This is a genomic window from Brevibacillus laterosporus (assembly GCF_030489605.1).
GTDB classification, from domain to species: Bacteria; Bacillota; Bacilli; order Brevibacillales; family Brevibacillaceae; genus Brevibacillus_B; species Brevibacillus_B laterosporus_E.
Map to the genome: position 1 here is coordinate 57672 of NZ_JAUKFY010000014.1, position 57671 is coordinate 115342.

Genomic DNA, 57671 nt, shown 5'->3' on the forward strand with positions numbered 1-57671 from the left:
AACGCTTGTTGGATAAGAGCTTCGGTCGTCAAATCCACCGCACTAGTGCTATCGTCCAAAATGAGAATGTCTGGCTTTGTCAGCAGAGCCCGAGCAATGGACAAGCGCTGTTTTTGTCCGCCTGACAGATTAACTCCGCGTTGACCTACCACTGTATCATAGCCAGCAGGTAATTTCGCTATAAATTCATCAGCTTGGGCTGCCTTTGCTGCGGCCATCACTTGATCATCTGAGGCCTCGGGATCACCCCAGCGAATATTATCACGAATGGTTCCTGAAAACAGCACTGCCTCCTGTAAAACCATCCCGATGCTTTTGCGAAGCTCCTGTAAGCTCAGCTCGCGAATATCCGTTCCATCCAATAAAATACGTCCCTCTGTCACATCATAAAAACGTGGAAGTAAATGAACCAACGTAGATTTACCCGAACCCGTAGCTCCCAGGATTGCAATTCGCTCACCTAGCGTCACCGTAAACGTTACATCCTTTAATACAGGGTCCCCGCTAGTACCAGCATACTGAAAGGAAACATGCTCAAATTCAATTTTTCCTGGGTACATATAAACGTTTTTATGTCCGACATCAGCAATAGAGGTTTTCGTATCCATGACCTCCACAATCCGATCGGCAGACACTTTTGCCCGCGACACCATCATGAGCATCATGCCAGCCATCATAAGAGCAAACAAAATCTGGGTCATATAATTGGTAAAAGCAATGACTTCTCCGAGCTGCATGCTGCCTGTATTGACTTGAAAACCGCCAAACCAAATAATCGCAACGATGCTTAGATTCATTAACAGCATCATAATCGGCATCATCAACGCCATGGTCCGTGCTGCCTTTACGGATATATCCGCTAACTGGTCGTTCTCTGTCTGGAAACGTTCTTTTTCATAATCAGAACGAACGAAAGCCTTTACTACCCTTACCCCCGCCAAATTTTCACGTGTAACTCCGTTTACTTTATCCAAGCTAGCCTGGACTTTTTTAAATAAAGGAAAGCCCTTCTTAATAATTACCAGAAGAGATAGTATCAGAAGAGGTACGGTCACAACCAACACAAGCGCCATTTTCGCATTTAATGAAAATGCCATAACCATCCCGCCTATAAAGAGAAGCGGAAAGCGTGTCAGCATGCGCAGCATCATTAGAACCACGTTTTGTACCTGTGTAACATCATTAGTTAAACGTGTTATTAAGGAAGAGGTTTTGAACTGATCCAGCTTGTCAAAAGAAAAAGTCTGTATATGGCTAAACAGATCTTGCCGCACATCTGCACCAAAATTTTGGGAAACGATGCTGGCAAAGTAAATACAGCCTACACCGCCAACAATCCCCAAAAGCGCAACCCCTACCATAATCAATCCTGTTTGAATGATATAGGTGACATCTCCATTAGCGACACCCTGGTCTACAATATGAGCCATCAGTGTCGGCTGAAGCAAATCCATTACCACCTCCAGAAACATGAGTAAAACAGCGGCTACTGCATATTTTCTGTAAGGCACTATATATTTAAAAAGTTTACCCATTTCGCTTGGCATCTCCCTTCGCATTTACTTTGACAGCTACATAATTTTAGAGGAAGCAGCCAATTGATATGCAAGCTTACCTAACCTCACACTACTCCGACAAATTCCGATGCATATGTGTTAAAAATCGTCGAAGTAAGATTTTTTCTTCCTCTCGAAAGCCTTCAAAGCATTTTTTCTCAATCTCTTTAATCACTTCTTCAATCTGCTCTAATTTTTCTTTTCCTAATTCAGTTAAATAAACCCGGGATGCTCTTAAATCATCGGGGTCAGGTTGACGTTCGATCAGTCCAGATTTCTCCATGCGATTCAGCATGACCGTAACCGTAGCTGCCTTTACCTTCATTTTAGTAACCAGTTCTTTTTGCACTCTTCCATTTTTGTTTTTTAGCAAAAACAAAACAGGTAATTGCCCCGGGTAGATTCCTACTTCATGCGACATTTGCCACATTTTATAATTATACGTTCGCACCACACGAGATAGCAGCAATTCTAAAGAATCCAGATAAGGAGTCTCTTCCACTTTACTCACCTCATTTAGTTAGCCAGCTATATATTAAGATAAACAGGATTATACTCCCTTATTACTCAGGGTGCAAGGGTCCTTATAAAAGGTAAATCAAGGTAACCGCTAACAAGCAAATAAAGGAACCGACTACCGCTGCTAGGCAAATCGATTCCTCTCTCTGTGCATCCTGATGATTTTATTTTGGGGCTTTCATTAGGCATTTACCCTTTTTCTTTTCATTCTGGCAACCACAATAAAAGTCCCAGCCGCTATCACCGGAAGAATGATCAAGAGATATTTACTGTATTCAGCAATCAGGTACCCAACGGAAGCGGCATTGCTTCCTAACAGGTGCCCGAGAATAAAAAATAATAGTGTCCAAACAAAGCCAGTCGTAAAGGAGAACAGAGCATACCGCCGAAAAGACATTTTGCTAATCCCGACCAGATAAGGTATTACATGGCGCACAATCGGCAGAAAGTAACTAATCACAAGCGCTTGGCTCCCATACTTTTGCAATAGATATTCAGCCCGTACAATATAGATATCCATGTGTCTTTTACGCCGAATCCGATCCAACACGGGAGCTCCAATCTTATATCCTAATATATATCCTAGTGACAACCCCGAAATGACCCCTAAATAGGTGACAAAAAAGGCAGGAATTGATTGAAGAATGCCAAATGAGCCAACCATTCCTCCCGTCATGACAATCACTTCATCTGGAATCGGCATACCAACAATGCCAAGCCATAGAGCGAAAAACAGGGCAAAGTAGCCGTATTGATTAATTAACTCAAGTATCGTATCTAACTGCAAGTAATAACCCCCTGATTGTATGACAGCACGGAAGGAACCATGTCAGAAATGTCACTCTGTCATTTTTTCTTTCATAGCTATATCTTATCGAACAGTTCTTAGCTTTTTTATAACAGAGTTCTAAAGAATTTCTTAAATTTTCTGCTAGCAGCAAAAAACATACTGTTTTCTGCGTTTTTATCTAATTCGTCCGTTACTCGCCTATTTCCTTGTTTTTTTGTTTGTGACAACCTTTTCATATATTTCATATAGTATCACGGGAGCATTCTTTTCTATCTAGCTCCCAAAAGGAGGAAGCTTTATTAGTACTGTCATATCGCATTTTTATAACGAAGAATATTTGCTTCCATGGTGGCTGATGCACCATACCCAGATATTTGATCATGGCATTCTCATTAATCGGGGTTCAACGGACAGTTCACTTGCGATGTGTAAACGTTTTGCTCCCCATTGGGAGGTGAGAAATTCAAGGGTACCGGAATTTGATGCATTAGAGGTCGACCGCGAAGTAATGGATATTGAAACGGAATGTACAGGCTGGAAAATGGTGCTAAACACTACTGAATTTCTTTGTTGTCAAAATAAAGATGAATTTTTTTCGTCCCTTAACGATTTAGGCGAGCATATGTATTCAATCAGAGTGATTATGCTAGTTGATGATCCTAATCATGGCTATCCAGAACCTGTTTATGACATTCCTTTGGTGAATCAGCGATACCACGGTTACTTCCCAATAGATAATTCACACCCCTATATTGGTAGACTGATTCACAAGCATGCACACGGCGCCTATACAGCCGGCAGACATTGGTCCCCGCATAAATTTATCGTTTATCTAACCGCGCCTGCCTTCGTCATAAAGTTTTTCTACAGTCCGTGGAATGATTTAACCCGAAAACGAAAACTGCAAATAGGCCCCACGCTTTCAAAGCACAGTATACAGCACGGCTTGGGTATCTATCATATCACCACTCCTGAGAAGCTAGAACAAACCTATTTGTATTATGTGAGCGGGGCAAAAGATCTTCGTTTGAATCCGGAATACATTGAGTTGTTCCCGCACCTAAAACCATAAGATAAGCAGTTTCCTGGGGGCTTATCCATTTAACTTATCGATTTCATCATAGCAGATATTTTTGGAAATCCTTAATGAATCGTTTTTGTGCGAAGCCAACACCATTATCAGGACTACTGCATAATGTAAAAGCATGAAAAGCTTCATAAAGGGACATTTTTCGCAACTATGGGGGATAAAAATGAAAGCAGTTATTCTTGCTGGTGGGTATGGAACGAGAATTGGCGAAGAAACTCATTTAAAGCCTAAACCAATGATTGAAATAGGGACAAAGCCCATTCTTTGGCACATCATGAAAATCTTTAGCTTCTACGGAATCAATGATTTTATCATTTGTTTAGGCTACAAGGGACATTTCATTAAAGAATATTTTTCAAATTATAACCTGCATATGTCGGACTTTACGCTCGATATGCGTAAAAATGAAATGATTAACCATTCCAATAACGCAGAGCCCTGGAAGGTAACACTCATCGATACAGGGGAAGGAACGGAAACGGGTGGCCGTATTAAGAGAATACAAAAATATGTTGGTGACGAAACGTTTTGTCTTACGTACGGAGATGGTGTAGGGAATATTCATATTAAAAAATTGATCGAATTTCATCAATCGCACGGTAAATATGCGACGGTTACTGCGGTTCAGCCCCCTGGAAGATTCGGCTCCCTTATGCTTCAGGATCAGATGGTTGTAGACTTCAAAGAGAAGCCTTTAGGAGACGGCGGCTGGATAAATGGGGGATTCTTTGTTCTAGAGCCGGCCATTTTTTCCTTTATCAATGACGACCAAACCATTTGGGAAACAAATGCTTTAGTCAAATTAGCAAAACAAAATCAGCTTGCCGCCTATCGTCATGATGGGTTCTGGCATCCAATGGATACATTACGAGATAAGCAAAAATTAATGGACTTGTGGGATAGTAAAAACGCCCCTTGGAAGGTTTGGTAGCATGAAGAAATCCTTTTGGCATCAAAAAAAAGTGTTAATAACAGGCCATACTGGATTTAAGGGTACATGGCTTACGCTGTGGCTAACATCGCTGGGGGCAGATGTAATTGGGTATTCTCTCAATCCACCATCTACCCCCCATTTATTTGAAATAGCTGAGGTTTCGAAGGAATGCAGTTCGATAAAGGGCGACATTACAGATTATCAGCTGCTTCTGAGCACCCTTGCCGATTATCAGCCGGAGATTATTTTTCATCTGGCAGCCCAGCCTTTGGTTCGGCAATCGTATACAGACCCACTTACCACCTATCATACGAATGTATTGGGAACCGTTCATGTACTTGAAGCTGCACGCCAAACAAAAGGTGTTCGTGTAATTATTAATGTTACAAGCGACAAATGTTATAAAAATGACGGGTTAGGTAATCATTCATTTCAGGAAAATGATCCGCTAGGCGGCTACGATCCATACAGTGCCAGCAAAGCATGTGCCGAGCTCATCACTGAGTCTTATCAAAAATCATTTTTTCAGCCTGCGTCTTCTTCCGCAGCACGACTTGCATCCGTAAGGGCTGGTAACGTGATTGGGGGTGGTGATTGGGCCGCAGATCGAATATTTCCAGATATCGCAAGGGCATTGATTCATTCAACAAAGCTTAGTATAAGAAACCCAAACTCCATTCGCCCGTGGCAGCATGTCCTAGACCCCTTACATGGATATTTGCTTCTCGCCGAAAAGCTGTGGAATAACCCCACATACGCCCAATCCTGGAATTTCGGGCCGATCGATCATTCTTACCTGACAGTTAGAGAAATAGTAGATAAAGCAGCGAGCATTTGGAACGAAAAGATACAAATAACCACTCCGTCAACTACTCCCCCCTACGAATCTCCTATACTGACCCTTGATAGCACTAAAGCCATCCGTTCCCTCGGGTGGCATCCAAAGCTAAATACTACAGAGGCTGTTGAATGGACTGTTCAGTGGTACCAGCAATATCAATCAGGTAAGGACATAAGCTCGTTCACTCGCCACCAAATCAACAGATTTATAAATTTATAAGGAGTCAGGAGTCTACAGAAAATGTCCGATAAAAAATGTCGTTTTTGCAATTCGTTGCTCACTCATACATTTTTGGATTTAGGGGTTTCGCCTCTCGCTAACTCATTCATATCACCAGACCGCGCAGATGACATGGAACCATTTTATCCGTTGCATGCCTATGTTTGTGATAAATGTTTTCTGGTACAAGTAGGACAGTTTGAGTCGCCAGATCAGATTTTTAATCACTATCTTTATTTTAGCTCCTATTCCTCTAGTTGGTTATCCCATGCCCAGAAATATACCGAGATGGCTATAGCGAGGTTCCATTTAAATCACCATTCGCAGGTCATTGAGATCGCAAGCAACGACGGCTATTTATTACAATACTTTCACAAGCATAATATTCGAACACTAGGGATTGAACCGGCAAAAAATTTGGCGAAAATTTGTAACGATAAGGGAATTCCTACGAGGGCGGATTTTTTTGGAGAAAGATTAGCAAAGCAATTGGTACAGGAAGGCTATAAAGGGGATTTGATTGTCGCAAATAATGTATTGGCACACGTACCTGAATTACATGACTTTATAGCAGGATTAAAAATACTGCTGCAACCAAATGGGAGTATCACAATCGAATTCCCCCATGTCTTGCAGCTCATACTTAGTAAGCAATTTGATACAATTTATCATGAACACTTCTCTTATTTTTCACTACTATCCGTTCAAAGCATCCTATCTAGCCATGAGCTAAAGGTTGTAGATGTTGAGGAAATCCTTACCCATGGCGGTTCTTTACGTTTGTTCGTAAAGCATAGTGAAGATAAGGAGCCCATCCAGCCAAGCGTGGCAAAGGTCCTCGAAAAGGAACAAGAGCACGGGCTTCACCAATTATCAACGTATTTGGAATTTTCAAAGAAAGTGAAACAAATGAAGATTGATATATTATCCTTTTTCATTAAAGCCAATGACATGAAAAAGAAAATCGTCGGATATGGAGCCCCTGCTAAAGGAAATACTCTTCTGCACTTTTGTGGTATCGGTAAAGAGCTTCTCCCTTATACAGTCGATCAGAATCCACATAAACAAGGCCTTATATTACCCGGCTCTCGTATTCCGATTAAAAATCCAGATGAAATACAACGAACACAACCAGATTATGTACTCATTTTGCCGTGGAATTTAAAAGAAGAAATCATGGACGAATGTTCCTATATTCGAAATTGGGGCGGAAAATTTGTCGTGTTTGTTCCAGAAGTGGAAGTGCTATAGCGCATGGAAAAGGTTCTCGTAACAGGCGGAAATGGCTGGATCGGCAGATATGTAGTTAGTATGCTACAAAAAATGGGCTGGGAGGTTCATGCGACGTACCGAAAGGCGCCGCTTTTGGATGTTGCCTGTGTTTGGCACCAAGCTAATCTTTTATCCCATACAGAAGTGGCGGCTCTGATTGATCAGGTGAAGCCTTCCCATCTGGTTCATTTAGCTTGGGAAGCAGTGCCTCCCCGCTGTTATCATTCGCTTGCTAACTACGATTGGGTGCAATCGAGCATGACATTATTTCGTCATTTTGCAGAATGTGGCGGTAAAAGAGTCATCGTAGCTGGAACATGTGCAGAATATGAATGGCTGGAAGGTTATTTATCTGAGGATGGCTCTCTTTCTTATAAAACACCTTACTCGGCTTGTAAAAACATCTTGCGTTTATGGCTCCAATCATATTCTGAGCAGGTTGGTCTGAGTGCCTGCTGGGGAAGAATCTTTCATTTATATGGCCCCCACGATCCGGGTAATCGACTTATTTCTACCCTTATCACCTCGCTACTAAAAGGCGAAGATGCCTTATGCACGCATGGAAATCAATATCGTGATTTTCTCTATATCGCTGATGTAGCCAATGCTCTTGTAGCCTTATTAAGAAGCGATATACGAGGAGCTGTTAATATTGCTTCTGGACAATCGAACCAATTGAAACAGATCGCTTCTCTTATCGGTCAAAAAATCGGAAATAAAGAATTAATCAAATGGGGAGCCGTTCCATCCCCTGAGAATGAGCCTTTATTTGTCGGAGCTAATATTGCCCGATTGCAAGAAGAAGTAAACTGGGAGCCCAAATACTCGTTAGATACTGGTTTAGAAGAAACGATAATCTGGTGGAAGAAACATTTAGATGGACGTTCTTGCAGATGAATAAACACCTAAAAACAAGCTGATTCCATGAGCATATGGTATCAGCTTTTCATATCTTTCAACCAGTAAAAACATGTCTATAAAGCTGTATAGATCAAAAAAATAAATAAAGAGGTTTTTGGTAAATTACAGGTGATTTTATATCGTTACTTTTTTCCTACTTATACATTCAGCCAGAAAGGAGCTGGTAAATTGCAACGAACGACTAGAACGACTCGTACTCAGCCTAATCGATCAACTTTCATCCAACGCTTGATAGCTAACGGGGAGCCTGAGAATTCCTCAGGTGATTCCCCTTTTTTACATAGGCAAACGGACCAAAAACGTAGTGCCCCTTCCCACCTTGCTCTCAACCCGCACCTCTCCATCATGCGCTTCTATAATGGCTTTTACGATAGCTAATCCAATTCCAGCGCCCCCTGATTTGCGACTACGCGACTTTTCACCACAATAAAATCGTTCAAATATGAAGGGGAGCTCTTCCTCTCTGATACCCACTCCTGTATCCGCTACTTTCATTACGATAGTGGATTGCTGCACTTCGATGGTAACCGTTACTTCACCATCTTCAGGGGTATATTTATAAGCATTGCTGAGTAAATTCGTAAATACCTGCAACAATCTGCGATAATCGGCATGGACAAAGATATTGTCCATGAACGGCGGAACATAACGGATTCTTTTCTTGCCCCATAATTCTGCAATGCTTTTTTGTGCCTCCGATATGATATCAGGCAGGTTTACTTGCTCCTTTTGCAAACGGAGCATTGGGTTTTCGGCTTCCGTTAACTTCTCCAAATCCTTTATCAATAAAACAAGCTGCGCGGTCTGTTCCTGACAAATCTGTAATTTTTCTGATGTCGGCTCCCATATTCCATCTTCAAATGCTTCCATGTAGCTTTGAATTGTAGCAAGTGGCGTTCGTAATTCATGGGCAATATCGGCTGTTAGATTTTTACGCAAACGTTCCTGCTTTTGGAGGCTCTCTGCCAAATGATTCACCGCTTGACCCAGCTCCTGCATCTCCCCATGCAATGCATCCGTCTCCACTCGCGCTGTGAGATCTCCTGTCCGCATTCGATTCGCTTTCTCTTTCATGTGAAGCAGGGGATGGCTAATACCGCGCGAGATGCGAACGCTATAGTAATAAACGCCGATAATGACAAGAAGAAGCGCCCCTCCGACCGTTGCATTAAATCGGGTAATGAATTCTCTCTCCTGCTCTTGGAATTGACCGTCTGGAAGCCCCACATGTAACATCCCCGCCTGCTGACCTCCAATGATGATAGGAGTTGAGTAGGTAGAATGAGGAAGCTTATCATCTACAGCACAGGTATGCTTTGTGCCTTGCCTTTCCATATGCATTCCCATCTTAGTCGAATCCCAAATGACTTGTCCTTCTGCATCAAGCAAAATGACAGTCATGTTACGCTGCATAGCTCGATGTCCCACACCCATAAGCGTCTGCCCTGACCATTCATTGGCTTTTACATATGATTCGGTCAGGTCTTGTAGGATAGCGTCTGCCTCCGCTTGAAGTTGGTTTTCAACATATTTTCCAAATGTAACGGAAACCGAAATATTAACAATAATGATGATGACTAACAAGGAAACAAGGGCAACACCCAGATGGGAAAGAAAAAGCTGTCGTTTCATCCCTCTATGCTTCATCACGGTTCACCAAAAATTTATAGCCTACGCCAAACACTGTTGAAATAAAGGTGGGTTGTTTGGGATCATCGTTTAATTTTTGCCTTACGTTTTTGACGTGCACGTCAATGGTACGCTCATATCCATCAAATCCATAACCCTGAATGTGATTCACTAATTCCAGACGGCTAAACACTTTTTTGGGTTGGCTAGCTAGCGTATACAATAGCTTAAATTCAATAGGGGTTAATGTGATGCTAGCCTGATCTAGCGTGACCTGATGCAGTTCTGGTTCCACACATAGACGTTTTTGGAGAAACGTAAGAGCTTGCGAATGTTTTTTCATAGTACCTGTCCGCCGTAACAGCGTAATAACCCGAGCCACTAATTCGCGCGGACTAAATGGCTTACTAACATAATCGTCGGCTCCCATTAACAACCCATTAATTTTATCATCCTCAGCACTTTTAGCTGTCAGCATAAGAATAGGAATATCGGAGGTCTTGCGTAATTTTCGGCATATATCCTCTCCCGACATATCAGGCAGCATCAGGTCTAAAATAATGAGGTCCGGCTGTAAAAGCTGATGGAGCTGAAGTGCCGCCTCCCCCGTCTCTGCTACGTAAACAATGTAACCGCTTCTCTCTAAGTAAGCTCGAATTACCTGCAAAATATTTTCTTCATCATCAACGACTAATATCTTGTGTTGACCCATCTACTCTCACCCGCCTCGCTTACTATGTGCAAATATGCACAAGCAGGCAGCCCCTCCTTTATGGAAAGTCTGCCTTATCCTGTTTCTTTTTTTATTATAAGCGATTATTTACGATTTGGAGTCAGGTCTGCATAATTGTTCATCATTCGCTCATGCATACCGTTTGGACCATGACAGCTTTCATACATAGATTGAATCTGTGCGTCTGTCATTTGCGGGTGCATTTGTTTCATCAATGGACGCATCTGTTCAAATTCCTTCTGCTTTTGATCAGGTGTTACCTGTGACGCGCCTGCATACACGCCTGTTGCGATACCCAAGACGGCAACCAACGATGCTAGAGAAAAAATTATTTTTTTCATATCTGCTCCTCCTTTTTTTCTTAGCTTACAAAAAAGAAATGAGGAACTGATGTATTAAATATAAAGAAGTTATGAAGGGCATAATATACGCATATAAATTACACCTGACAGGAAAAAAACAACATTAAAGTTAGACGCTTGACAAAAGTAAGCAATGACATTATTATACTTATAATTAGTAAGTTACTAACCATTATCTGAAAGGAGCAACACAAAAGTGGCAAACAAACAACAGCTTGGCGCACTCATTCTTCGTGTTGTACTAGGTCTAACCTTCTTGCTGCACGGTCTTGATAAATTCCAGGGAGGCATTGAAAACATTGTAGGATTTTTCGAAAGCATCGGTCTACCTGGTTTCCTAGCGTATGTAGTTGGAACTATCGAATTAGTAGGAGGTATCCTATTAATTTTAGGGCTAGGAACTCGTATCATTTCATTCTTACTCATGGTCATTATGGTAGGAGCTACCCTAAAAGTTAAATTGGCGGCTGGTTTCATCGGCGGCTATGAATTGGACCTTGCTCTCTTCGCAATGGCGCTATATCTTGCATTGAGTGGTAGCAGAATGGCAGCAGTAGATAGCCTGCTTCCTTATGGAAAAAAAGAAACAGCGTAACGTACAGTATGAATTAACGCTTTTCCATGCATAAGAAACCATTTCTTTCTACACGCAAAAGCCTGGAGTTATATGCTCCAGGCTTTTGTAATGAATATTAGTTTATTTTATCTGCCTTAGGCTCGTGCTTTATACAGCAGGTAGAGGAAGTAGGGCCCCCCTAAAATCGCAATGACGATTCCCACAGGAAGCTCAGCCGGCGAGAACACGGTCTTGGCAATAAAATCTGATACCAAAACCAAGAGCATCCCCATCAAAGCTGACACAGGCAATATACGTCTGTGATGATTCCCTACCAATGCTTTAGCAATATGCGGCGCCATCAATCCAACGAACCCAATACTGCCCGACACTGATACACATGCACTAATGATCCCTACACAAGCTAGCATGAGCACCATTTTTTCTTTCTCGGTGGATACACCAAGCCCTCTAACGCTGTTTTCATCTAGCTGCAATAGATTTAAAACGCTGGCTTTTTGAAATAATATCGGGATAAACAAGATAAACCAAGGGAGCATAGCCAAAATATAAATCCAGTTAGCACTCCATATACTGCCTGTCATCCACACGGTTGCCATCTCAAAATCCTTTGCGTTCATGCGTAAAGAAAGATAGAGCGTAAAGGCCCCCAGACCCGTTCCAACTGCAATTCCAACCAGAATAAGCCGTTGTGGGTCTAGTTTCCCCTTTTGCCAAGCGAATAGAAAGATAAGGAAAGCAGAGAGTAAACCACCCACTAGACCGAACAAAGGCATGGCTAGTGTTGTTAATAACCCCTCGTTACCCATTTTCCCCTCAAACATAAAGATAAACAGTACAATTGCTGCACCTGCACCCGCATTGATGCCCAATATTCCAGGATCAGCAAGTCCATTTCGGGTAATTGCTTGAACAACGGTACCGGCAAGTCCTAGCCCCATGCCAACAAGGGCCGCAATCACAATCCGCGGTAAACGAAATTCAAAGATAACCAGATCATGCTCGGGTTTAGGATTATTGCGTAGCAATGTATTTATAACATCTTGTAGCGTCATATCAAACTCGCCGTTTGTAACACTAATATAAATAGCCAGCAATGCAAGGCAAATACTTGCTGCTGTGACTGTCCAAAATCGAGCAGTCGATGTCTTAGCAAATACACGCAATTGCTTTTTGTTAGGAACCATGTTTTTCTCCCCCTTTTTTAACAATCAAATAGAGGAAGAATGGAATACCAAACAGTGAAGTAACTACTCCGATTGGCGTTTCAAAAGGGTAATTCATAAACCGGCTTAGGATATCAGAAAATAGCAAAAACATTCCACCAATTACTGCTGAGCACGGTACGATCCACCGATAATCTATCCCCACCAGAAAGCGGGCAATATGGGGAACAATTAATCCAACAAATCCTATTTTGCCTACCAAAGCAACAGATATACCGGTCAAAATGACAACAGTCAGCATCGTCAACCCTTTAATCAGAGCTGTACGCTGGCCCAAATTGACTGCTATCTCCTCGCCCAATGACAGAATCGTAATCGATTTAGATAAAAATAACGCCAGTAAAATGCCTACGATTGCAAATGGAAGGGCTAATTTGATCAAGCCTGGATCAATTTGGTGTAATCGAGCGTTATACCAAAAGCTGAGATTCTGCGATATTTGAAAATAAGTGGATAAGGCTTGCGACATGCTACTTAAGACTGTTCCGATAACTGTCCCGATTATAGCTAATCTGACTGGAGTCATACCATTGGGCAACAGGGATGCAAACCCCAATACAATTCCTACTCCTAACGCAGAACCAATTAGAGAATACATGATCATTTGTAGGGAGGACGTATCTGGCATAAAGATCATACACACCGTAATAGCAAACGCTGATCCGTCAGATACCCCCATAATGGAAGGAGATGCCAGAAAGTTTCTGGTCATCCCCTGCATCAAAGCTCCCGACATCGCTAAGAAGGCACCAATCAATAGTGCTCCTACAGCTCTTGGCAATCTGGAATGCATGATAATCTGATGATCTGCATTACCAGAATCAAAATGAAAGATAGCATCCTGAATTGTACTAAGCTCTATGTTTTTAGCTCCAAAGACAATGGACAGTGCCATCAAGATCACAATAAAAATTGGCGATGTCAACAAAATGGCAACTGGTACTGATTTCTTCACTCTCATTACACTCTTCTCGCCTTTTTATCTACTTGGACAGCTTTTCTACCGCAGCTTTCAAGAAGTTAATTTTGCTCCATGCTGTACCACCTTGTGCTAGTGGATCTACTACATTCACGTAAACATGTCCATTTTTCACGGCGTTAATGCTTTGCCAGATTGGATTTTTCTCTAGATCCTCTAAAGATTTAGGTTGGTCCTTGTTTTCATCAGGTGAAAATTGGACAAAAATATAATCTGGATTCATCGCGTTGAATTTTTCCAATGACATAGCCTCTTGCGCTTTTGCCGCCTTAACTTCCTCTGGTGCTGTAAAACCTAATTCCGCATATAAGGATGGGTTAAAGAAAACCTTCTCTGGATAGATATTGATGGTACCTTGACGCAGGCGTATCGCTACTACCTTTTTATCCTTCAGCTTATCTCCCAAAGAAGCTTTTGCTTTTTCTAGATCTTCTTTATATTTTTTCAGTACATCCTCAGCTTCTGCTTGTTTTCCTGTTAATTCAGCTAGTAAGCGTAAATTAGCCTCCCAGTTGCTTGAGATATGAGAAACAGGGAAAGTTGGAGCGATTTTCTCGAATTTACTATATACTTCTGGCTTAAATTTAGACGAACCTAGGATCACGTCTGGTTTTAATTTAAGCATGGTCTCCAGGTTTGGTTGCATTTTTTCACCAATGGATTCCGATGCGCCTGTAATACTTTTATAAATATCCGGGAATTTACCGCCTACACTAATCGCACCTACTGGCTCTACACCTAAAACCACAGCGTCTTCCATAGACTCCATGCTACCTGTAATGACAATGCGATCTGTCTTAGCTGGAACTTTATATTCTTGATCAAGATACGTAATCGTTCTTGTTTCACCTGTTGCTGATTCTGATGCTTTTTGACTATCACTGCTGTTAGCTGTCGGATTGGCAGGTGCCGTTATCTCTGTTTTCCCGCCGCAAGCCGTTACCATAAGAGCCAGTATGACTACTAGACCTATTCCTAGAAACTTACGTTTATTCATGTTTATAATGTCCCCTCTCGATAAGACAATCCGAAATGTTTGATAACAATTCTCATTTACGATTATAGAGGAGTAGACTCTGCTCGACCATGAACGATTTCCGGAATCAATATGGACGATTTCCAGAAAAGAGACGATAGACATCCTCGATTAAACGCTCATGGGCTAACGGAGAGTAATCACGCCAAGGATTTGAAAAGATTTCATGGACATGGTTTAAACGCACCGCTCTAATTTTTTGCCATTCTGGTCTTATTTGGAGTTGTTTCCAGTAATGTAGCGTCTCTGACTCGGGGCAGGCAAGTACCAATATATGATCAGGATCATACTCTGCCAGCTTTTGTAGCGTTATCTTTTCATCAATTCCCTCATTATTCAGCGGATGAGCGGGAATCATTTGCAAATCGCCATAAAATACCTGAGTCATACTGGGATTGCTGTATACGTATATATTTTGTTTTAGTAGACGGATAATCAGAAAGGTATCGTTTTTTACTACTCTGCTGATTTCCTCTCTGATCATCTTCACCTTGCGATCGTAGGCTGTAAGCCATCTATCTGCATCCCGAGACACTTGTAAAAGCTCGGCTGTTTGCAGAAATTGTGCTCTCCAATCTGTATCACTCCATGAGACATAGCTCACTGATCCTGCCTGCTCCAGCTTTGCCTTCTCTTTTCCTTCCAGTTGATCGATGCTGATAATAAGATCGAGATTGATTTGCTCTAAGACCTCAATATTGCTTTCCCATTTGTAATTGACACGGTACGCACTTAAGTGAACAGGTATTTCAGTGCGGTATTTTTCATAGTAGATGGACGACCATTTTGGATGGAGAGGTGCGGCATAAGGAATCACCTGCAATGCCAGTACATAGCCAAGAAGCCGGTGACTATATATAGCTACCTTTTTCTGACGTTGCTTCATGTATGCGGTGGGAGAAACACCAACCTCCTGCTTAAACTTGCGGCTAAAGTAAAATTCGTCGTTGTAGCCAATTTGATGAGCAACGTCCTTTAAGCGAACCTGCGGCCTGCTCATAAATTGCTTTGCTTGATTCATCCTCACCTTTGTTACATATTCAATTGCCCCGATTCCATACGTCTTTTTAAACAGCTCTCCAAAATACTTTGAGCTTACTCCCGCCATTTTCGCTAAATCGTCTAAGCAAAGGTTTTTATTAAAATGAGTATCGATGTAGGTTTTGGCTTTAGCAATAGCAGTTTTCGAGTCCTCAGAGCCGATGCCCTTATTGTTCATAAGTGCATGAATAAACTGCAGAAAAGAGATTTGCCCCAAAAAACGGTCCATTGGCTTCTGGCTTTTCCATTGCTTTTCGATCGTTTGGCACAGCATTGTCGGTTGAGAGATTGTATGCGATACTTGCCCTCCTTTCCCGAAAGGTTCTTTATCACGCACAGGCTTCAAATGTCCCCTTCGCTTTCCTGATTCCTGATAGACATGAAAATAAATCACATAACAATAGGTTTCTACCTCTGAAGTTAATTCAAGCCCAAGCGTTTGACCTGGTGTACATACATAGACACCATCCTTTAATAGTGGGTGAGCTTGTTCATCAATTAGGACATGACCCTGTCCTTGAAGAACGATAAGCAAAACATACGAGGAGGTCATCTGGTGAATCAATGGAACTGGTTTATACTGACTCCCCTTAAGCAGTTCTATCTCTTTTAGCTTAAATTGGCATTGATCTATTTCGATAGCAGATTCAGCAGAAAACGGATGTTGCTGTTGTTGATCTGACATATATGTCGCCACTTTCTTGTTTTGTGATATAGATTCATTGATAACTATTCTCAATAAATCTGAGTTATTTGTAGTATAGCAAAGCTAGTTACATATTTGAAACCAATTAACATACTATATCGTCTTGTATCATATACATATTTTTTACATAAATTACTAATTAACCAAATAATAACTTTTAGATATGGAGTGGTTCCTATGAAAAATTCTGGATATCTTGTGCTTAGCTCAGTGTTAGCCATAGGGTTATTAACAGGCTGTGGAAATACTGGTTTAACAAGCTCCCAGCCGGTACAAGGAGAAACCGCACCTCAGAAGAATACGCCTCAGAAGAATCAACCAACTGTCGAACAAGACGCTGTAAAACAAATGCAGGATATTGCCTCACAAGCAAAAGAGCCTGCAGAATTAATCACCTACTTGGATAAGGCGATCAAAAGCGTAAAAAGTGAAACTGCCGATCGGCTATTCGTTATTTTAGATGATTATTACGCCACTCACTTGATTGGATTGAACGAAAGCTTTTCCAAGTTATTAGCAGAGAATAACAATGCCCAAAAGCTATATGAAATTGGATTCCCTGTAGATGTGACGAAGATTCAAGATGAGCCTTTAAAAAAATACGTGCAGGATAAATTTGCTGGCAAACTAGCCTTAACAGATAACGAAGGGGATTTGTTTTGGGCGGTAGATTATGATGCTTTAAAGCAATACTCCCGCTACCTCACTGACGACATGAAGTCATATCTGGAGCTACAATGGGACGAATATAATAAACCTATCTCAAGAGATGGCAGTTTAATTATCTCACGTCAAGAGCTTGGAGAACGCATCGTAAAAGTAGAAAAGTATCTGACCACATATAAGAACGGAATCAAGAAAACAGATGTTAGGAATCTATATCAAACCTATTTGCAAGAATATCTCAGCAACTATCGCTACGATGCCATTGATGAAAAAACCATGAAGCTGTTGCCAGAAGTAAAGAAGGCGTACGAGCAATTCATAAAAGCTCACAGCGATACGAAGACGACAAACATCATTGCAGATTACCTGCAGACTATAAATCAAAATAAGGACGTCATTTACGATCACGGAAAAGCAGGAGAGAGTATCATCGGTGACGCTAAGCCAGACATCTCCAAGTTTTGGGGATCATTACCTCAAAGGGTTGAGCAGGTATTCGGCGCATAACAAAACAGGCTGAAGGAGCCTTTTCACGTCCTTCAGCCTTGTTTTATGATATAAAAATGATTGGTTATGGTGTGTGTGTTTGATTTTCGTTCATACAGATAGAAAAATATAATCGGTAGGATGCATACAAAGTTACAGTAGCCTGATCCATCCCTATACCCCTCTATCCTACTTTCACTGCCTCTACAAAATTAGTGTAATAGGTTGCTCCACCGCCCAGATCGGTTAGTGCTTCTGAGGTTGTTACATTCACATTCTTTTGCCATAAATTAATCGGGGTAACCAGCACACCGGCTCCTACTTTTTCACTAATTTTGACCGGGAGAACAATCTCCCCACGATCGTTGTATACTTTCACCTGATCGCCTTCTGCAATCCCTCGGGAAAGCGCGTCCTGAGGATTCATATAGAGGACTGGTTCTTTTTCCCGTTTTTTTAGTGTCTCTACATTTCCAAAGCTGGAATTTAAGAAATGCTTTGATTTCACCGTCAAAAAGTGCAAAGGATATTGCTTAAGGCCCTCTGCCTTTTGCTCAAGCGGCGTGTAGTTAACTAACGGCTCCAAGCCTAGCTCTTTCATCTGTGGAGCCAGTGCTTCGATCTTTTTACTCGGTGTTAAAAAACCATGCTGAAACGGAAAGAAATGATCTCCTTCAAATGATATTTTCTGATATTTCTTTTTTTTAAGCGTCTCATACGTGATTCCGTTAAGAAACGGATGGGTAGAATCCAATGCCTGCCTAATTAAATCGTCATCGCTATCTGTAAAGCAGTCTTCTGTATACCCCATCGCCTTGGCTAGCAAACGGAAGGTCTCCGTATTAGATTTGGCTTCTCCTAATGGTGCAATAGCAGGCTCGTTTAACTGTACATATAAATGCCAGTAGGATGTGTGAATATCTAAATGCTCCAGAGTTGTAGTCGCAGGCAAGATAATATCTGCATATCGGCAGGTTTTTGTCATATGTTGCTCATGGACTACCGTAAATAAATCATCCCGGAGTAGCCCCTCTGTAACCTTATTAGCATCAGGAGTCACTAAAGCTGGATTGCTGTTATAGACATAAAGAGCCTTTACGGGATTGTCTTGCTGTAAGAGAGCAGAGCCTAATTGCGCACAGTTTATTTCCCGCGGATTTCCTTCATACATATCTGTTCGATACAGATTCTCGTAATTGATTCCGACATCCATATTGGCAAGCAAAAAGCCTCCGCCTAGCTCCTGCCAGGCTCCTGTTAATGCTGGAAGTACCGCCAATGTACGAATGATTTCTCCCCCAGTCGTATGACGCTGCGGACCAAATCCGCAACGGATAAGGGAAGCCTTGGTGCTTGCATATAATTGGGTAAATTCAATGATCTCCTGCTCGGAAAGCCCCGTAATGCTGGCTACATGGGCTGGTGTATATGGTTTTACTCGCTCTTTTAGCTCATCAAAGCCTTGTAGATAGCTGTCAATGTATGCGTGGTCGAGCTGATCATTATGAATTAATACATGCATCATACCCAGAGCAAGTGCGCTATCGGTTCCTGGTTTAATTTGCAAATGGATATCTGCCTTTTCTGCCGTCTCATGCCTATAAGGATCAATGACCACCAAAACAGCGCCGTTCCTCCGTGCTTCCTCCATAATCGGGAACTGATGAACGTTTGTATGAAGCGTATTGGTGCCCCATGCGATAATCAAGCGAGAATGTACCATATCCTCTGGATCGACACCCAGTCGGGTTCCATAAACAGAGTGTAGAGCCGCTGAGGCAGCAGATGCGCATAAGGTGCGAGCCAAACGAGAAGCACCCATTTTACCAAAAAAGCGTCGATCCATACTGCCGTAGTTAATCAGCCCCATAGTACCTGCATAGCTATAAGGTAAGACAGCCTCAGCTCCATTTTGACGAATGGTTTCCTTAAATTTATCGGTAATGAGCTGGATGGCTTCCTCCCACGAAATTCGTTCAAACAGCCCTTCTCCTTTTTTACCTGTTCTTTTCATTGGATATAAAATCCGCTCTGGATGATACACCCGCTCTAAATAATTATTTACCTTGATGCACAGAAAGCCCTTGGTTACAGGGTGTTCTTTGTTGCCGCGAATTTTCACTGCTTTTCCTGATTCATCGACAGTCACTGTCATGCTACAGGTGTCCCAGCAATCGTGGGGGCAGATATTGGTATGCTCTTTTGTCATGGCTTCTCTCCTCCTTACTCTTTCTCTTTTCGACTATTTTTCATCTTATTTACAGACTTTTGTATCTATACTATAATGATTGAATAATCTTTACCTTTCAAAAATTAACCTTTAAAAATAATACAAAGGATATAAAATCAGGCTATAGTGCTCCTTCCTTCTACGACAAATGGATATTAGGGGCACTGCTCTCCTGATTTTTTTACTATGCCAATGAAAAATTCTATCTATCTAAGACGCAAATGGAAGCTACTTGTACAGATGGGAATCAGTCATTTACCTCTTCCTTACCTAGCTACTGCCTTAAAAAACCTGGAGAGTCTTGGCTTCACCTTTTCCCACCGATTGATTGAACGGTTGCAAACCCTATCTGTCGAAGAATTTACTGCATTCTTTCAGCAGCTAGAGAAGGACATAAAGCAACTGGTCGGAGCTCATGTACAATATCGTCCGATGTATCGAAATTTTCCCCAGCAGCTAATGGAAGCAAGCCAAGCAAGCTTATATGTGAACGCCATTATCCACTATCTCACCCTTTCTCTTCCGATTGATGAAGCAAAGAAACGACTTCCCTTGATTGATCATCATCAGTTAACTGTAATTGAACTTGGAAATGAAGGGGAATTAGAGCAAATCTTCTGGAATCTCGTCCAGTCCAAAACCTCCCTTTCCGAAACTGACAAGGATGATCTCAGCTTCTTTATACAAGAATATCAGGTTTTGGATAAACTTGTGCAGTTAGATATTCCATTAAAAGAAAATATTGCGCTACTAACTGGCTTACTATTCACATCCAGTAAATTATCACCTCCCTTTTTTTCCAAACATATCAAGACAGCAACAGATGTTTTACGGGTAGCTACAGCCTTATCTGGCGGTGATATCAGTCTATCCAGCGCTACGCCCTTTCGTAAATTTACACGTGCCCAAAGACGTTTTATCTTGGGGCTGTTAGAGAATTGTCATGCCCTGGAAGAAGATATGCTGCGCTATAAAAACCGTTGGATTCGATTAGGGGAAATTTTGCACCCTTCGGAATACAAGCTACGTTTCCCACGGTGCGCCGATGCTTTTTATCTGATTCGTAACAATCAAAAAATCGAGACATTTAACAGTAAGGTAGAGCAAGCTCTATTACACCGACATCTATCAGAGGCAATCGAGCTACTTTCCACTAGACCAGGGGAGCTGGCACGCCGTCTTGATCACATCATACGTCTCAGCGTAGATTGGCAGCCAATCACCCATGCTTTTAAAAAGGTAGTAGATCAGGTTTCTTCTCCTGTATTGCTCCAGATGATGACACATTTTGCAAACCGTCACATTCCGCAAGCCGTCCGTACATTTTTCCCGAAAGGAAATGCAGCCAAAGTTCAAGTGAGTGCTGACACACTGACTCCTTTTCCTAAGGAAATCGGTGATTCAATCATATCCATCTGTCAAAAGGAACTCATGCAGCGTTTTTCCCACTTGCCGCCGCTGGGCTATGTATATGTCGATGAACGATTGCGCAATTACAATGTCCCCTTCTCCCAACGCTCAGCTCAGAAGGCTCTCCGTACAATTACGCGAGGTTCTAAGCTTGATTTACCGGCAGGAAACACCGTCCGCTTTTTTACCTGGTGGAGAGAAGGGATTGTGAATCAAGTCCCGACAGATCGAGTAGATGTTGATTTATCTGCTGTGATGTATGATCACAACTGGAATGATTTAGAACACATTTCCTATACAAATCTAGTCTCATCTTCCATTAAGGCCTGCCATAGTGGTGATATCACTGCTGCTCCACAAGGTGCCTGCGAGTTCATTGATATCGATTTAGCTGCTGCGGCAAAAGCAGGGGCTCGTTATATTTCCATGTCTTTGCATTCCTTTACCAGTCATCCTTACTGTGATCTCCCCGAATGCTTTGCTGGCTGGATGATGCGGCAGCACCCTAATTCTGGTGAAATTTTCGAACCGGCTACCGTGCAAAATAAGATCGATATCACCGCTGATACAACCATTTGCATTCCTGTTATGATTGATATAGAGGCTCGTCAGGTCATCTGGACCGATTTAGCTCTTACTTTTGAACCTACCTATGCCAATAACGTTGAAAATAATCGAAACAGCATGCTGCTCATGGGAAAAGCCATGACAAATCTGATTAAGCCTAATTTATACGACCTGTTTGTATTGCATGCCTTAGCCAGAGGAACGCTTGTTGATCATCCTGATCGTGCTCAATCCGTCTTTTCTGTAAATAGCGGAATAACACCCTATGACACCGAAAAAATCATGTCTGATTATTTATAGCACATGCATTCAGATGCCGTAGTCACAGGACCGTCATTTGACACATACGATATATTGATGTAATTTGTAATTCGCAGACTATATATAGTGTATATAACCACATTACAGGAGCATTTTCTCTTACTTTATGAGGGAATGCTTCTTACATTTTGAATTCATTTGCACTACCTTCTACCATTAACAAGCTAATTTTTAACTTTCACATCAGGTTTTTTACATTACAGGAGGCTTTTTTCATGCTTATAATGAAACGCGATGGTCGTCAGGAAATCTTTCAGCCAGAAAAGATAATCACAACAATAACTCAGGCATGCTTGCCCGCGACAGGTACAGTAAACGTGGCCCTTAGTGAGGAGATTGCCCAGTGTATTCAGGAACATCTTACACAGCAACCGCTAACCGCAGAGCGACAGCTTCCTTACATAAATCCGGTATCTACACAGACGATACACGAGTTAATTATTGCACAGTTATGTGAAAAAGATCACAATGATATTGCTGATTCCTTTGCCGCCTACCGTCAACAACGTGATCGCCTTCGACTGAAGCAAAGCGAGTTATACAGCATCAGCGAGGCTGTCATCGGCCTTAAGGATATGGACTTACTTCGAGAAAATGCAAATGTTAACGGAGAATCGTTCAGCGGGAAAATGAGCAAAATGGGCTCTGAATACGCGAAATGGCATGTGAAACAATATGTATTGCCCAGCAAGCTCCGTGAAGCAATCGATCACAATTATGTCTACGTGCATGATTTGGACCAATATGCAATTGGCACAACTAACTGCATTTTCATTCCTTTTGATCGCCTGCTAGCTGAAGGCTTTAATACTGGAAACGGGTCGGTTCGCACCCCGCAAAGCATTATGACAGCAATGGCTCTAGTTGCCATTATCTTTCAATCCCAGCAAAATAGTCAATTCGGCGGTGTTTCTGCTAACAAGATTGACTGGGACCTAGCCCCTTACGTCCGGAAATCCTTCGTCAAGCATCTTAAAAAAGGGCTTCATTATTTTAACGAGGGTGCCCGGCTTGCTTTATCTGATGATCTACTTTATATGGATAACCAAAAACTAAAGCAGGATCTCCCCAAAAGCTTTACTTATGCCTTTGAAGAGACTGTTGCAGAGACCTATCAGGCAGCGGAATCTCTCATCCATAATCTAAATACGATGAGCAGCCGAGCCGGGGGACAAATTCCTTTTACCTCGCTTAATTATGGTATGTGTACTTCCACGGAAGGACGTCTGGTCTCACATGCGCTATTGGAGGCGACAAGCAATGGGTTGGGAAATGGAGAAACCCCGATTTTCCCGCAGCATATTTTTCAATGTAAAACAGGGATTAATCAATCTGAGGGCGATCCAAACTATGATTTGTTCCAAAAAGCAATAGAATGCTCCAGTAAGCGCCTTTATCCGAATTTCGTCAATGTGGACGCTACGTTTAATCTCATCTACTACCGTGAGGATGATCCGAACACAATTATTGCTACAATGGGCTGCCGGACAAGATCCATATCGGATCGTTTTGGACGGAATTATAGTAGCGGAAAGGGAAATCTCTCATTTAATACGATTAATCTTGTAAAATTGGGAATCGAATACGGGATTTGTCAAAACCAACGCGATCAGGCAGACATTACCGGCTTCTATAACGCCCTACAAAGCTATATGAATGTAGCTATCAGCGGCTTGATTCATCGTTTTGGCATCCAAGCAAAACAGCCGGCCAAAGCTTCGGATTTCATGATGCGCGAGGGTGTCTGGGAGGGCGGTAAGGATTTGCATCCCGATCAGGAGGTAGCTGATTTAATTAAGCATGGCAGCTTGGCTGTCGGCTTTATCGGACTAGCGGAATGCATGCATGCTCTTTATGGCAAGCACCATGGAGAAGATGCAGAGGTATACCAGCGTGCGCTCTCTGTTATTTCCTTCATGCGCCAATACTGCGATGACATGAGCGAAAAATATAACCTAAACATTACCTTATTTGCTACTCCCGCTGAAGGTCTATCAGGCAAATTTACCAAGGCTGATCAAAAAAACTATGGGAAGCTTGCGGGAATTACTGACCGGGAATATTATACGAATTCCTTTCACATTCCTGTCTACTATCCGCTATCAGCTTTCCAAAAAATTAAGCTTGAAGCACCTTTTCACGAGTTATGCAACGCCGGGGCGATTACTTATATTGAGCTAGACGGAAATGCCCGGCAAAACACAGTAGCTTTCCAGCAGATTGTTCAGTACGCATTAAGAAGCAACGTAGGTTATTTCTCGATTAATCATCCATTGGATCGCTGCCCAAGCTGCGGCTATGAAGGAATTATCGGCACGGAATGCCCAAACTGTGGATGTTCAGAAGACTCCGTTCATTTCCAACGTCTGCGCCGTGTAACAGGTTATATTACAGGTGATTATACACAACGTTTTAATTCCGCAAAACAAGCTGAGGTTCTGGATCGGGTGAAGCACCAGTGAGTCAATCCATGCATATCTGCGAATATCGCAAGGAAAGTATTAACGAAGGCATTGGGTTACGGGCGGTCGTGTTTATAAGCGGCTGCCGTCACGCATGCCAAGGATGCTTTAATCCAGAATCGTGGGACTTCAGCTACGGAGAACCTTTTACAGAATCGAACCAGCAAGAGGTGATTCAGGAGATTTCTGATAATCCATTATTACATGGCCTGACCTTATGCGGAGGAGACCCATTTTTCTCCTCCACTGCCTGTTCCGCCTTTATCACTAGCTTTCGCCGAGCTTGTCCGGATAAAACAATCTGGGCATATACTGGATTTACTTTTGAGGCATTGCTCCTGCTAGATGAACAACGTCAGCTATTGGAGCTATGTGATGTCATTATTGACGGCAAATTTAAAGCTGAACAAAAAGACACCTCCCTGCGGTTTCGCGGAAGTCGTAATCAGCGCATCATTGATGTGAGGAAAAGTCTTGCAATAGGCTCCGTTATCGAATGGACGGAATAGCAATATTTAAATCTGTACCTTTTACCTCCTTTAGTATTATCCTGATAGAAAGCGATTGTAATAATCTACCAAGGAGGTAACTGTGTATGGCTATATATACCATCCAGCCAAAGCGCTCGACTCTGCATGGCTCCTTCAGCAGAGAGGCTTCCCCTATCCTGACAATACAATCTGGTGACACTGTTCGCTTTGAGACGCTTGATGCGGATTGGAACGCAAGCCCGAAACAGATAGACGGCAGAAGAGTAGAATTTTGTACTCGTAGGCATCCTCAGGATAGCGGACATGCCCTGATTGGTCCCTTGTACATTGCCGAGGCCATGGCTGGACAAAGCTTAGCAATACATATTAATGAATTACGCGTGGGCACATGGGGCTGGAGTGAAGGTGGCGGATTTGCCAGCGCCGTAAATAACCGTCTGGGAATGCAGGAAAAGGAAGGGTATCGTTTAGTCTGGGAGTTAGATGCGACAAACCTGATCGGAATTAGCGATAAAGGACATAAAATTCGCCTTCAGCCATTTATGGGAGTAATGGGTATGCCGCCAGACGAGCCAGGTATCCATTCTACTATTCCTCCTCGCTACTGTGGCGGCAACATAGATTGTAAAGAGCTAATCCCCGGGAGTACGCTATATTTACCCATCCCTGTAGATGGCGGGCTCTTTTCAGTAGGAGATGGGCATGCTGTCCAAGGTGACGGTGAAGTATCCGGACTTGCCATAGAATGCCCAATGGAGCTGGTTGACCTCACTTTTACAGTAGAAGATCGAGCGCTGTCCTTCCCACGAGCACAAACACCAACTAGTAAAATCACATTTGGAGTCCATAAAGATTTGCACGAAGCCTCTATGATCGCATTAGAGGGCATGATTGATTGGATGCAGGAGCTATATGGCTATGAACGAAAGGAAGCCTTAAATCTGGCCAGCCTGCTTGTTGATTTACGCATAACCCAGTTGGTTAACGAGGTTGTGGGAGTACATGCAGTGCTAGACGAGGATAAACTTCTGATATAAATAAAAACAGAAGGGAACATGGACGAAATCATTTCTACTGCTCTCGATAAAACAAGGGTGCCAACCAGAAGTCAGCACCCTTTTCCCTTTTTATACGTTGAACAAAAATCTTCTCCAGCAGTCAATAAAGCTTCCTATCCGCTTTACTACAGCTAATAAGAAACCCTTCCCTGTCCACACAGCAGCAATTCTTTACCTGCTACTTATGCATTTTGTTTGCTCCCACTAGAATTACTCAAGAACGCCTTCATCATCATAGGTGTCACAATTGTCGTAATCAATACTACAACTACAATAACCGCAAACATATCACTGCTTAGCATTTGAGATTCAAGGCCCATTGCTGCGATGATTAGTGCTACTTCTCCACGTGATACCATAGCTGCACCAACACCAAGGGAGCTTCTCCACTTAAAGCCTGCTAATCTGGCTCCAACCGCAGAGCCGATCAGCTTTGTTAGGATCGCTACCACACTCAAGCCTAGGATTAGCCATATGTTCTGCGTGATTCCCATAAATTGAGCCGTTACCCCAATCGAGGTAAAAAATACAGGAACGAAAATCGAGTAACTGATCGTTTCTACCTTTTCAAACACTTCATGCTTATGTTTCGTTAAACTGATAGCAACACCTGCAATATAAGCACCAATAATACCGGCAACACCTGCATACTCAGCTACGTAAGCATACACGAAACAAATGATGAGACCTGCTGAAATCACTGCTTCTGAAACACGAAGCGGGGCAAATTTGTTTAACACCCATGGAACCACTTTCCATGCTAAAAGGATAGCTATGACAAAAAATGCTATCTTTTTCAAGACTACTTCTCCCAAATTGATGTCTCCACCAGCAAAGCTCATAACAAAAGCCAGAGCAATAATAACAAGTACGTCATCAATGACAGCAGCCCCTAGAATTGTTGTTCCTTCTCGTGATTTTAATTTCCCCATTTCTTTTAATGTTTGAACGGAAATACTCACGCTTGTTGCAGAAAGTAACAGACCGAGGAAAATAGATTCAATTGCAGATAGCTGTAAGTAAATACCTACTAGATAGCCACATGCGAAAGGAAAAATAATTCCGGCAACACCTACAAATGTTGAGGCCTTACCAGTGCGTTTGAATTCCTCTGTATCGGTTTCAAGTCCGGCAATAAACATCAATAAGATAACACCTATTTGACTCAATTCCTGAAGAATGTCTGTATTCGTGACTACGCCAAGTACAGTCGGCCCTAGTACGATACCAATAAGGAGCTTTCCTAATACGGAGGGCTGACCTAATTTAGCACTGATGTCTCCAGCAATTTTTGAAGCTAGCAAGATGATTGCTAATTGAAAAACAAGCATAGTTCTCCACCTCTTTTATGTTTATATCTTGAGCACACGAAGGGAAAAAAATACGAAAGGAGCCCATCGACCGTAGCTAAAAAAAGACATAGCAAAGCTGCGGTGGCAGGCTCCTCCAAAAAACAGATATGCTGTTTATTTAACACATTTTTGTTTCCCAATTGAGGTATACGGACTATTTTAAAAAAGGTTTCAAAATTAACTCCATTTCCAAAATGTGAAATATGTTTTATTTTAGCTGTCAATCTTCGAATCAGAGTACATCATTATTCTCTACAAAAAGAAAAAACCTGACAAAACACAGAAGCTGCAGCCTGTATTCTGCCCGGTTCTTGGATCGATTTTTATTCTATTCATGAAAAGCGGCAGGCTTCCTCTGTTCTTTTAGGCGGGTTCCCCCAACATAAAAGATAATGCTAAAAAGAGATAAAAGAGCTAAAAATAGGAACATCGTAAGTCCGTTAAAATGTGACAGAATCATCCCCGACACTCCCGGTCCGATAAATGAGCCTAGTGCGGTAAAGCTAACTGCCCCAAAATAAGTTCCTCGAATATGATCAGGCGTAATCTCATCAATGATCGTATATTCAGCAGGTATCAAAAATATTTCACCTATAGTAAAAATGATCATTGAAATTAAAAATGATGTAAGGCTCAGCGAGAAAGCAAAACCAATGATGCCCGCACAAAATAATGAAGTTCCTACTACAATCGATTGCAAGGAGGTCCTTTTTTCCATAAGACGCAAAATGGGAACACTCAGCATAATGATAACAATCGCATGGGCAGACCATAAGACTCCTAAGAATGCAATGGCACTCTTTACATCTGCGTAAAAATATTGAGAAAGAGTCACGGAAAATTGTCCATGAACGGTGGTCGCCAACAATCCTCCCAGGAGGAATAAAAACAAAATTTTATCTCTGCCCATTGCTTTCATCGACGCTCGAAAGGTCACCTTCTCCTGCTGTGCAGAAATAGAAGTAACCTTATATTTTGCAAACAATAGATGTAATAGCAAACCGTAGAATAGAAAAACAGCACAGGAAATATAGAAGGGAAGCGTGCTAGTTGCTTGTAAGCCTAGGACTGTACCTACTATGGGACCAATAGCTAATCCCAAATTTCCACAAAAGTATTTCATTGAAAAGGCGCGAAGCCTTTTCCCACTCTCGGTAAGGTCAGCTATTAATGCCTTAGAACAGGGCTCAAAAAACGACAGCGTAAAACCTCTGCCTATTGTTACTAGCATTAGTATGACAGGAAATTCATGGAATGTTAATCCGATTAACATGATAGCTGAGAAAATAAGGGATGCCATCATGACCTTTTTCCTTCCGATTAAATCTGACAAACTTCCTCCTAAAAATCCGCCAAACATCGCTGCCAATGAACTAGAACCAATCAAAAAACCGATCTGAGTAATAGAAAGATTAGTATGCTCCCCTAAGTAAATGGCAAAATAGGGAATAATCATCCCGTTCCCAATGTTCATTAATACGGAGCCTATTAAAATGAGCTTTACAACAGGATGGAACTCCTTCCATGCTTGCAGCATTAATCATTCTCCTTTATATAGGAAAGCAATCTATCCTGGATAGTCGCAATCTGCTGTATACGAAGACTATAGTTAATTACTCTCTCACTTGAATGATGGGCACGAATCAGACCTGCGCACCGAAGCAGACTTAGATGATAATGAAGATTACTTTTTGCTAATTGCGTTATTTCAGTTAGCTCCTTAAATGTTCGAGGCTTCGCATGCAAACTTTTTAAAATAAGAATCCGGTTTTCATCCGACAAGCTGTTAAACATTGTAATCGTTCTTCTGGAGATATACGGCGAGTTCCTTTGTAGCTCTATTGGATAGAGGCAGGTTACAAATCCTTTATAATAGTCGACCACACTCAAAGGTGCGTAATGATATTGAGGTACCAACAATAGCTTTTGAATACGTTCCGATTCAATTCGTATGCCATTCGTGCTGTGTTCCACAATATCAACAGGGTCCAGATCCTGTATGAGCTTCCTTTTTTCATTTGCATCATTTTCAAGCGCTTCTAGGATAGAAGGGTCGATATGCTTGAAATATTGCTCATTCCATTCGGTAAAGAGATACACAAGATGCTGATGTAAATCAACTATATCCATCGGAATGACATCTACCCACGGTCGCATACAGTCATACATTTCAACTGTAGATAGCTGTGCAAACCACTTAATAAAATTCTCCGGTGTCCGTTCCCCCGGGCATTTATGTATCAGCAGGCTAAACCGATGAAGAATCTCCATTCGCTTATCTTTTAATGCTTCCTTAAAGATAGGCTGTAGCTTTTGGTCTACCTCCTTCTTCCAATCAGACCCTAAATCATATATCTTTAACCGATCCTTATTTACGTAATAATACAGACTTGTAACAAACTCATATACAGGTGAATAGTCGACTTCCAAATTGTACATGCTGTCCTCATCCTTTTTAGTTCTACTTTTTTAGAACAAATTTAGTTCTAATTTTATAGAACGGATTGTATGTTGTCAATATTTTAAAAATTGTTGTATTTGTGTAGTCTTCCTAAACGGCAGAAAGGAAATTACAATAGCTTCTTTTCCATGAAAAATATAAAAGAAGCCCCCTACTAGATAGAGACAATCTAATAGGGGGCCGTCATCCGAAATATAGATTACGCAGTAACCGACAAGCTCCAGAATTGGCCTTGCATATTGATTTTACCTGTCACTGTTGGAGCGCCTTTCTTGTGAAAGATAACCGTATCCCGATCACGTTTCATGGAGTATCCTTTTATATTAATCCCGAATACCTGCTTCACTTCTACACTCGCATTCATACTTATTTGCTTATTTGATATTTTTTTACACTTCTTCTCGTTTTCCGGCGTAATTGCAGGCATTAAGTTCAGAGAGGAAACATGAACCACTTTGCCTGTGTTGGTACCTACCTCTATCATAGAAGTCGTTCCCTGAAAGGACAGGGTATCATTTTTACCATTTATACTCCGATATACACGAATCCACTGCTGGGGATTCGTTTTCCTTGTCCCTGAATAATTTTTCATTGCCTGTTGGGCAGCCTGCACCATTTTAGGGTTCACTTGTTTAAAGTCATATTGGATCGTAATGCTTGCCAATTTGTCATTTTCATAAGTAACGTTGATATCATTTCCCTCGATTGACGTCATTACTCCATTAGAAGGCAGGTTGCCCATGACTCGGCTAACCTTATGAAATGCAATCGGGCGCTTAGGCTCCGCTTTTTTCAATTCAGCAAGAGCCTTATTCTTATAGGAAGGGCTAATTGCATCTAGTTCTTTAACAGTTAGATAGAGGATGGCGCTATAGAGTTTGCCTGTTTTTTGATTAAAGACAACCTGACCTTTTGCTTTGCCAGACTTAGGATAAATAAAGATCTGTCCATCAATTCCATCCTCTACACCGTATAATTCAACATCTTTTCCAGCTAGTTTTTTCATTGCATTCTTAGCTAATTCAACTGTTTTCGCATCCAAATTAGCGATCGTCTTACTGTATCTTTGCTCTTGGTCCATCACCGATAATCCTGCTTCAACAGTCAAAGCAGGCATGGATGTCACCAGCATCCCGGAGATAGTCAAAGCAGTGACGATTGTTTTATAGGATTTCATTTTTGTCTTCCCCCAAGTTGTTTTTCCTTCGTATAAGATGTTATTGGTAGCATAAAATGTTTTTAGAATTTCTGGCTACGGTAAGGGTTAATTCCTTTTTCCATTCTTCCAGTGCTTGTTTCCCATTATCGCTTCATAGACATCCCATTGAAAGCCTTCCTAAAATCATCCATGACAAATTCCCGCATGAGAGGCTCGTCTTCCACTTATAAAATACTGCTTTTCATTTTTTAAAACAGCTCAGTTGCCATTCAATTACTATTCTAGTATAGCCCGAGGGAGAAGGGGAATGACTTACCGATTAATCGCATATATTTTAAGCTTGTTATTGATTTTACTAATCAGGCTTCCCCATCACCGATCCTAATGCCCTGATCATTTATAAACAGGCTCTTTTCCTTTTGCCCGCGTATTGAAGGTTACTGCAGTGTCATGCTTTTATCGTAAGAATTATTTCACTCATGACAAAGAAAGCGAGAAACTCCACAACCCCGCTTTCATTAGACAGAGCCGAAGTATCATTTGGAAACGCGCTCTGTTTTTGTTTATTTCAGGAATCCTTTTATGCCTCTGCAGCTGGACAGGTGATATTTTGCATTATTATAGTGCCTATATGTTTGCCGTCTCCTACTCCCTAGCTTTCTTCGTCATAGCTGCTGTACTCCGAGCCTTTTGGAGAAACAAATATAGTCGAGGTCCTCTGGAAAGTGTCATGAGAAAATGCAGCGGGTAGCCCTACTTATATTTGATTGCCATTTATGCAAAATTCAATAGCGGCTTCCCTTTGCAGCCAGCCTTGAAGGTTTTCCAGCTCAAATAACTGCTCAATATGATAAACACCTGACGGGAACGATGAGCGACAGATCGCATCAGCTACAAATACAGCAACTCTCGCGGTCAGGTTAGATTGATGTTTGCCATGCAGCAAGCAACCGATGCTCGATTTCCTGTTTTCCTTTATCCCCTGTGCATCCACCTTTATAGCAAATTGCTCTTTGCCCATGTGAAGCTTACTCAAACAGCCAACTAAAGTATTTCGAACTCTTTTTCCTGCTAAAAGACGAGAGATTCCCGATGCCCGCAGGCCAGCCAGAAATGTGGTCATCATCGCTGAATCGAAGCACAGGCGTGTAGAAACGGACGGAATGTTTAGCGTGCGTGCGAGCGTTTGTTGATCTGAAAAGGGAAAACGATATGCCTTTTTTACTCCCAGCTCTAAGCCAAAATCCGCCATCCTTCCATCTGTAAAGCTATGAACCTGCACATCACGGTGATTTTTACGGATTTCAAAGCTTGCATTCAGGTTATCAATCGTCCATTCAATAGCTGCCTTCCCATGCTGATCTCCCAATCCGAGCATAATGGCTATTTCTACAGCATCCACCCGATCCAATAGCTTCTGAGATTGATGCGCCAACAAATTGGTTAATCCTGGGGAAAGCCCGACGCTTAAAACTGCCGTAACCCCATTTTCCTTAGCTTCTAAATCACACCGCTCCACTTCAGCTAAAAAGGAACCCTTTGCAGAAACATCCACATAGTGCGTTCCCGATCGGAAGCAAGCCCGTACAAACGTAGGATCGCTTTGATCTAAACACATAATCACCAGCTTAGCCTGAGCCAGAATATGTGGGTCTACCGGCTCAAAGATGTCCAATTGAAGAGGCTTTACTTTCCCTTCTGTTGACTGGCTAAACTGCTCAGCACGCTCTCTATTGCGTCCAGCCGCGTAAACCAATCCGGGATATTTTCTCCCTAATTCCTTGCAGATTGTTCTTCCTACATGCCCATATCCCCCGATTACAAGGATTTTTTCTTTCATGATGATCGCTTCTCCTTTAGATGCCCTTTTCTTTGCTTTTGGAACCTGCTTCCTACATTAGGCCTTTAATAGCAAACCATCCGTCAATAAAATAAGAGCCGAAATAACGGGTTGCATGCGTAAAGCCTGACTGCTCCAACAGCTCCTGCACGACCGAAGAGGGAACCGGATCGGATTGGAGGCCAATAGAAGCTTCAAAACGCTCCCAATCCTCAAGCGGGATGCCATTGTCTAGCATATGGCTTTTCCACGCCTGCATTTGGATATGAAAAGTATCGGTGTTTGTATCGGCATGAAATGAGGCTAAGCAAAAAGGAGCTCCAGGCTTTAGACGCTCTCCTATGCGCTGTAGCAACTCCTGCTTTTGCTGTAAGCCTTTTACAAAATGGAGGACTAACAAACAAGTAGCCGCATCGTATTGATCTTCCAAAGAAAGCTGTTCGAGCCTGCCCTGAATCAACGACACCCGCTCTTCAATTCCAATCGACTCCGCACGGCTCTTGGAAATTTCAAGCATGTGAGCAGATGGATCTATCCCTGTAAATGTCCAAGCTTCATGCCTGCCTCCTAACATCACAATCTCTTGTCCTCCACCAGCTCCGACAATCAACACATCACGGCTGAAATTTTCTCCTTGCAGCTGGGCCGCTATCAAGTGATCGGTCATTTCGTACAGGTGGAAATAACCCGGTATTTTTAGAGAAATGGTTTTTTCATAACATTTTACGTCTGGGTGATCCCAGCTCATGGCAGTGTTTGTGTTTTCGGTTCTCAATCGTCATCGCTCCTACCCTTGTCTTCTTGGCTTCTTGGCTTTTCATTGTCCCGTCTTGCAATTTGCCCTTTCCAAAAACTCCACATATCCTGTAGATTATGGATAAGAATTATTCTCAATTATAAAGCGAAGGAGACAAAACACTATCCCACATATCTGGGATTCTTCATAAGAACAAAATGTCGTTAGAAAGTGCGGGAGACAAATATGAACTCAAAGGTAAAAACCATCCAGCACAAGCTGACAAATCTGGCGAAAAGCTCTGCTTCCTCACAGGATTACCGGACAGCGTTGCTTACACATTTGCGCCGTGCTTTACCATTTAACGCAGCTTGTTGCACTCTTGTCGATCCTCAGACGCTTCTATCTATAGGTGCAATCACAGAGGAAGGCGCCGAGGCAATACATCAGCATTTGTTTACCTATGAATATCTGCGAGAGGATTTTATCCAATACGATCAGTTGGTCAAAGCAGAAGAGCACGTGGCTATCTTAAGCCAAGCGACAGAAGGGAAGCTAGAACAAAGTGCCCGCTACCGTAACGTTCTATTCCCCGCAGGGTTTGCCGATGAAATGAGGGCTGCTCTTATGTATGAAGGAGCATGCTGGGGTTATTTGACCTTATTTCGCCATCGCGATCGTCCGCTATTTCATGAGGAGGAGCGCCAATTTATTTCTTCTCTTGTTCCATTGATTGCCTCCCATTTACGCCAAACAAGTCTTGTCCTGCCCATGAAGGAGTCGGCATGGATAGAGGAAGGGCATGGAATAATGGTGCTTTCTGATCAACTGACTATTCATTCCTCCAATAAAGTCGCGGACAACTGGCTAACCCTGCTTCGAAAATGGGAACGTATCGACAGCAGTACCCTGCCAAGACCAATTCGCGCGGTCTGCTTACGGGCATTGTCAGATACCACTGCATGTGATAAGCAATCCGCTCTGGCCAAGGTATGCATTCGTCTTTCGGAAGGCCCCTATCTAACTATTCAAGCCAGCAAGCTTACCGGTCAGTCGGATTCTGTCCAATTGGCAGTCTGGTTCCAACCAGCTAAACCCTCTGACATCCTGCCTCTCATATCCGAAGCCTATGGGTTATCAGAGCGTGAAAAGCAAATACTCGATCAGGTTGTTAAAGGGTTCTCTACCAAAGAGATCGCCCATTCGCTCCATATTTCCGCCTATACGGTGCAGGATCATCTTAAATCTATCTTCGCGAAAACAGGGGTAACCAGCAGGAGACAGCTTATTTGGCACTTATTTTCCCGTTTCAGTGTACATACCTAACGATAGTAGGTGGTATTACAGAATTGCGCTTTGTTTTCCATACTCTTGCCAATGACGAAGCCACAAGAGCGATTATCTTGACAGGATTCGGCCGTTTTTTTATTGCAGGTGCTGATATCAAGGAATTCGTCCCTGTTCTTGGCAACGAAGCAGAGGCATTAGCAATCGCTGCAGCCGGGCAAGCTCTCTGTAATGAAATTGAAGCAATGAACAAGCCAGTGATTGCCGCCATTAATGGCCCCGCGTTAGGAGGAGGCGTTGAAGTGGCCTTGGGGTGTCATTATCGAATCGCGACCTAGCAGGCTATCCTTGGTCTCCCTGAATTAAAGCTTGGTCTACTCCCGGCTTTTGGCGGAACCCAACGCATTAGTCGCCTAACAAATCCTGCGACAGCCTTGGAGACCATTTTGACAAGCAAGCAGATAACCAGCAAAGAAGCGTATGACCTAAGTATCATTCAACAGGTTGTTACGATAGAAGAATTGATCTTTGCGGCAAGAAAAACGGCTGAATCTTTTATAGAGAGAATAAGCATGACAAGTATAACTCGTACCATAGAATGCATCATGCAAGGTTATCAGGAGGATGTACAACACGGACTAAAAAGAGAACGCCATTGCTTTGCCGAATTATTTAAAACGAACGATGCTAGGGAAGGCATCCATGCTTTTGTCGAGAAGCGCAAGCCTGATTTTATCCAATCATAAGGAGGATGTGCATGACTGAAGATGTTCTATTTACTGCGAAGAATGGGATAGGCACCATTTTATTAAATCGGCCAAAGGCTCTTAACTCCCTCTCTTTGGAGATGCTGTTGCCCATGCTGGCAAAGCTAAAGGAATGGGAGACAGATCAGACAATTAGCCTGATTATTCTAAAAGGAGCTGGATCAAAGGGATTTTGTGCAGGGGGAGATATTAAGGCACTGTATGAAGCAAAAAACAACGTTTTGTCCTTGCAAAAAGCACAGCGTTTTTTTGAAGTAGAATATCAGCTCGACCAATATATGTACCGTTATTCCAAGCCCATTCTTGCTTGCCTGGATGGTATCGTGATGGGTGGCGGTGTGGGTCTTACTTATGGTTGCAGCCATAGAATTGTGACTAATCAAACAAGATGGGCGATGCCTGAGATGAATATCGGTTTTTTCCCTGATGTGGGGGCAGCTTATTTTTTAAATCGAGCCCCGGGAAAAATCGGGCGTTATTTGGCCTTGACCGCAACGGTTATTCGTCCTGAAGATGTGCTTTATATAAATGGTGCTGATGCCTGCATTCCAAGCGAAGTCTTCCATAACTTTTTACATCAGGTAGAAGAAACAAATTGGCAGCAGAAGGACGTAGCTCAGGCTTTAGAAAAACTGATTCAAGCCTATTCACAGCCCTCTGCATTAAGGAGTGAGCTTGCCTTATGGCAGGCAGAAATTGACCGTCATTTTGCATTTTCTACGATCGAGGAAATCATCAGCTCTCTTGAAAAGACTCCCAATGAATTCACAGTCAAAACGCGGGAAACTCTGTTGTCGAAATCTCCTTTTTCCCTAAAAGTAACCTTGCAGCAGCAGATGAAGGGAGAACACGCAACGCTAGAGGAATGCTTTACAAACGATCTTATTCTTGCCAAGAACTTTATGAAACACGACGATTTTTTTGAAGGGGTTCGTTCTGTTGTGATCGATAAGGACAATAGCCCGAGCTATCAATATAAACAATTATCTGATGTTCATGAAGAAATGGTGGAGAAGTTTTTTCATGAATAAGCTAGAAAAAGCCGATCTCAAAGGAATCGGCTTTTTTGGGCGATTAAAACCAGCGCTGCGTTACTACTTTTTTGCGCGTGAAAAATTGAACACCATCCTTGCCATTCGTCCCTAAATCTCCATAGAAGGAGGCCTTGTTGCCTGTAAAGGAGAAGAAAGCCATAGGAGCTGGAACATTTACATTTACCCCAATCATCCCCGCATCAATTTGATCTCGGAACATTTGAACATGCTTTCCACTTGATGTATAAATGACAGCTCCATTAGCAAACTTTGATTGATTAGTCAGCTTTATACCTTCTTCAGGATTTTTTACTCGGACAATACTCAGAACGGGGGCAAATTTCATCCTGCCCAATTCAAAGGAACAGGGGTATCCGATCCTTCTTCATTCATGGTGAAGAAAAAGCGACTGGTTAGTATTTGCACGTACATGACCCGCAAAGAGGACCCTCATCGCTTTTTACCGTTTATCCCTTGTTCTATTGTTCTTTGGTTAATGTCGTTTTCGCTATTTCCTTATCTAACGCTTCGAACTCTTCATAAGAAATAGCTTCATACAATTCGCTTCTAGTCTGCATATTAGCTAGTTCACCTTTTTGGGTACCTTGTTCTTTCATCACTTGAAAAACACGCTCGTATGCCTTAGCCGCCACTCTAAGCGACGTTACCGGATAAATAACCATGCGGTACCCCAGCTTAGCGAATTCCTCTGCTGTATAGTAAGGAGTTTTCCCGAATTCAGTCATATTTGCTAATAAGGGTGCAGATATACGCTGGGCAAACATACGAAATTCCTCCGCTGATTCTAGTGCTTCGGGAAAGATGGCATCTGCCCCAGCCTTCACATAGGAACATGCCCTTTCTATCGCCGCGTCCAAACCTTCTACTGACCTAGCATCAGTACGTGCGACAAGTACTAACGTTGGTGCTACCTTTTTAATCGCGATAATCTTCTGGACCATTTCTTCTGTCGTAACCAGTTTCTTGCCATTTAAATGTCCACATTTTTTGGGAAGCTGCTGATCCTCTAGCTGCACGGCGGCAACATTAGCCTCCAACATTTCTCTGGCAGTCCGGGAAACATTAAGAATCCCGCCAAATCCTGTATCTATATCTACTAATACTGGTAAATCAGTTGCGCGTATCAATTCCTTTGCCCGTTGAGCTATCTCAGTAGACGTGACGATCCCTAGGTCTGGCAAACCGCAACTGGCAGTGTAGGCTGCACCGGATAAATAGAGCGCTGCAAATCCTGCCCGCCTCGCCATAAGAGCTGCCAGCGCATCGTGTGCGCCGGGAATTTGCAAAAGATCGGGAGCATTCATCAATTCCCTGAATTTCATTGCTAATTCAGCTTGTGATGACGGCTGATCCACAATCCAAGCCATTTCGTTTGCCCCTCTCTATATTAAAAATAATTCGATAAATTCGGTAACCGCCATGCTGTTCAACCTTTCTGAATCCATGCATGCTTCTTTTATTTTACTAACCTGCTTTTGTGAATAATGTGTCCTTATATTTTCAACAAATTTTTCAATGATTTTAGGGATGGCTTCTACCCTGCGGAAGCGATGCCCTAATGGATATTCGCATTCTATTTGCTCAGAAGAAGACCCGTCTTTATAATGCACTTGAACAGCGTTTGCGATCGATCGCTTACTCGGTTCTAAATAATCAATGCTGTACTGTTTATTTTCAACAACCGCCATCTTATTACGTAAGATATCGATTCTTGGATCTGATGCTGCTGTGTCTTCATAATGATCTGCCTTAATATCACCAAATAGCAAGCCGGTAGCCGTAATATATTGCAAGCAATGATCCCGGTCTGCCGGATTATTCAATGGACCTATCTTATCAATGATCCGAATAGCTGATTCATGTGTTGTGATTGTAATGCTGTCAATCTCATCGAAACGAGCCATTACCTCCGGATGAAGCTTGATTGCGCATTCCGCGGCTGTTTGGGCATGAAATTCGGCTGGATAGGAGACTTTGAACAGCACATTCTCCATTACATAGGAATCCAACGGTCGCGCTAGCTTTATCTCTTGTTTATTGAACAAGACATCCTGAAATCCCCAGCCTGATGCAGTAAGAGCTGTTGGATATCCCATTTCTCCCTTTAAGGCCATCATAGCCAGCTGAACACCTCGGCTAGTTGCATCCCCAGCAGCCCAAGATTTACGTGATCCTGTATTCGGAGCATGCCTGTAAGTCCGTAAACTACTATTATCAAGCCAGGCATTTGACAATGCGCTGTTTATTTCTTCACGAGTTCCTTCTAGCATCTGTGCTGCAACTGCTGTTGTTGCAATCTTAACAAACAGTACATGATCAAGCCCGACTCGGTTCAAGCTGTTTTCTAATGCCAGCACTCCCTGAATTTCATGTGCTTTAATCATCGCTTCCAGCACCTGATGCATAGTTAATGGCTGTTTCCCCTCTGAGATACGTACACGGCTTATATAATCAGCAACAGCTAAAATACCGCCCAGATTATCTGACGGATGTCCCCATTCTGCCGCCAGCCACGTGTCATTGTAATCTAGCCAGCGAATGATGCAACCTATATTAAAGGCGCCTCTCACTGGATCAAGAACAAAGGATGTACCCGGTACCCTGCATCCATTGGGAACAACTGTCCCAGGAACAATAGGTCCAAGCAGCTTCGTGCAATCTGGATAGCTCAATGCTAAAATTCCACAACCAAGTGTATCCAGCAGGACGTATTTGGCAGTCTCAAATGCTTCCAAGCTCGTAATCCTCTTATGTAAAACGTAATCTGTAATTTGCTCGATCAGCTCATCTGTTTTGTTTATCTCCATATTTTTTAACAAAGTATCCTTCCCTTTCTATTTAAAATTATTTATCATGGTACATGATGTTGGTCAGAACATCATGTAGGCGTTGCTGGCTTACACATAAATTCCCAATCCTACCTCAAAGAACATGCCGCTCGCCTACATATTTTACACGCGGCCGGAATAGACGATTTTGGGCGTGCTGTTCAAGAACATGTGCGGAAATTCCTGCTGTTCTCGCAGCGAAAAAGATAGGTGTATATAATGGAATCGGAATGCCAAGCATCCAATACACAGGCGCTGCATAGTAGTCCAAATTCGGGTAAAGCCCCTTTTCTCTCTCCATAATCCTCTCGCCGGCTTCGCACATGTTGTATAAAAGATCATCCCCTCTTATATGACAGAGCTGCTGTAAGGCTCCTTTCATCATTGTCGCTCTAGGGTCCATTTTTTTCATATAGACCCGGTGACCAAATCCCATTATCTTTTCTTTGTTAGATAGCTTGGTGCGTAACAGCTCCTCGAACTTAGAAATTGTCCCTGCCTCTAGCAATAAGTGCATAACAGCCTCATTTGCCCCCCCATGAAGTCTACCCTTCAAGGAAGCAACCGCCCCCGTCAAAGCCCCGTACAAATCCGATTGCGTAGAAGCAATGACCCTTGCTGTAAACGTGGAATTCGGCATCTCATGCTCGCTGTACAAAAGCAGAGACAGATCAAATATTTTCTCCTCAATCGGCGATGGCTTTCTCCCGGTGACCATATAGAAGAAGTTAGCACTATACGGTACATTTTTGTCTGGATGGATCGGCTCCTTTTTGGTCAGAATCCGATAACTATTAGCCACAATGCTAGGAACTTGACCTAATAACCGATAAGCCCGATCCTTATTCACAAGCATGGAGCGATCGTCAATTCGATGATCATAACCTCCCAGAACGGAGATTGCTGTTCGCAGACCATCCATAGCGTGTGTTTGCTCAGGCAACAGCTTTAAAACCTCAAACACCTCATCAGGCAATTCATATCGCTCTAGCATGCTTGTTTCCAAAGAGTTTGTCTCTGCCTGATCGGGAAGCCGCCCCTCCAGTAAAAGATGAATAATATCGACATAGCTAAAGGATTTAGAAAGCTCTATCAGATCGTAACCCCGAATCACGATTTCCTCTTGTATGGTATCAAGGTAGGAAATGCTTGTTTCCGTAGCTACCACACCGTCTAGCCCAGGAGAAAATTTTTCAAGCTCATTCATTCTTCTTCCTCCGTTCCAAATAACTGTTCTTTGGTTAGCTTGTAGGCTTTTTCAAGGTTCCGATAGTAATCTGTTTTGACTTCCTCTGTAACGTCTTGCCGCTTGATTTCATTCCCTAACAGGGCATACATGACTTCCAGAGAAATAGGACTTTCTAGACTTAGATTGTTCATGATTGCTGTGTTGAAATAGTTCCTGAAATACCCTACTGTCCCAAACAAAAAATCCCTCCTAGACTCCCAAGCATCGCACCACGCAAAAAAACAACTTCCTAAAAGAAAGTTGTTGTTAATGGGCGAAAGCGAAAAACTCAAATAAACATGTAAAAATCTAAAAATACCACATGTTTAACCGCTCGCACGTAACACCTCCTATCCTCGTAGGAACTGATGTGTGCTAAAACAGGCAGGTCTCCTGGCTCATGATCATCGCGATTCGAACCTTCCCATTTTCATTTGAATGAAAACAGTGGTATTTTTTCGAATAGCTCCCAATTACAGTTGCGGGACAGCGTCGGATTCTAACCGCTCTTCCCTTTTAAGCAAATAACAAAGGTTATCTGCACCTGTTTCTACACATATTTGATTTTCAGCTTAAACATAACAAATAGTCCAAAAAATTACAATTATTAATTTTATATCTGTAGTGACTTTATTGCTTTGATATTGTCATATTGAACTTATTGTACATGTATATACACTCTCTAAACAAAAAATAACCTCATAGCGGCTTCAAGTTCTGTTTAGCAATAAACGAATGAATGTAAAACTACAAGACTTCATATCCTGAAAACAGGGCAAAAATCCAATATATTGAATAGGGATATCCCGCTGTCTTATAATCAAAGAAAATACCATAATCAGGTAAATAAGGGAGGTATTTCTTGAAGAGTAAACAACTGTCGAAAAAGAAAATATGGTCGTATAGCATAAGTATCGTTGTTGCTGCTATATTGCTTCTCCTTATGTGGGCAGTAGTTCGGAATTGGAACATTATTAACGTACTGAATAAGGATAAGCTTAGCTATAATTTTCAGAGCATGGACAATATTTTTCCAAGTCGCGCTATAAAAGCATCGCAGCCTGTTTTCCAATTTGATACATTACAAAAAGAGTTGCCCCAAACTTATACATACAAAGATAAAACATTATCTATTGAAGACTTTTTACAACGAACAAAGACGAATGGATTACTAGTGCTCAAGGATGATAAGATCGTGAAGGAATTCTATCAAAATGGTGTAAATGAACAAACAAGGTTTACCTCTTGGTCAGTGGCTAAGTCATTTATCTCCGCTCTCGTTGGCATCGCTATTGATGAAGGATTAATTAAAAATGTAAATGATCCAATCACCCACTATGTACCAGAATTGAAGGGCAGTGGCTACGATGGCGTGCCGATTAAGGATATTTTGCGAATGGCTTCTGGAGTTGCCTTTGATGAAGACTACGACGCCACCTTTTCAGATATAAACATGATGATGTATCAAACATTTCTATTCGATAAATCGGTGAATGATTATGCATTGGGGCTACAATCTCAGCGTCCATCCGGAACCTTTCAGCATTATATCAGTATTGATACACAGGTTCTCGGCATGCTGATCAGCAAGGTTACGGGCAATCCCCCGTCCCAATATTTACAGGAGAAAATCTGGGGTCCTCTTGGAATGGAATCTGATGCTTATTGGAGTACCGATCGCCTTGGCACAGAGCTGTCCTTTATGGGTTTAAACGCAACCATTAGGGATTATGCTAAATTTGGAAGCTTATATCTTCATGAAGGAAATTGGAACGGAAAACAAATCATTTCAAAAAAATGGGTGCAAGAATCCACACAGATAGAAAAGCCTCAGCCTAATCACGACCCCAAGGGAGTGTTAGGCTACCAATACCAATGGTGGGAGGCTGATCCTGCAGATGGTTCCTACAGCGCTATTGGGGTCTATGGACAATTCATCTATGTGAATCCGAAGGCTAACGTAGTAATCGTCAAAACCAGCGCTGACCCCGATTACGGTAGAGATGATTATCATGATGAAAATTTTTCTGTATTTCAATCCATCGCGAATCATTTCAGTAAATAAACTTCATTTGCTTCTCATACTGACAGCACGATTCTCTGCTAGCTGGTTTCCTTGCTACCCAATCTCCAGCTAGCAGCAAATGTGATTACAGAGATATCCCCGCCTATGATTAAGACACTCTTTTCTCTTAATATGCGAAAAGAGTGTCTTTGCCTTATCTGCCGGCTATTTCGTTTCACGATGAAGGGTATATTTTTTTAGACGAGGGGAATATTTCTTTAGCTCTAGGCGTTCGGGATTATTTCTTTTATTTTTGGTTGTAATGTAGGTACGATCTCCAGATTCTGTGCATTGCAGGGTAACTGTTACTCTCATAGGTTAACTCCTCCTGATCATTACTGTTTATTCATCCTGGATACTAAGCGTCTCCACAATAACATCACTTGTTGGTAATGGATCTCTCAACGTATTCCAGTCTGCATGCAGCTCTTCGTTTGTTAAAAGACAAGCATCTAAAGACCGGATGATATTGCCTTGGTCTAGATTAAACCCAATACATACAATCTCATTGATCCGATCTCCGAATTGAGGGTCCCATTCTTCTGCCCACTCAGGGTCTTCCGCCAGGATCTGCTGCTTCTCTTCTTCGGGTAAAGCCGACACCCAATAGCCCGCTGACTCCAATTGAATCGATGGACCTGCCTGACTAATCGTTAAAGCTGTGTCATTACGGGTAGCAACCCATAGAAAGCCCTTTGCTCTCACCACATCTTCAGGCCAATCCTGAAGCCATTTATATAACCTTTCGGGGTGAAACGGAATTCTTCGGCGATAGACAAAAGAGGAGATTCCGTATTCTTCTGTCTCTGGAGTATGGCTTGGCTTTTGTAATTCCTGTAACCAACCGGCAGATTGACTTGCCTTTTCAAAATCGAACAGCCCAGTATGAAGAATTTCTTTAGGGTCTACCTTGCCATAAGAGCTTCGAATGAATTTTGCCGTTGGCTGAAGCTTACGAAGAATTTGTTCCAAATGCTCTACATCCTGTTCTCTAACCATGTCACATTTATTTACGATTAAAACATCGCAAAACTCAATTTGGTCAATCAGCAATTCGACGATTTCACGCGTGTCTGACTCATCCACTGCATGACCGCGCTCCAATAAGCTTTCTCCCGAGGAAAAATCATGCCAAAAACGATTCCCATCCACTACAGTCACCATTGTATCCAGCCGGCACATACGCGAAAGGTCTATCCCCATTTCCTCGTCTACATACGTGAAGGTTTGCGCTACTGGTAACGGCTCTCCTATTCCGGTGGATTCAATCAGGATGTAATCATAGCGATCCTCATTGACTAACCGTTCCACTTCTACTAATAAATCCTCACGCAGCGTACAGCAAATACAACCGTTCGACAGCTCCACCACCTTCTCGTCTATTCTGGAAATCCCACCGCCATTCTGTATCAGATTGGAATCGATATTCACCTCGCTCAGATCGTTTACAACGACTGCTGCACGAAGGCCCTCTCGATTGTTTAAAACATGATTCAAAATAGAAGTCTTACCCGCTCCAAGATATCCGCTTAAAACAGTAACCGGAACTCGCTTTTCATCCATATGTAAGTACCTTCTTTCGTACAGGTATAGAAGATGATAGATAGTATGCCGGAATCAAATCGTAATGATTACGATTTAACCAATATACTACTGCACTCAAAGCAACAAGTCAACACAAATAATAATCGTTACGATTTACAAACGGTAGATTTGTTATAGAAACTAGCCAAGCGCTTAAAGCAAGGGACTTCCAGACTAACGGAAAAAAGCCCGTAACAACAAGTTTTTTGCTGTTACAAAGCTTCCAAAGAATAGAACTGCATTTCGAAATTGTTGCTTAACAGATAAGATAGTATCTCTCTACATAGTCAGGCTTGCAGGAGTAGCTTTACTTACCTTAATCAAATCAGCGGGATTAAGAAAGATTTGCAAGCCCCTTTTACCAGCACTAATACTAATTAGCTGGAGGCTGAGAGCTGACTCGTCAATAAATAGTGGGTAATTTTTTTTGGTGCCTAGAGGTGAACACCCGCCCCGTATGTATCCCGTTAACTCTAGTATCTCTTTCATTGGCACCATTTCTACCTTCTTATTCTTACTGACGGCTGCCAGTAATTTTAAGTGAAGCTCCTTATGGGCAGGAATACAAGCCATGATAACCCCGGTCTTATCACCACGAAGTACCAGAGTTTTAAAAACCTGCTCTACTCGCAAATCGACCTGCTGAGCTACATGTTTTGCGTTTAAATGCTCCTCATCCCATTCGTACTCATGCACCGCATAGAGAACCTTATGTTTATCCAGCAAACGACAAGCATTTGTTTTATTGCTCATATCATTACACTTCCTTATAAGGGTTACCCTTATTATAACGTATGTAAGAATTTCTTTTATTCGATTTGCCTCTTTAGTTAACCTAGTCCCTTTGTAAAAAGTAGTCTATAGCCCTGCTGTTTGTCCCCTATACGATTTCTATCTATCATTTTCTTGCTATCAAAACCCATTGTAATCCCATCGCAATCACTAAAATACCTCCTGTAAGATAAGGTAACATCACCGGGTCCATTCCTTGTTCTAGCCAAATTCCATTTGTCATTGTCCCAATTGATCCAGCAAGATAATTGATAGAGCTTAAGAGGGCAATGGAAATAGTAGCATGCTCAGGACTGATTTCAACTAGTGTTTTTTGCTGAGTTGCTAAGGCCGCCCAGCCACTAGCACCCCACAGCAGCAAGACGATAGCAAGTATGGCTGACAGGGAATGAATGCTGTCCAATACGATAAATGAGATTAGCATCATGATTAATAAGCACATTAATATAACTCTGGGTCTCTTATAAAAATCCATAAGATAACCAATGATAAAACTCCCAGCAATGCCACCGATTCCCCACATCCAAATAAAAACAATCGATTGCTCAAATCCATATGCCCTAATAATAAGATCTAGGTACGTATATAAGCCTAAACTGCAAAAGCTAAGGAGCACAGTTATCATCATGACAAGCGTTATCTCTTTATTTTTAAACATACCCACTCGTTCTCTGAGAGTCGGCAAACTATTTGATTGTACCTCTGGGAACTTCCACCATACAGCTACGATTCCCAATACACCAATTAATACAATAAACCACATAGTCATCCGCCATTCAAAGATAGCAGAAATATAAATCCCCAAAGGGACGCCTATCACAGTTCCAGCACTCATTCCTAATAAGATTGTACTTAACGCCCTCCCCCTTTGCTTTTCCTCAACTAATGAAACGGATGCTGATGAAGCTAATGGCGAGTAAAGCCCTGCGCCTATCCCCGCTAGTCCTCTTGAAATCAGTAAAAGGATAAACTGATTCGTAACCGCAGTAATAAAATTAGCAAATGTGAATATTGATAAAGCCGTTACTAATGTATATTTTGCATTTGTTTTACTCATGATGGCTGCAAATACAGGAGCGGCAATCGCATAGCATAAGGTAAATACGCTTACAGTTTGACCAGCGACTCCAATAGATACATTAAAATCTTCAGCAAGACTAGGTAAAATTCCAGCCATCACATAAGCATCCACACCTAGTGCGAACATACCCAACAGCAATAAATATATCCTTCTCAATGGTAATCACCCTTTTTCTTTGATGTTCAATTCCTATCCTATCGGGTATAGTCATATTAGTGAAATTAATAATATGCATAGAAGGTATGAGGATAACTTATGACGATAGCTAGATATGAGGTATTACAAAAGGTTGTTGAGCTAGGGAATTTTACACGAGCTGCTGAACAGCTTAACATGACTCAATCAGCAGTCAGCCATGCTATTGCAAGTTTAGAAAAAGAGTTTGGCTATCCTTTGCTACACCGAAATAAGCAAGCAGAAATTAGTCGGACTGCATTTGCCGATCGAATCCTGCCGCATATACAGCAGATTCTCAAGAGCGAGGCTATTATTAAGCAGGAATTATCGATTCAGAATAATCAACTCGAGGGCACTCTAAAAATAGGGGCCTTTACAAGCGCCGCATCACAGATCTTACCTGCCATGCTGGCAAATTTAAAAAAGACCTATTCTGGTGTAAAAGTCATTTTATTTGAGGGCACATATGGCGAAATCATGGAGTGGATTGTAAACGGTACCGTAGATATTGGCTTTATTGTTGATGCTCATGTCAATCACCGTTTGAACGTGATACCCGTAAAAAAAGATGAATTAGTTTTGGGTTTGCCTAAAAACCACACCCTTTGTCAGCAAAAAGTCGTTGATATTAAAAAAATAGCTGATATGGACTTTATCATGCCAAAAGGCCCTTATCAGTCATTAGTTTTAGAAAATTTAACCGCTCATCAGGTACGTCCCCATGTCATTTTAGAGGTTCTTCATTGTGAAACGATCGTCAACATGGTCTCTCAGGGTATTGGGATTACGATGGGTCCTGAGCTATTTTTCAAATCACATAAGAATATTGAAATAAGGAAGGTAAAGCAAAAGAAATATCGGCAAATCTGCTTGGCTTTTAAAGAAGTAACCCCTATTGTTACTGCCTTTTGTCTATGTAATCAGTTGCAGCATGCGTAATATGGCTCTCCTGATTTCCCCTCTCTTCATACCGTTTGTCACAAAATTCGTTGCTTGCTTGTTATATGTGCAAACTGAAACGGGGAGAGGATTTGCATGCAGGAAGACTTCTATGGGAAACCAGATTGAAACAGTGGGATTCCTGCATGCTTCCAAGGAAGCTATTCAGCATATTTACTTTGTCAAAAATCCAGATAAACTCAGATATGTGGAAACTGTCATTGGGTGCCGAAAAAAAGAGCATGTATGAATTACAAATCAGGTACTGAATTCCTACGGGTTTTACCACAGATCAACTAAGTCGTTTCGTAAATAAAAATGCCACTCGTAAGGCATCCGCTGGACGTCCTTAGAGTGGCGCTATTTTAATACTGTACCATTTGATTATTTCTTCTCAGGCATTTTATGCACTACTTGTTCGAGCAGCACTGCAATTTCCGCTCTTGAAGCAGGAGCCGTTGGATTGAGATTTTTACCGTCTCCTTTTACAATTCCTTCTGCTACTAATGCGCTGATAGCTTCCTTCGCGTTATTCTTCACCTTATTAGAATCGGCAAAACGATTCAGCTCAGCCGCTTCACCCTTTTTCAGCTCCATACCGGACTTAATCATGGCCTGATACAAGATAACCATTAGATCTTGTCTTGTAATAGGCGTGTCTGGATTGAACTGTTCACCCTCGAAGCCCTGAATGATTCCTTGATCCTTCAGGCTTGTTACTGCCCCGGAAAAATAGTTATTTTGTGGGACATCCAGGGTGCTTCCTGCCGCATCTGACTTCAGATCAAACATTCTCACCACGATAAGAGCAAAATCTCCCCCCTTCATGGCCGCTTTTGGAGTAAATGTGTGATCAGAGGTTCCTAAAATGATTCCCTTAGAATTCAACAGCTCGATTGAGTTTTGCGCCCACTTATGGTTTTGCAAATCATTAAACGTTCTTTTTATCGAATTGCCTTCTTTTTCGGCTTTAGCAGAATTTTGGGTTCCTTGGTTGCTTGTTGCTGTTGGCGTTGTTGCTGTTGCTGTATTTTTGTTTTGATCCGTATCTTTGTCTCTCTCTTTGTCTCTCTCTTTGTCTCTATCCCTATCTCTATCTCTGTCCCTGTCTCTATCTCTATTTTTATCCGTCCCTTTATCTGGTTCCTTCTCTTTATCCTTCTCCGGTTCTTTATCCCTGTTTTTCTCTGGTCTCTTATCTCTGTCTCTCTCAGGCTCTTTATCTCTGTTTTGATCCGGTTCCTTATCTCTGTCTTTCTCAGGCTCTTTATCTCTGTTTTTCTCTGGTTCCTTATCTCTGTCTCTCTCAGGCTCTTTATCTCTATTTTGATCCGGTTCCTTATCTCTGTCTTTCTCAGGCTCTCTATCTCTGTTTTTCTCTGGTTCCTTATTTCTGTCTCTCTCAGGCTCTCTATCTCTGTTTTTCTCTGGTTCCTTATTTCTGTCTCTCTCAGGCTCTTTATTTCTGTTTTGATCCGGTTCTTTATCTTTGCTTTGTTCCGGCTCTTTCGCCTCGCCATCTGTACTTACATCCGGCTTGCTTTCTTTTTCTTTGTCAGTAACTGTTTTAACCGCTACCTTTAATTCCTTTGCACCTTCTTGGAGGGCGTCGAATGAAATCTTGCTTCCTTCCGCGCTTACCTTATATACATGTGCTATTCCGTAATCTGCCGCTAGGCGATTCGATACCTTCTGTGCAACAGCGGAGGCATCATCATTTGCCTCTACCGGAACAGCAATTTGCTTATCGATTTTATCATCAGTGATCTGGACAACAAGATTACCCGCTGTACGTGCACCTGTATTTACTTGAGTGCTGAACTTAGCCTTTTGTCCAACAATCCCAAAGCTTCCTTCCGTTCTGGTCTCCAGCTCGCCCCATGTCAGTCCTTCAACCGCTGAGCCACTTCCATTATCTACCACATTAAGAATGACATTAGCGCTGTTGCCTGTTCCTGGTTTTTGCTTAACAATGATTCCCGCTGGTGACGCGGAAGTGATAACTTCATAATTTCTGCCCTCAGGATGATGTAATAGAGCGGCTTTCAGCACATTTTCTATTTCGGCCAGCACATCTTTGTTCTTCCAGCCCACATATAGCTTGTGGTTTAATGCTAATTTGCGGCCTAAGTAGTCAACTGTATTTACTTCTTCATTATTGATGTACATTTGTAACACCAAAAGAGCCGTTCCAGGTCCATTGATCGGTTGTCCATTCGAGCCTGTGACATCTCCAGACAATGGTAAGAAATATTCACCTAGCACCTCGGTCGTATCTCGTCCTTGCCTCTCGACAGATACATCACTCATCGTAACTCCCACATTTACCGTCGGTTCAATCTTCGCATCAACCTTAACGTTAACCTGTGCCTTGACACCGTTCCCTTTTACTCCCTCAGGAAGATTGATCAACGCTCCTGTTATCGTAAATGCCTGTTCTTTGGCATTACCTTTTTCATAGCTAATGTTATGTAAATCCCACTGCACATCTGCCTTGATGTTAGCACCATCAGATAATACGACAGTTACTTGCTTTGGCAGGTGTAGCGTTTCTAGTGAAGCATTCGTACCGCTAACGATTCCGGTAATGTCTGCTATCGGATTCAACGACTGCACATAACGCATTGCGTTTACTGAGAGATTAGCAATTATCTTTTGACTAGGTTGAGCAACGCCGGCTGGCAAGTGAACTAATGTACCCTTAACCTCCACTGCTTGTTGTTGTTCATTGGATGGGTCATAATTTGATGACATCAGCTCCCATGTGACATCCACTTTTTTCGTTTTCCCGTTGCTTAACGTCACATCTGCTTGCTGCGGCAGATAAAACGCAAGTGCTGTTTTGCTAATGCCGTTAGGCACTTGTGCCACCTGTACAGGATCAATGCGTGTAACCTGAACAGCAGCATCAACAGTTATTCTCGCCTCTGCTTTTACTCCATTTGGATTTTTTAAACCAGCGGGAATTTTTTGTAATGTACCAGCCACAGTAAAAGTCTGCTCGGCTGTATTGCCAGGGTCATATGTACTGCCATCTACATTCCATTCGATTGGCACCTGAGCCTTGCTACCGTCACTCAATTCGGCTTCTATTTGTTCAGGCAAGCCTAGTGCTGTTTCTGTTTTTTTAGTGCCATTCAAAACATTGTTGATTTCAACAGGCAAAAGCCTAGTGATTGTACGTGCATCTTTGAAGGAAACCTTTATTTTGGCCTTAACACCATTGCTATTAGCAATTCCCACTGGAGGCAAACCAGTTCGATCTCCCAAATTACCGAAGAATTGAACCGTATGGGCGCCCTGATTGCTTTCATCATAATCTCCACGTTCCCAAGAAACCTCAACTGATTGGGTTGTACCATCATCTAGGGTTACATCTACGCTATTTGGTAATCCCAACTGATAAAAGCTTGTGCCATTTTCTTTTTCGAGAATATCAGCTAACGGATTCACACTCATGATCTGCTTTGCTGCCGATACTGTAATTTTCGCTGTCGCTCTTATATTTTTGGTATTACTAATACCTTCTGGAAGCGCTGAACTCCAAGAGGTTTCCCGTAACGTTCCCTCGGCCGTGAATGTTTGACTGTTCACATCATCAGGATGGTACTGGTCAAAGTTCCAGCGGACATATAATTCTTGTTTTTCACCGTTGCTTAACTGAACCTTTACATTACTTGGTAAATTAAAATTATATGCAGGTGTCCGATTCGGGAAAGTTGATTCGGGAATCTCTTCTACCGATTCGATCTCGATCGTGGTAGCCTTTGGCTTTTGATCTGTATCTTCTGGATTTGGCAGAAGTGTTGAGGTGATCACGGAATGAGGTCCTTCTTCATTCTGAGTTCCGTGGGGGTCGATCTGACTTGTGCTTTCTTCAGACTGAACTGCTGAGCTGTCCACCACATCTGTTTCTTGGTTAGTCTTAAGTACCTGGCTGCTCGCTGTATCTAAAATTTCTTCATCTTGAGTACCCAAGCCACTGGTTCCACTTTCACTTTTTCCCCCTGATTTAGAGCCATCCTTTTTATCCTCTATGATCATTTTTTCCGCTTCTTGTCCGTCTTGTACCAGATTCTGCTCTACTGCCGCAGACACATAGGACGGTAACCCTAAAGACGTCAAAAGACTCGTAGAAACCAGGACATGAAAAATCGCCTTTTTCTGTATCATTTTGCTTACTCCCTTATTTATTATCAATAAACTATAAATGTGATAATGATAATTATTATCAATGATTTTCAAACAAATTATTCAATATTTTTTAAAATTTGTCAATCTCTTTTTGAAATGAAACTTTACATGGAACTTACCTTACCAATTTGTATCAGTTCACCAGTGATCTATTATTTACAGTCATACGATCAGATGTTGATATCCTCTTCTGTACAAAAGAAGGCACGCGTTGAAACAAGTGGTCCAGGCTAAACAAATAGGTGTACGAACCGCTGAGCAATAAACCAAAGGCACTGGTATAAAGAACGAGACTAAGCAGATTCATGTTGCCTGACAAAATGAAATTGATATGCATAAATAAACAAATAAGAATGCTTGGCAACGTACACAAACCTACAATCAACAGAATGCCAATGACAATCTGGACAACCGGAATCACATAATTATAAAAATCAACATAAGGAATACATAAGTGCTTGATAAACTCCTTGTAAAACTCAGGTACATTCGGTTTCGTCAGTGCCGTTTCTAAATAATCCTGCAAAAACACACTCGGCTCCCGAAACCACCCCTTGTCAGTAATCTTGGTCACCCCAGCCAACAACCACCCTCCCCCAAAGGCAACTCTCATAAGAACAACAAGAAAGGGAAAAATGTACTGCTTGAAAGAATGGAAAAAATTCATTCAGTAAGACTCCTCACCACATTTAATTGAAAACGATTATTATTATCATTATTTTGGTCATAATTGTCAAGGCTTGTTTTCCTTGTTAAAGGAGGTCTCTTTTGCAGAATTTTCGCAATACATTAGGCAGTAAAAAACAAAGCGGGAATTATGTTTTCTCAAGCGATATGTAGATAACGGGGTCATTACTATGGAATATAGGTATGTTATTTTTTGTTCACTGGCCCTTTCATAAAGGGAGGATTCCTTATCTAAAAACCAGACTTAAGATTCCTGAAAGAATATAATATTTAGTCTTTCGTTTGTATTTATATGCAATAAAAAAGTCGAGGCTCTACAGGATGAAATTCCTGTTTTCCACTCGACTTGTCAGCAACAGATTACGCACTAAATTGATGCTTGGAGCTTACAGGCACAATAAAAACGGAAGTCATTATACTTCCTAACAATGACAAATCATTTCTCCTAACAATACACCAATGCACTTGCTTTTAGCAGTGGATTATCACACAACTGGTCTGGGATCTTTAATCAAAATCCCACGCTTGGCATAAAAGCGAGCAAATCCTTCACACCTAAGATGCACATTTTCCTGACTAGCAACTGTGTTTCCGGACGGATTGTGGAAGATGAGCTCCCTACGCTTAGCATCTCTTCCGAACACATACACCAGATGCCCCCCTTGATTGGGCGGCGTCACCTCTGGCGTCCGAATCGCAGGGTGGACGGAAGCCATGTAGACATAGCCCTGGTCAAGCAGATCATAAATCTCTTCAATCGGTGTATGCTCCTTCACCTCAGCTTGGAGCCCATATTTTTCGGCTAGAAAAGACACAAACGGACGATAGAACAAGCCTTTAATACTCCCATCCTCCTGAACCACATAGCCACCATAATCCCGGCACTGCTTCATCAGCTCAAGCGTTGGAATAATCCGATCGTGCCAATCGGCAAGCAGCATTTTTAAACAAGCCATCCCGCAAATATGGAAGCTCCACCGTGCATACTCATCCCGATCAATTCCACCAGACAAATGCCATAAGGGATCATCAGCTGGATGTAATTTGCCGGATAAAAAATCCGAAACTAACTGACGAGACTCCCATTGTGAAAAGTAAGCTACTGCACTCATACTCATCCCTGCTTTCTATTGATGCTGTTTTTGTTACTATATTTATTTCATAGAGAGAGCTTCGGAAGCAACTGTATTTTTAATGGGGCACTTTATTTTTATGATGTATTTTTATTTTTACTGAACTAAAATGCTGTTGTTTGAGAATAAAGGTAAAGAGGATAAAAGAGGAGCAAAGTAATTCAAACAAGATATTATCAATAAGATTTGAACCAAATGCAGTAGCTGACATGAGGAAAACGGAGTTACCTGCATCTCTTACCATTACCAAGGCTATCCTTAAACCAGTTTGGGACAAAGTGGTTTAACCAGGCGGAGGAAACAATTTGTTTGGTATTAAAGGAACAGGCTATATCTTGGGAGCTGGCTGATCGGCAAGGTTTGTAATTAGACAGGAACCGAGGAATAGAAGAAAACGCTAAAAGAAGCTACACCTCTGTTATCAGGTTAGCTTCTTTTATAATGTTCATGTGCGATATGACTTTAGAAAAGGATGCTTGAAAAAATTAATAATGTAGTGGATAACAGGTGTTATCGTTTTTTGTTTTTCCTATTTGCAACTATTATTTATATAATGACAATCAGAATGACACCAAGAATTATTAAACCAGAAACGCCGAATCCTGACATTGGGTTCTCTCCTCTTAAAAAATAGTTACTTTCTAACAGAATGCAACTATTTTATACTTATTTTGTTTTATTTTCCAGTACCTACAATTTCAAGAGTTCCTGAATCATTTTTTACAGTGCTAGATGGAGTGTTTGTATAATAGGCAACTGATGCTTGGAAATCTCGATCGAAAGTATATTCGAAGGAATTAATCAAAAAATTAAGAGTAGACAAACTATCTAAGAAACAGAAACTATACTAAAGCTTATCTACGAAAGGAAGCGAAGAGCTTTCTCTTTCAATTTCAATTTAAAAAACAAAACTAGACAAAAAAGAACCTGACTCTGCCAATAAAGCGGAAAAACCTGCTCTTGTGTTGATTTGAAGGAAAGGTTACCCATATGTGTATGGTATCTTGCAATAACACTATAAAGCAATTCATCAGGATAGGGGGTTGGAAAGTAACCTAACATCTTCATCTTTTCCTCCATACGGGGATATACTCCCAGTATAGACAAATAAGAAGAGAGATTTACCTCTCCTCTATAAAATCTCTATATCTTTGTTTTTAATTAAACCAGCCACCTGGAGGTCCTCAATCGTTGCATTTCCCTTGTCAATTGTATTTATGACTTTCTGCAATCCCTCATCAGAGTAGGTTTTAGGTTCTTTCCCGGAATTCGTTTTCTTCTTTCTTTCCCTTGGCTTTTCCACTACTTCTCTTTTTATATCATCAACTTGCTTATATAACTGAATTTCTTCTAAATCCTTTTTTGTTCGAACTCCTTCGTTTAATAATTGCAGCGTTTCTAATGAACGAATATCCCCGAATCTTACAATTTCCGCTACATCATTCTCTCTAAGCGCCCGTATTGGTTTCTGGGAAAGAGGAAGGTCTTCTTTGGCTACCTTTCTTATAATTTCTGGTGTGATTATTTCATCCTTTCCCAAATTAATTAATTTTTGTTGTGTAAGACGAAAAAGTTTGACCGCGTAATCGACAATTCCTTGGCTTTCATCATAAAGGGTATCAATTAATTCATCAGTCAGAGGGGTAACATGCTTTGTCCATTGATATTTCCACATGCCTTGGATAAGCAACTTCCAGCTTGAATCATTTTTCATTGGCTCCCAACGTATTTCTCCCTGTCCAGAGCCTTTACGTGCAATTCTTAACTTACTTCCTAAAATATCAATAGCTTCAGGAGTGCCTATGAAAATAACGGGTACCCCTATATTTACTACGAGCGAATGGAGAAAATTTAACATTTTCTCCGCTCCTCCACTTTTTGCATGGCTTAGATGTTGAATTTCATCAATAATCAGCAACCCTAAGCATTGAACTGTTGCTATTTTCTCCATCTTATCTAACATCTGCTCAATGCGAAGTCTTTCTATCCCCTTTGAGTAACTAGTACCAAGAATAGCATCAACTTTATGAAAAAAACGGTGACAAAGCCCATCCAGACTACCGTCATGTGTACAGTCTAATTTCAAATACGTTATTTATTGACGATATAACCCGCCATTGCAGTGAGTTATTACTTGGGGATAAAACGACAAGATTCTTTCTATGGATGAGGATTTACCTATCCCAGAGGTTCCTATAACAGAAAAACCTATCTCTGTTCGTTTAAATCCGTTTGGGATATCATTTTGAAGTCTACTTGATTCCCCCGTCCTAAGAAACTCTGCCATGCCTTTGCTTAAGGGATTTCTCTGAACATACCCTTCACGCATTGCAGCAGAAATTCTTTGTTCAAGTTCAAAATGCCTCGGAAGTGGTTGATAATATTCGTTTAACTGGCCACATAAATAATAACGAAAAGTAGAGTCCATGTTACGTTGTTCTTCATCAAACGACGGTCGGCTCACTAGCTTCTTAGCTACTTCTTCCTTATTTATTATGGGTGGAAGTGCCTCAATAAGGAGATTTCCCTTATAGTGAGGAATGATTTGTTCAGTGTATGTTGCCATTTCACCAATGTAGTTTTTTGACTGCACGCTTGTTACTCCTCCTTCTCAAGTAATCCTGAGAGCCAATTTGCTTGCTCGTCTTCATGTGTTGTATCCGTTGACGCTTTTGGGATAGGAGCGATGATTTTTTCCTCTTGTTTGTCTCCTAATATGAAGGCTTCTCTCCGTCGATTTACCTTTTTCACGATTTTATTTTTGCCCCGCACTCCCTTGATTACTTCACTTCTGCTTTGTTTAGCTGGTTCTGATTCCACAGCTTCCTTGACAATATTAGAAATTTTGTTGTTATGGTCTATATTTTTTTGTAACTCCTTATGAGAATGACTAATATCTCTCCTTTTTCTCATTGTCCGAATTTCTTTTACTTCTTCTAAGGAAAGACCTCCATAACGCTCTTTATCAAAGGGTTTAAGTTGAAACCTATCGTACGTTCCATCTCCGTTTAGAAAATAGATGAAGTTTACAATACGGGGGTCGTATGACACTTTTATCGTCCAGTTAGCTTCTCTAGCCTTCACAAACCAATTCGCTTCTTTTAAAAATTCAGATTCGTAATACAACCCCTCAAATTTTATTCCTTCTTTTGTTACTCTTGCTGTCGAAGATGGCATGAGATTAAGTTTTACATATTCTTCTGGAAACGAACGCAACACCCCGCTATTCCTTTCTATTCCCCACTTCCAAATTTCGCTTGGTATTGGAGTTACGTCATCCTCAATCATTTCTCTAGTTGGCTCGAAACCTTTCAGATATTGATTGTTGAAGTGTATAACTGTTTCGAGCATGGCGCTTGTAAATTGAGGTAAGGTTAACACAGCCTTCATTCGCGGGTCTTCTAGTGCTCCACGAGTTCCATAATCTTTGTCAACATAACCAGGGAGAAGTGAACGAAGAGCTTCCATAGCTTTTTTAAAGTAGCTCTCTACAATGGCTTTTAACTCTGGGCGATAAGGTGGTGTATTTTCAATCTCTATATTGAAAGCATTGACGAGAACATCAGCCTTTGGACTTAACATTTCTCCTCTGTCTGCTCGTATCCCTATAGGAGCACCTTGAGATTGCCATTGCCAAGACTCAATTTCAATACCGAATTCCCTACAATATTCTTGTTTGTTTGTTAAGGTATTTGCAAGTGCCATCATCGCACCTACCCAAGAGGCATTCTCAAATCCAACATACAACCCAGTAATCATCCTAGAAAATACATCAATAACGAAATAGATTGTCGGACGAGCAACAGTCTTTGATTGATTGATTTGAGAAACTAAATAAAAATCTGCTATAGTAGAGTCAATTTGATAAACCGAACCGGGTCCATTAACATGTTCCATAGAAGAACCAAGAACTTCACGAGCCGTTTGATTAAATTTACTTTCTCCCATACGAGCGTTTTTAGAACGTCTATCATCGTAATATTCTGTGTAATACCAGTATTTGAATTGCCCAATTGTAGGTATTTTTTCCTTGTCCCAAATACGTACCTTCTTCTCACCTTTTTCGAATACAATATCTGAAAAAAATTGATTAATGCATTGTTCGTATGCAAATTTAAATCTGTTACGCTTTCGTGTTTCATAGTGACGTTCTATAGAGATTCTAAATTTTGCCTTTATTTCAT

The 57671-nt window shown here is 41.7% G+C and carries 48 protein-coding genes, 2 pseudogenes and 1 riboswitch (2 of these 51 cut by a window edge); of the genes and pseudogenes, 17 read left to right on the forward strand and 33 right to left on the reverse strand.

All coding sequences use genetic code 11. The annotated features are described in order from the left end of the window. The 3 genes from QZ995_RS15535 to QZ995_RS15545 all read right to left on the reverse strand — a co-directional run. Positions 1–1535: the 5' portion of an ABC transporter ATP-binding protein gene (locus tag QZ995_RS15535; RefSeq protein WP_301808616.1), read on the reverse strand. It extends 190 nt beyond the left edge of the window; 1535 of the gene's 1725 nt are visible here — the first part of the coding sequence; the start codon lies at positions 1533–1535; its stop codon lies beyond the left edge, outside the window. Between the two features lie 91 nt (positions 1536–1626). Then, a complete protein-coding gene (locus tag QZ995_RS15540; protein ID WP_301808618.1) occupies positions 1627–2058 on the reverse strand; it encodes a MarR family winged helix-turn-helix transcriptional regulator in 432 nt (143 codons plus the stop codon). 198 nt (positions 2059–2256) lie between these two features. Next, complete coding sequence (locus QZ995_RS15545; RefSeq protein ID WP_301808621.1) at positions 2257–2862, reverse strand: DedA family protein; 606 nt, start codon at positions 2860–2862, stop codon at positions 2257–2259. A 340-nt stretch (positions 2863–3202) separates the two neighbouring features. Between QZ995_RS15545 and QZ995_RS15550 the strand changes: the two genes are divergently transcribed. From QZ995_RS15550 to QZ995_RS15570, 5 genes are all read left to right on the forward strand, one after another. Next, on the forward strand, positions 3203–3937 hold the full coding sequence (locus QZ995_RS15550; RefSeq protein WP_437124743.1) for a glycosyltransferase family 2 protein: 735 nt from the start codon (positions 3203–3205) through the stop codon (positions 3935–3937). Between the two features lie 181 nt (positions 3938–4118). After that, on the forward strand, positions 4119–4886 hold the full coding sequence (gene rfbF, locus QZ995_RS15555; RefSeq protein ID WP_301808622.1) for a glucose-1-phosphate cytidylyltransferase: 768 nt from the start codon (positions 4119–4121) through the stop codon (positions 4884–4886). Between the two features lies 1 nt (position 4887). Then, a complete protein-coding gene (gene rfbG / locus QZ995_RS15560) occupies positions 4888–5949 on the forward strand; it encodes a CDP-glucose 4,6-dehydratase (protein ID WP_301808623.1) in 1062 nt (353 codons plus the stop codon). Between the two features lie 21 nt (positions 5950–5970). Further along, positions 5971–7200, forward strand: a complete 1230-nt coding sequence (locus QZ995_RS15565; RefSeq protein ID WP_301808624.1) for a class I SAM-dependent methyltransferase — start codon at positions 5971–5973, stop codon at positions 7198–7200. 3 nt (positions 7201–7203) lie between these two features. Beyond that, the gene (locus QZ995_RS15570) at positions 7204–8118 is read left to right on the forward strand and encodes an NAD-dependent epimerase/dehydratase family protein (protein WP_301808626.1); all 915 of its coding nucleotides are present in this window, start codon (positions 7204–7206) and stop codon (positions 8116–8118) included. Positions 8119–8418: 300 nt separating this feature from the next. Here the strand turns inward: QZ995_RS15570 and QZ995_RS15575 are convergent, their stop codons facing one another. The 3 genes from QZ995_RS15575 to QZ995_RS15585 all read right to left on the reverse strand — a co-directional run bounded on the left by QZ995_RS15575 (position 8419) and on the right by QZ995_RS15585 (position 10845). After that, complete coding sequence (locus QZ995_RS15575; protein WP_301808628.1) at positions 8419–9789, reverse strand: sensor histidine kinase; 1371 nt, start codon at positions 9787–9789, stop codon at positions 8419–8421. Next, a complete protein-coding gene (locus tag QZ995_RS15580) occupies positions 9779–10483 on the reverse strand; it encodes a response regulator transcription factor (protein ID WP_301808629.1) in 705 nt (234 codons plus the stop codon). The genes QZ995_RS15575 and QZ995_RS15580 overlap by 11 nt, the downstream gene beginning before the upstream one ends. Positions 10484–10587: 104 nt before the next feature. Then, the gene (locus QZ995_RS15585) at positions 10588–10845 is read right to left on the reverse strand and encodes a hypothetical protein (protein ID WP_301808631.1); all 258 of its coding nucleotides are present in this window, start codon (positions 10843–10845) and stop codon (positions 10588–10590) included. Between the two features lie 217 nt (positions 10846–11062). On the opposite strand from QZ995_RS15585, the gene QZ995_RS15590 reads away from it, so the two are divergent. Beyond that, positions 11063–11461, forward strand: a complete 399-nt coding sequence (locus QZ995_RS15590) for a DoxX family protein (protein ID WP_301808633.1) — start codon at positions 11063–11065, stop codon at positions 11459–11461. Positions 11462–11577: 116 nt separating this feature from the next. Here QZ995_RS15590 and QZ995_RS15595 read toward each other — a convergent pair whose 3' ends face one another. The 4 genes from QZ995_RS15595 to QZ995_RS15610 form a co-directional block, all read right to left on the reverse strand. Next, positions 11578–12630: a FecCD family ABC transporter permease gene (locus tag QZ995_RS15595; RefSeq protein WP_301808635.1), complete on the reverse strand. Its 1053-nt coding sequence runs from the start codon at positions 12628–12630 to the stop codon at positions 11578–11580. Next, positions 12620–13630 carry a FecCD family ABC transporter permease gene (locus tag QZ995_RS15600; protein WP_301808636.1) on the reverse strand — a complete coding sequence of 337 codons (1011 nt, stop codon included), beginning with the start codon at positions 13628–13630 and terminating at the stop codon, positions 12620–12622. The genes QZ995_RS15595 and QZ995_RS15600 overlap by 11 nt, the downstream gene beginning before the upstream one ends. 22 nt (positions 13631–13652) lie before the next feature. Further along, entirely contained in the window at positions 13653–14645 is a 993-nt protein-coding gene (locus tag QZ995_RS15605; RefSeq protein ID WP_301808637.1) for an iron-hydroxamate ABC transporter substrate-binding protein, read from the reverse strand. A 106-nt stretch (positions 14646–14751) separates the two neighbouring features. Next, positions 14752–16410, reverse strand: coding sequence for an AraC family transcriptional regulator (locus QZ995_RS15610; protein ID WP_301808639.1), 1659 nt, complete (start codon positions 16408–16410; stop codon positions 14752–14754). A 198-nt stretch (positions 16411–16608) separates the two neighbouring features. Here QZ995_RS15610 and QZ995_RS15615 point away from each other — a divergent pair, with 198 nt between their 5' ends. Next, positions 16609–17604, forward strand: coding sequence for a hypothetical protein (locus tag QZ995_RS15615; RefSeq protein ID WP_301808642.1), 996 nt, complete (start codon positions 16609–16611; stop codon positions 17602–17604). Between the two features lie 163 nt (positions 17605–17767). On the opposite strand, the gene QZ995_RS15620 is transcribed toward QZ995_RS15615, so the two are convergent. After that, a complete protein-coding gene (locus QZ995_RS15620; protein ID WP_301808645.1) occupies positions 17768–19792 on the reverse strand; it encodes a molybdopterin-containing oxidoreductase family protein in 2025 nt (674 codons plus the stop codon). A 213-nt stretch (positions 19793–20005) separates the two neighbouring features. On the opposite strand from QZ995_RS15620, the gene QZ995_RS15625 reads away from it, so the two are divergent. The 4 genes from QZ995_RS15625 to QZ995_RS15640 all read left to right on the forward strand — a co-directional run bounded on the left by QZ995_RS15625 (position 20006) and on the right by QZ995_RS15640 (position 26101). Further along, a complete protein-coding gene (locus QZ995_RS15625; RefSeq protein WP_301808710.1) occupies positions 20006–22090 on the forward strand; it encodes a TerD family protein in 2085 nt (694 codons plus the stop codon). Positions 22091–22326: 236 nt separating this feature from the next. Next, a complete protein-coding gene (locus tag QZ995_RS15630; protein ID WP_301808647.1) occupies positions 22327–24573 on the forward strand; it encodes an anaerobic ribonucleoside triphosphate reductase in 2247 nt (748 codons plus the stop codon). Between the two features lie 8 nt (positions 24574–24581). Next, entirely contained in the window at positions 24582–25082 is a 501-nt protein-coding gene (gene nrdG / locus QZ995_RS15635; protein WP_301808711.1) for an anaerobic ribonucleoside-triphosphate reductase activating protein, read from the forward strand. 86 nt (positions 25083–25168) lie between these two features. Continuing rightward, on the forward strand, positions 25169–26101 hold the full coding sequence (locus tag QZ995_RS15640) for an acetamidase/formamidase family protein (protein ID WP_301808650.1): 933 nt from the start codon (positions 25169–25171) through the stop codon (positions 26099–26101). Between the two features lie 203 nt (positions 26102–26304). Here the strand turns inward: QZ995_RS15640 and QZ995_RS15645 are convergent, their stop codons facing one another. The 6 genes from QZ995_RS15645 to QZ995_RS15670 all read right to left on the reverse strand — a co-directional run bounded on the left by QZ995_RS15645 (position 26305) and on the right by QZ995_RS15670 (position 33709). Then, the gene (locus tag QZ995_RS15645; RefSeq protein ID WP_301808653.1) at positions 26305–27453 is read right to left on the reverse strand and encodes a cation:proton antiporter; all 1149 of its coding nucleotides are present in this window, start codon (positions 27451–27453) and stop codon (positions 26305–26307) included. Between the two features lie 349 nt (positions 27454–27802). Then, positions 27803–29011: an MDR family MFS transporter gene (locus QZ995_RS15650; protein WP_301808656.1), complete on the reverse strand. Its 1209-nt coding sequence runs from the start codon at positions 29009–29011 to the stop codon at positions 27803–27805. After that, on the reverse strand, positions 29011–29913 hold the full coding sequence (locus QZ995_RS15655) for an ArsR/SmtB family transcription factor (RefSeq protein ID WP_301808658.1): 903 nt from the start codon (positions 29911–29913) through the stop codon (positions 29011–29013). The genes QZ995_RS15650 and QZ995_RS15655 overlap by 1 nt, the downstream gene beginning before the upstream one ends. Before the next feature lie 221 nt (positions 29914–30134). Beyond that, a complete protein-coding gene (locus QZ995_RS15660; protein ID WP_301808659.1) occupies positions 30135–31112 on the reverse strand; it encodes a hypothetical protein in 978 nt (325 codons plus the stop codon). Positions 31113–31851: 739 nt separating this feature from the next. Further along, on the reverse strand, positions 31852–32934 hold the full coding sequence (locus QZ995_RS15665; RefSeq protein WP_301808660.1) for a saccharopine dehydrogenase family protein: 1083 nt from the start codon (positions 32932–32934) through the stop codon (positions 31852–31854). A gap of 52 nt (positions 32935–32986) precedes the next feature. Further along, entirely contained in the window at positions 32987–33709 is a 723-nt protein-coding gene (locus tag QZ995_RS15670) for a class I SAM-dependent methyltransferase (protein WP_301808662.1), read from the reverse strand. A 207-nt stretch (positions 33710–33916) separates the two neighbouring features. On the opposite strand from QZ995_RS15670, the gene QZ995_RS15675 reads away from it, so the two are divergent. The 3 genes and pseudogenes from QZ995_RS15675 (at position 33917) to QZ995_RS15685 (ending at position 36755) form a co-directional block, all read left to right on the forward strand. Continuing rightward, positions 33917–34996 (forward strand): response regulator transcription factor, encoded by a 1080-nt coding sequence (locus QZ995_RS15675; protein WP_301808664.1) that lies wholly within the window; start codon positions 33917–33919, stop codon positions 34994–34996. A 23-nt stretch (positions 34997–35019) separates the two neighbouring features. Next, positions 35020–35703 (forward strand): annotated as a pseudogene (locus QZ995_RS15680) (enoyl-CoA hydratase-related protein). Positions 35704–35714: 11 nt separating this feature from the next. Then, complete coding sequence (locus QZ995_RS15685; protein ID WP_301808666.1) at positions 35715–36755, forward strand: enoyl-CoA hydratase/isomerase family protein; 1041 nt, start codon at positions 35715–35717, stop codon at positions 36753–36755. A gap of 43 nt (positions 36756–36798) precedes the next feature. Here the strand turns inward: QZ995_RS15685 and QZ995_RS15690 are convergent. From QZ995_RS15690 to QZ995_RS15710, 5 genes and pseudogenes are all read right to left on the reverse strand, one after another. Then, positions 36799–37098: pseudogene (locus QZ995_RS15690) on the reverse strand (aldehyde dehydrogenase family protein); the annotation flags it as partial. 139 nt (positions 37099–37237) lie between these two features. Then, a complete protein-coding gene (gene prpB / locus QZ995_RS15695; protein WP_301808668.1) occupies positions 37238–38146 on the reverse strand; it encodes a methylisocitrate lyase in 909 nt (302 codons plus the stop codon). Between the two features lie 15 nt (positions 38147–38161). Beyond that, a complete protein-coding gene (prpD, locus tag QZ995_RS15700; protein ID WP_437124746.1) occupies positions 38162–39586 on the reverse strand; it encodes a 2-methylcitrate dehydratase in 1425 nt (474 codons plus the stop codon). 115 nt (positions 39587–39701) lie between these two features. Then, the gene (gene mmgD, locus QZ995_RS15705) at positions 39702–40814 is read right to left on the reverse strand and encodes a citrate synthase (protein ID WP_301808670.1); all 1113 of its coding nucleotides are present in this window, start codon (positions 40812–40814) and stop codon (positions 39702–39704) included. Continuing rightward, positions 40811–41035, reverse strand: coding sequence for a hypothetical protein (locus QZ995_RS15710; RefSeq protein WP_301808671.1), 225 nt, complete (start codon positions 41033–41035; stop codon positions 40811–40813). Before QZ995_RS15710 ends, mmgD begins: the two co-directional genes overlap by 4 nt. A gap of 166 nt (positions 41036–41201) precedes the next feature. Continuing rightward, a riboswitch (cobalamin riboswitch) is annotated at positions 41202–41398 on the reverse strand. Positions 41399–41697: 299 nt separating this feature from the next. Between QZ995_RS15710 and QZ995_RS15715 the strand changes: the two genes are divergently transcribed. Next, complete coding sequence (locus tag QZ995_RS15715) at positions 41698–42900, forward strand: serine hydrolase domain-containing protein (protein WP_301808673.1); 1203 nt, start codon at positions 41698–41700, stop codon at positions 42898–42900. Positions 42901–43065: 165 nt separating this feature from the next. Here QZ995_RS15715 and rpmG read toward each other — a convergent pair whose 3' ends face one another. From rpmG to QZ995_RS15735, 4 genes are all read right to left on the reverse strand, one after another. Next, positions 43066–43215 carry a 50S ribosomal protein L33 gene (gene rpmG / locus QZ995_RS15720; protein ID WP_003343192.1) on the reverse strand — a complete coding sequence of 50 codons (150 nt, stop codon included), beginning with the start codon at positions 43213–43215 and terminating at the stop codon, positions 43066–43068. A gap of 27 nt (positions 43216–43242) precedes the next feature. Beyond that, complete coding sequence (locus tag QZ995_RS15725) at positions 43243–44463, reverse strand: GTP-binding protein (RefSeq protein WP_301808675.1); 1221 nt, start codon at positions 44461–44463, stop codon at positions 43243–43245. A gap of 300 nt (positions 44464–44763) precedes the next feature. Further along, complete coding sequence (gene ybaK, locus QZ995_RS15730) at positions 44764–45237, reverse strand: Cys-tRNA(Pro) deacylase (protein ID WP_301808676.1); 474 nt, start codon at positions 45235–45237, stop codon at positions 44764–44766. 145 nt (positions 45238–45382) lie between these two features. Continuing rightward, positions 45383–46513: an MFS transporter gene (locus QZ995_RS15735; RefSeq protein ID WP_301808678.1), complete on the reverse strand. Its 1131-nt coding sequence runs from the start codon at positions 46511–46513 to the stop codon at positions 45383–45385. 99 nt (positions 46514–46612) lie between these two features. Here QZ995_RS15735 and QZ995_RS15740 point away from each other — a divergent pair, with 99 nt between their 5' ends. After that, entirely contained in the window at positions 46613–47473 is an 861-nt protein-coding gene (locus QZ995_RS15740) for a LysR family transcriptional regulator (protein ID WP_301808679.1), read from the forward strand. Positions 47474–47585: 112 nt separating this feature from the next. Beyond that, positions 47586–47723 (forward strand): hypothetical protein, encoded by a 138-nt coding sequence (locus QZ995_RS15745; protein WP_301808681.1) that lies wholly within the window; start codon positions 47586–47588, stop codon positions 47721–47723. A 134-nt stretch (positions 47724–47857) separates the two neighbouring features. Here QZ995_RS15745 and QZ995_RS15750 read toward each other — a convergent pair whose 3' ends face one another. From QZ995_RS15750 to QZ995_RS15780, 7 genes are all read right to left on the reverse strand, one after another. Then, entirely contained in the window at positions 47858–51646 is a 3789-nt protein-coding gene (locus QZ995_RS15750; protein WP_301808683.1) for an Ig-like domain-containing protein, read from the reverse strand. A gap of 154 nt (positions 51647–51800) precedes the next feature. Next, positions 51801–52334 (reverse strand): DoxX family protein, encoded by a 534-nt coding sequence (locus tag QZ995_RS15755; RefSeq protein ID WP_301808684.1) that lies wholly within the window; start codon positions 52332–52334, stop codon positions 51801–51803. A 505-nt stretch (positions 52335–52839) separates the two neighbouring features. Next, positions 52840–53466, reverse strand: coding sequence for a C39 family peptidase (locus QZ995_RS15760; RefSeq protein ID WP_301808685.1), 627 nt, complete (start codon positions 53464–53466; stop codon positions 52840–52842). Between the two features lie 879 nt (positions 53467–54345). Further along, a complete protein-coding gene (locus QZ995_RS15765; protein ID WP_301808713.1) occupies positions 54346–54567 on the reverse strand; it encodes a TniQ family protein in 222 nt (73 codons plus the stop codon). 52 nt (positions 54568–54619) lie between these two features. Next, positions 54620–55573, reverse strand: coding sequence for an AAA family ATPase (locus tag QZ995_RS15770; RefSeq protein WP_301808686.1), 954 nt, complete (start codon positions 55571–55573; stop codon positions 54620–54622). Positions 55574–55582: 9 nt separating this feature from the next. Continuing rightward, complete coding sequence (locus tag QZ995_RS15775; protein ID WP_301808688.1) at positions 55583–56080, reverse strand: hypothetical protein; 498 nt, start codon at positions 56078–56080, stop codon at positions 55583–55585. A gap of 5 nt (positions 56081–56085) precedes the next feature. Next, positions 56086–57671: the 3' portion of a Mu transposase C-terminal domain-containing protein gene (locus QZ995_RS15780; protein WP_301808690.1), read on the reverse strand. Its footprint extends 553 nt past the window's final position; 1586 of the gene's 2139 nt are visible here — the last part of the coding sequence; its start codon lies beyond the right edge, outside the window; the stop codon is at positions 56086–56088.

What these genes read in the sequence shown, in the direction of transcription:
- rfbF (WP_301808622.1), top strand. Translation starts at nt 4,119, where the DNA reads ATGAAAGCAGTTATTCTTGCTGGTGGGTATGGAACGAGAATTGGCGAA.
- rfbG (WP_301808623.1), top strand. Translation starts at nt 4,888, where the DNA reads ATGAAGAAATCCTTTTGGCATCAAAAAAAAGTGTTAATAACAGGCCAT.
- QZ995_RS15565 (WP_301808624.1), top strand. Translation starts at nt 5,971, where the DNA reads ATGTCCGATAAAAAATGTCGTTTTTGCAATTCGTTGCTCACTCATACA.
- QZ995_RS15570 (WP_301808626.1), top strand. Translation starts at nt 7,204, where the DNA reads ATGGAAAAGGTTCTCGTAACAGGCGGAAATGGCTGGATCGGCAGATAT.
- QZ995_RS15575 (WP_301808628.1), bottom strand. Translation starts at nt 9,789, where the DNA reads ATGAAGCATAGAGGGATGAAACGACAGCTTTTTCTTTCCCATCTGGGT.
- QZ995_RS15580 (WP_301808629.1), bottom strand. Translation starts at nt 10,483, where the DNA reads ATGGGTCAACACAAGATATTAGTCGTTGATGATGAAGAAAATATTTTG.
- QZ995_RS15585 (WP_301808631.1), bottom strand. Translation starts at nt 10,845, where the DNA reads ATGAAAAAAATAATTTTTTCTCTAGCATCGTTGGTTGCCGTCTTGGGT.
- QZ995_RS15595 (WP_301808635.1), bottom strand. Translation starts at nt 12,630, where the DNA reads ATGGTTCCTAACAAAAAGCAATTGCGTGTATTTGCTAAGACATCGACT.
- QZ995_RS15600 (WP_301808636.1), bottom strand. Translation starts at nt 13,630, where the DNA reads ATGAGAGTGAAGAAATCAGTACCAGTTGCCATTTTGTTGACATCGCCA.
- QZ995_RS15605 (WP_301808637.1), bottom strand. Translation starts at nt 14,645, where the DNA reads ATGAATAAACGTAAGTTTCTAGGAATAGGTCTAGTAGTCATACTGGCT.
- QZ995_RS15610 (WP_301808639.1), bottom strand. Translation starts at nt 16,410, where the DNA reads ATGTCAGATCAACAACAGCAACATCCGTTTTCTGCTGAATCTGCTATC.
- QZ995_RS15615 (WP_301808642.1), top strand. Translation starts at nt 16,609, where the DNA reads ATGAAAAATTCTGGATATCTTGTGCTTAGCTCAGTGTTAGCCATAGGG.
- QZ995_RS15620 (WP_301808645.1), bottom strand. Translation starts at nt 19,792, where the DNA reads ATGACAAAAGAGCATACCAATATCTGCCCCCACGATTGCTGGGACACC.
- QZ995_RS15625 (WP_301808710.1), top strand. Translation starts at nt 20,006, where the DNA reads ATGAAAAATTCTATCTATCTAAGACGCAAATGGAAGCTACTTGTACAG.
- QZ995_RS15630 (WP_301808647.1), top strand. Translation starts at nt 22,327, where the DNA reads ATGCTTATAATGAAACGCGATGGTCGTCAGGAAATCTTTCAGCCAGAA.
- nrdG (WP_301808711.1), top strand. Translation starts at nt 24,582, where the DNA reads ATGCATATCTGCGAATATCGCAAGGAAAGTATTAACGAAGGCATTGGG.
- QZ995_RS15640 (WP_301808650.1), top strand. Translation starts at nt 25,169, where the DNA reads ATGGCTATATATACCATCCAGCCAAAGCGCTCGACTCTGCATGGCTCC.
- QZ995_RS15645 (WP_301808653.1), bottom strand. Translation starts at nt 27,453, where the DNA reads ATGCTTGTTTTTCAATTAGCAATCATCTTGCTAGCTTCAAAAATTGCT.
- QZ995_RS15650 (WP_301808656.1), bottom strand. Translation starts at nt 29,011, where the DNA reads ATGCTGCAAGCATGGAAGGAGTTCCATCCTGTTGTAAAGCTCATTTTA.
- QZ995_RS15655 (WP_301808658.1), bottom strand. Translation starts at nt 29,913, where the DNA reads ATGTACAATTTGGAAGTCGACTATTCACCTGTATATGAGTTTGTTACA.
- QZ995_RS15660 (WP_301808659.1), bottom strand. Translation starts at nt 31,112, where the DNA reads ATGAAATCCTATAAAACAATCGTCACTGCTTTGACTATCTCCGGGATG.
- QZ995_RS15665 (WP_301808660.1), bottom strand. Translation starts at nt 32,934, where the DNA reads ATGAAAGAAAAAATCCTTGTAATCGGGGGATATGGGCATGTAGGAAGA.
- QZ995_RS15675 (WP_301808664.1), top strand. Translation starts at nt 33,917, where the DNA reads ATGAACTCAAAGGTAAAAACCATCCAGCACAAGCTGACAAATCTGGCG.
- QZ995_RS15685 (WP_301808666.1), top strand. Translation starts at nt 35,715, where the DNA reads ATGACTGAAGATGTTCTATTTACTGCGAAGAATGGGATAGGCACCATT.
- prpB (WP_301808668.1), bottom strand. Translation starts at nt 38,146, where the DNA reads ATGGCTTGGATTGTGGATCAGCCGTCATCACAAGCTGAATTAGCAATG.
- prpD (WP_437124746.1), bottom strand. Translation starts at nt 39,586, where the DNA reads ATGGAGATAAACAAAACAGATGAGCTGATCGAGCAAATTACAGATTAC.
- mmgD (WP_301808670.1), bottom strand. Translation starts at nt 40,814, where the DNA reads ATGAATGAGCTTGAAAAATTTTCTCCTGGGCTAGACGGTGTGGTAGCT.
- rpmG (WP_003343192.1), bottom strand. Translation starts at nt 43,215, where the DNA reads ATGAGAGTAACAGTTACCCTGCAATGCACAGAATCTGGAGATCGTACC.
- QZ995_RS15725 (WP_301808675.1), bottom strand. Translation starts at nt 44,463, where the DNA reads ATGGATGAAAAGCGAGTTCCGGTTACTGTTTTAAGCGGATATCTTGGA.
- ybaK (WP_301808676.1), bottom strand. Translation starts at nt 45,237, where the DNA reads ATGAGCAATAAAACAAATGCTTGTCGTTTGCTGGATAAACATAAGGTT.
- QZ995_RS15740 (WP_301808679.1), top strand. Translation starts at nt 46,613, where the DNA reads ATGACGATAGCTAGATATGAGGTATTACAAAAGGTTGTTGAGCTAGGG.
- QZ995_RS15745 (WP_301808681.1), top strand. Translation starts at nt 47,586, where the DNA reads ATGGGAAACCAGATTGAAACAGTGGGATTCCTGCATGCTTCCAAGGAA.
- QZ995_RS15750 (WP_301808683.1), bottom strand. Translation starts at nt 51,646, where the DNA reads ATGATACAGAAAAAGGCGATTTTTCATGTCCTGGTTTCTACGAGTCTT.
- QZ995_RS15755 (WP_301808684.1), bottom strand. Translation starts at nt 52,334, where the DNA reads ATGAATTTTTTCCATTCTTTCAAGCAGTACATTTTTCCCTTTCTTGTT.
- QZ995_RS15760 (WP_301808685.1), bottom strand. Translation starts at nt 53,466, where the DNA reads ATGAGTGCAGTAGCTTACTTTTCACAATGGGAGTCTCGTCAGTTAGTT.
- QZ995_RS15765 (WP_301808713.1), bottom strand. Translation starts at nt 54,567, where the DNA reads ATGGAGGAAAAGATGAAGATGTTAGGTTACTTTCCAACCCCCTATCCT.